This is a genomic window from Paraburkholderia sp. 22099 (assembly GCF_052045835.1).
Classification (GTDB): Bacteria; Pseudomonadota; Gammaproteobacteria; order Burkholderiales; family Burkholderiaceae; genus Paraburkholderia; species Paraburkholderia terricola.
Genome location: NZ_JBQEPU010000025.1, coordinates 1 through 56,838, shown reverse-complemented (window position 1 = coordinate 56,838; position 56,838 = coordinate 1). Strand labels below are relative to the sequence as shown.

The 56,838-nt window shown below is 65.2% G+C and carries 50 protein-coding genes and 1 pseudogene; 21 read left to right on the top strand and 30 right to left on the bottom strand.

Going from position 1 to position 56,838, the window contains the following annotated elements; translation table 11 throughout:
- Positions 1–106: 106 nt before the first annotated feature.
- The 9 genes from ACTJLC_RS22625 to corA form a co-directional block, all read right to left on the bottom strand.
- On the bottom strand, positions 107–2,029 hold the full coding sequence (locus tag ACTJLC_RS22625) for a PrkA family serine protein kinase (protein ID WP_073431076.1): 1,923 nt from the start codon (positions 2,027–2,029) through the stop codon (positions 107–109).
- A gap of 865 nt (positions 2,030–2,894) precedes the next feature.
- Complete coding sequence (locus tag ACTJLC_RS22620; RefSeq protein ID WP_073431074.1) at positions 2,895–3,656, bottom strand: hydratase; 762 nt, start codon at positions 3,654–3,656, stop codon at positions 2,895–2,897.
- Positions 3,657–3,999: 343 nt separating this feature from the next.
- Positions 4,000–5,772 (bottom strand): methyl-accepting chemotaxis protein, encoded by a 1,773-nt coding sequence (locus ACTJLC_RS22615; RefSeq protein WP_073431073.1) that lies wholly within the window; start codon positions 5,770–5,772, stop codon positions 4,000–4,002.
- 381 nt (positions 5,773–6,153) lie between these two features.
- Positions 6,154–7,083: a ribokinase gene (gene rbsK / locus ACTJLC_RS22610; RefSeq protein ID WP_073431072.1), complete on the bottom strand. Its 930-nt coding sequence runs from the start codon at positions 7,081–7,083 to the stop codon at positions 6,154–6,156.
- A 51-nt stretch (positions 7,084–7,134) separates the two neighbouring features.
- Positions 7,135–8,175 carry a LacI family DNA-binding transcriptional regulator gene (locus tag ACTJLC_RS22605; RefSeq protein WP_073431071.1) on the bottom strand — a complete coding sequence of 347 codons (1,041 nt, stop codon included), beginning with the start codon at positions 8,173–8,175 and terminating at the stop codon, positions 7,135–7,137.
- A gap of 169 nt (positions 8,176–8,344) precedes the next feature.
- Positions 8,345–9,406 (bottom strand): ABC transporter permease, encoded by a 1,062-nt coding sequence (locus ACTJLC_RS22600; RefSeq protein ID WP_073431070.1) that lies wholly within the window; start codon positions 9,404–9,406, stop codon positions 8,345–8,347.
- Positions 9,403–11,001: a sugar ABC transporter ATP-binding protein gene (locus tag ACTJLC_RS22595; RefSeq protein ID WP_073431069.1), complete on the bottom strand. Its 1,599-nt coding sequence runs from the start codon at positions 10,999–11,001 to the stop codon at positions 9,403–9,405. Before ACTJLC_RS22595 ends, ACTJLC_RS22600 begins: the two co-directional genes overlap by 4 nt.
- Before the next feature lie 338 nt (positions 11,002–11,339).
- Positions 11,340–12,302 carry a sugar ABC transporter substrate-binding protein gene (locus ACTJLC_RS22590; protein WP_073431068.1) on the bottom strand — a complete coding sequence of 321 codons (963 nt, stop codon included), beginning with the start codon at positions 12,300–12,302 and terminating at the stop codon, positions 11,340–11,342.
- A 375-nt stretch (positions 12,303–12,677) separates the two neighbouring features.
- Positions 12,678–13,655, bottom strand: coding sequence for a magnesium/cobalt transporter CorA (gene corA, locus ACTJLC_RS22585; protein WP_073431067.1), 978 nt, complete (start codon positions 13,653–13,655; stop codon positions 12,678–12,680).
- Positions 13,656–13,823: 168 nt separating this feature from the next.
- On the opposite strand from corA, the gene ACTJLC_RS22580 reads away from it, so the two are divergent.
- From ACTJLC_RS22580 to ACTJLC_RS22570, 3 genes are read left to right on the top strand one after another with little or no spacing between them, the layout of a single operon-like run.
- Complete coding sequence (locus ACTJLC_RS22580) at positions 13,824–13,979, top strand: hypothetical protein (RefSeq protein WP_159442587.1); 156 nt, start codon at positions 13,824–13,826, stop codon at positions 13,977–13,979.
- 23 nt (positions 13,980–14,002) lie between these two features.
- Positions 14,003–14,149, top strand: coding sequence for a cytochrome bd-I oxidase subunit CydX (cydX, locus tag ACTJLC_RS22575; RefSeq protein ID WP_073431066.1), 147 nt, complete (start codon positions 14,003–14,005; stop codon positions 14,147–14,149).
- Complete coding sequence (locus ACTJLC_RS22570; protein WP_073431065.1) at positions 14,146–14,763, top strand: AAA family ATPase; 618 nt, start codon at positions 14,146–14,148, stop codon at positions 14,761–14,763. Before cydX ends, ACTJLC_RS22570 begins: the two co-directional genes overlap by 4 nt.
- 236 nt (positions 14,764–14,999) lie before the next feature.
- Here the strand turns inward: ACTJLC_RS22570 and ACTJLC_RS22565 are convergent, their stop codons facing one another.
- The 3 genes from ACTJLC_RS22565 to ACTJLC_RS22555 all read right to left on the bottom strand — a co-directional run bounded on the left by ACTJLC_RS22565 (position 15,000) and on the right by ACTJLC_RS22555 (position 17,460).
- On the bottom strand, positions 15,000–16,097 hold the full coding sequence (locus ACTJLC_RS22565; protein WP_073431064.1) for a saccharopine dehydrogenase family protein: 1,098 nt from the start codon (positions 16,095–16,097) through the stop codon (positions 15,000–15,002).
- A gap of 223 nt (positions 16,098–16,320) precedes the next feature.
- Positions 16,321–16,779 carry an Lrp/AsnC family transcriptional regulator gene (locus ACTJLC_RS22560; RefSeq protein WP_073431062.1) on the bottom strand — a complete coding sequence of 153 codons (459 nt, stop codon included), beginning with the start codon at positions 16,777–16,779 and terminating at the stop codon, positions 16,321–16,323.
- A gap of 243 nt (positions 16,780–17,022) precedes the next feature.
- Positions 17,023–17,460, bottom strand: a complete 438-nt coding sequence (locus ACTJLC_RS22555; RefSeq protein WP_440845163.1) for a hypothetical protein — start codon at positions 17,458–17,460, stop codon at positions 17,023–17,025.
- On the opposite strand from ACTJLC_RS22555, the gene ACTJLC_RS22550 reads away from it, so the two are divergent.
- Complete coding sequence (locus ACTJLC_RS22550; protein ID WP_083083781.1) at positions 17,459–17,677, top strand: hypothetical protein; 219 nt, start codon at positions 17,459–17,461, stop codon at positions 17,675–17,677. The two genes, ACTJLC_RS22555 and ACTJLC_RS22550, sit on opposite strands and share 2 nt — an antisense overlap.
- Positions 17,678–17,830: 153 nt before the next feature.
- On the opposite strand, the gene ACTJLC_RS22545 is transcribed toward ACTJLC_RS22550, so the two are convergent.
- The 3 genes from ACTJLC_RS22545 to ACTJLC_RS22535 all read right to left on the bottom strand — a co-directional run bounded on the left by ACTJLC_RS22545 (position 17,831) and on the right by ACTJLC_RS22535 (position 19,802).
- Entirely contained in the window at positions 17,831–18,106 is a 276-nt protein-coding gene (locus ACTJLC_RS22545) for a hypothetical protein (protein ID WP_073431060.1), read from the bottom strand.
- Positions 18,103–18,585: a DUF2778 domain-containing protein gene (locus tag ACTJLC_RS22540; protein ID WP_154874041.1), complete on the bottom strand. Its 483-nt coding sequence runs from the start codon at positions 18,583–18,585 to the stop codon at positions 18,103–18,105. Before ACTJLC_RS22540 ends, ACTJLC_RS22545 begins: the two co-directional genes overlap by 4 nt.
- Before the next feature lie 332 nt (positions 18,586–18,917).
- A complete protein-coding gene (locus ACTJLC_RS22535; RefSeq protein WP_073431058.1) occupies positions 18,918–19,802 on the bottom strand; it encodes a LysR substrate-binding domain-containing protein in 885 nt (294 codons plus the stop codon).
- 192 nt (positions 19,803–19,994) lie between these two features.
- Between ACTJLC_RS22535 and ACTJLC_RS22530 the strand changes: the two genes are divergently transcribed.
- Positions 19,995–20,522 (top strand): Spy/CpxP family protein refolding chaperone, encoded by a 528-nt coding sequence (locus ACTJLC_RS22530; protein WP_073431057.1) that lies wholly within the window; start codon positions 19,995–19,997, stop codon positions 20,520–20,522.
- 164 nt (positions 20,523–20,686) lie between these two features.
- Positions 20,687–21,124: a PGDYG domain-containing protein gene (locus ACTJLC_RS22525; RefSeq protein ID WP_073431056.1), complete on the top strand. Its 438-nt coding sequence runs from the start codon at positions 20,687–20,689 to the stop codon at positions 21,122–21,124.
- Positions 21,125–21,155: 31 nt separating this feature from the next.
- Here the strand turns inward: ACTJLC_RS22525 and ACTJLC_RS22520 are convergent, their stop codons facing one another.
- From ACTJLC_RS22520 to ACTJLC_RS22485, 8 genes are all read right to left on the bottom strand, one after another.
- Positions 21,156–21,521: a DUF3022 domain-containing protein gene (locus ACTJLC_RS22520; protein ID WP_073431055.1), complete on the bottom strand. Its 366-nt coding sequence runs from the start codon at positions 21,519–21,521 to the stop codon at positions 21,156–21,158.
- A 76-nt stretch (positions 21,522–21,597) separates the two neighbouring features.
- Entirely contained in the window at positions 21,598–22,407 is an 810-nt protein-coding gene (locus ACTJLC_RS22515; protein WP_073431054.1) for a YhfC family intramembrane metalloprotease, read from the bottom strand.
- Positions 22,408–22,500: 93 nt separating this feature from the next.
- On the bottom strand, positions 22,501–23,673 hold the full coding sequence (locus ACTJLC_RS22510; RefSeq protein ID WP_310132654.1) for a LacI family DNA-binding transcriptional regulator: 1,173 nt from the start codon (positions 23,671–23,673) through the stop codon (positions 22,501–22,503).
- Positions 23,674–23,684: 11 nt separating this feature from the next.
- Positions 23,685–24,650, bottom strand: coding sequence for a 2-hydroxyacid dehydrogenase (locus tag ACTJLC_RS22505; RefSeq protein ID WP_310132398.1), 966 nt, complete (start codon positions 24,648–24,650; stop codon positions 23,685–23,687).
- Positions 24,651–24,654: 4 nt separating this feature from the next.
- Positions 24,655–25,938 (bottom strand): MFS transporter, encoded by a 1,284-nt coding sequence (locus ACTJLC_RS22500; protein ID WP_073431051.1) that lies wholly within the window; start codon positions 25,936–25,938, stop codon positions 24,655–24,657.
- Positions 25,939–26,026: 88 nt separating this feature from the next.
- Complete coding sequence (locus tag ACTJLC_RS22495) at positions 26,027–27,025, bottom strand: sugar kinase (RefSeq protein ID WP_073431050.1); 999 nt, start codon at positions 27,023–27,025, stop codon at positions 26,027–26,029.
- A 393-nt stretch (positions 27,026–27,418) separates the two neighbouring features.
- Positions 27,419–28,192 carry a sugar phosphate isomerase/epimerase family protein gene (locus tag ACTJLC_RS22490; RefSeq protein ID WP_073431098.1) on the bottom strand — a complete coding sequence of 258 codons (774 nt, stop codon included), beginning with the start codon at positions 28,190–28,192 and terminating at the stop codon, positions 27,419–27,421.
- Positions 28,193–28,502: 310 nt separating this feature from the next.
- On the bottom strand, positions 28,503–29,405 hold the full coding sequence (locus tag ACTJLC_RS22485; protein ID WP_073431049.1) for a LysR family transcriptional regulator: 903 nt from the start codon (positions 29,403–29,405) through the stop codon (positions 28,503–28,505).
- Between the two features lie 116 nt (positions 29,406–29,521).
- Between ACTJLC_RS22485 and ACTJLC_RS22480 the strand changes: the two genes are divergently transcribed.
- The 6 genes from ACTJLC_RS22480 (at position 29,522) to ACTJLC_RS22455 (ending at position 35,769) form a co-directional block, all read left to right on the top strand.
- Entirely contained in the window at positions 29,522–30,601 is a 1,080-nt protein-coding gene (locus ACTJLC_RS22480; RefSeq protein WP_073431048.1) for a YeiH family protein, read from the top strand.
- Positions 30,602–30,745: 144 nt separating this feature from the next.
- On the top strand, positions 30,746–31,483 hold the full coding sequence (locus tag ACTJLC_RS22475) for a glutathione S-transferase (protein ID WP_073431047.1): 738 nt from the start codon (positions 30,746–30,748) through the stop codon (positions 31,481–31,483).
- A gap of 112 nt (positions 31,484–31,595) precedes the next feature.
- Positions 31,596–33,329, top strand: coding sequence for a ClcB-like voltage-gated chloride channel protein (locus ACTJLC_RS22470; RefSeq protein WP_154874043.1), 1,734 nt, complete (start codon positions 31,596–31,598; stop codon positions 33,327–33,329).
- Between the two features lie 127 nt (positions 33,330–33,456).
- Positions 33,457–34,803: a C45 family autoproteolytic acyltransferase/hydolase gene (locus ACTJLC_RS22465; protein WP_073431046.1), complete on the top strand. Its 1,347-nt coding sequence runs from the start codon at positions 33,457–33,459 to the stop codon at positions 34,801–34,803.
- A gap of 230 nt (positions 34,804–35,033) precedes the next feature.
- The gene (locus ACTJLC_RS22460; protein WP_073431045.1) at positions 35,034–35,288 is read left to right on the top strand and encodes a hypothetical protein; all 255 of its coding nucleotides are present in this window, start codon (positions 35,034–35,036) and stop codon (positions 35,286–35,288) included.
- 250 nt (positions 35,289–35,538) lie between these two features.
- Positions 35,539–35,769, top strand: a complete 231-nt coding sequence (locus ACTJLC_RS22455) for a DUF2795 domain-containing protein (protein ID WP_310132390.1) — start codon at positions 35,539–35,541, stop codon at positions 35,767–35,769.
- Positions 35,770–36,301: 532 nt separating this feature from the next.
- Here ACTJLC_RS22455 and ACTJLC_RS22450 read toward each other — a convergent pair.
- The gene (locus tag ACTJLC_RS22450; protein ID WP_310132387.1) at positions 36,302–37,360 is read right to left on the bottom strand and encodes a LysR family transcriptional regulator; all 1,059 of its coding nucleotides are present in this window, start codon (positions 37,358–37,360) and stop codon (positions 36,302–36,304) included.
- A gap of 256 nt (positions 37,361–37,616) precedes the next feature.
- Between ACTJLC_RS22450 and ACTJLC_RS22445 the strand changes: the two genes are divergently transcribed.
- Positions 37,617–37,829 carry a hypothetical protein gene (locus ACTJLC_RS22445; RefSeq protein WP_073431042.1) on the top strand — a complete coding sequence of 71 codons (213 nt, stop codon included), beginning with the start codon at positions 37,617–37,619 and terminating at the stop codon, positions 37,827–37,829.
- Positions 37,830–37,882: 53 nt separating this feature from the next.
- Here the strand turns inward: ACTJLC_RS22445 and ACTJLC_RS22440 are convergent, their stop codons facing one another.
- Entirely contained in the window at positions 37,883–38,500 is a 618-nt protein-coding gene (locus ACTJLC_RS22440; RefSeq protein ID WP_073431041.1) for a TetR/AcrR family transcriptional regulator, read from the bottom strand.
- A 220-nt stretch (positions 38,501–38,720) separates the two neighbouring features.
- Here ACTJLC_RS22440 and ACTJLC_RS22435 point away from each other — a divergent pair, with 220 nt between their 5' ends.
- The 3 genes from ACTJLC_RS22435 to ACTJLC_RS22425 are packed head-to-tail and all read left to right on the top strand — an operon-like array spanning position 38,721 to position 44,514.
- Complete coding sequence (locus tag ACTJLC_RS22435; RefSeq protein ID WP_310132384.1) at positions 38,721–39,875, top strand: efflux RND transporter periplasmic adaptor subunit; 1,155 nt, start codon at positions 38,721–38,723, stop codon at positions 39,873–39,875.
- Positions 39,872–43,000, top strand: coding sequence for an efflux RND transporter permease subunit (locus ACTJLC_RS22430; RefSeq protein WP_440845156.1), 3,129 nt, complete (start codon positions 39,872–39,874; stop codon positions 42,998–43,000). The genes ACTJLC_RS22435 and ACTJLC_RS22430 overlap by 4 nt, the downstream gene beginning before the upstream one ends.
- 2 nt (positions 43,001–43,002) lie before the next feature.
- On the top strand, positions 43,003–44,514 hold the full coding sequence (locus ACTJLC_RS22425) for an efflux transporter outer membrane subunit (RefSeq protein ID WP_310132379.1): 1,512 nt from the start codon (positions 43,003–43,005) through the stop codon (positions 44,512–44,514).
- Here the strand turns inward: ACTJLC_RS22425 and ACTJLC_RS22420 are convergent.
- The gene (locus tag ACTJLC_RS22420) at positions 44,508–45,386 is read right to left on the bottom strand and encodes a lipid A biosynthesis lauroyl acyltransferase (RefSeq protein ID WP_114162558.1); all 879 of its coding nucleotides are present in this window, start codon (positions 45,384–45,386) and stop codon (positions 44,508–44,510) included. The genes ACTJLC_RS22425 and ACTJLC_RS22420 overlap by 7 nt on opposite strands.
- 417 nt (positions 45,387–45,803) lie before the next feature.
- Positions 45,804–48,305: a penicillin-binding protein 1A gene (locus ACTJLC_RS22415; protein WP_154873995.1), complete on the bottom strand. Its 2,502-nt coding sequence runs from the start codon at positions 48,303–48,305 to the stop codon at positions 45,804–45,806.
- 518 nt (positions 48,306–48,823) lie between these two features.
- On the opposite strand from ACTJLC_RS22415, the gene ACTJLC_RS22410 reads away from it, so the two are divergent.
- From ACTJLC_RS22410 to ACTJLC_RS22400, 3 genes are all read left to right on the top strand, one after another.
- Complete coding sequence (locus tag ACTJLC_RS22410) at positions 48,824–49,462, top strand: hypothetical protein (RefSeq protein ID WP_073431035.1); 639 nt, start codon at positions 48,824–48,826, stop codon at positions 49,460–49,462.
- A 441-nt stretch (positions 49,463–49,903) separates the two neighbouring features.
- Positions 49,904–50,584 carry a PspA/IM30 family protein gene (locus ACTJLC_RS22405; RefSeq protein WP_073431034.1) on the top strand — a complete coding sequence of 227 codons (681 nt, stop codon included), beginning with the start codon at positions 49,904–49,906 and terminating at the stop codon, positions 50,582–50,584.
- 65 nt (positions 50,585–50,649) lie between these two features.
- Positions 50,650–51,855, top strand: a complete 1,206-nt coding sequence (locus ACTJLC_RS22400; RefSeq protein ID WP_310132374.1) for a tetratricopeptide repeat protein — start codon at positions 50,650–50,652, stop codon at positions 51,853–51,855.
- 84 nt (positions 51,856–51,939) lie between these two features.
- Here the strand turns inward: ACTJLC_RS22400 and ACTJLC_RS22395 are convergent, their stop codons facing one another.
- Positions 51,940–52,608, bottom strand: a complete 669-nt coding sequence (locus tag ACTJLC_RS22395; protein ID WP_073431032.1) for a TetR family transcriptional regulator — start codon at positions 52,606–52,608, stop codon at positions 51,940–51,942.
- Between the two features lie 144 nt (positions 52,609–52,752).
- On the opposite strand from ACTJLC_RS22395, the gene ACTJLC_RS22390 reads away from it, so the two are divergent.
- Positions 52,753–54,243: a flavin-containing monooxygenase gene (locus ACTJLC_RS22390; protein WP_440845152.1), complete on the top strand. Its 1,491-nt coding sequence runs from the start codon at positions 52,753–52,755 to the stop codon at positions 54,241–54,243.
- Positions 54,244–54,412: 169 nt separating this feature from the next.
- Here the strand turns inward: ACTJLC_RS22390 and ACTJLC_RS22385 are convergent, their stop codons facing one another.
- A complete protein-coding gene (locus ACTJLC_RS22385) occupies positions 54,413–54,724 on the bottom strand; it encodes a hypothetical protein (protein ID WP_154874005.1) in 312 nt (103 codons plus the stop codon).
- Here ACTJLC_RS22385 and ACTJLC_RS22380 point away from each other — a divergent pair.
- The gene (locus tag ACTJLC_RS22380; protein WP_244744017.1) at positions 54,723–56,126 is read left to right on the top strand and encodes a methyl-accepting chemotaxis protein; all 1,404 of its coding nucleotides are present in this window, start codon (positions 54,723–54,725) and stop codon (positions 56,124–56,126) included. The genes ACTJLC_RS22385 and ACTJLC_RS22380 overlap by 2 nt on opposite strands.
- A gap of 144 nt (positions 56,127–56,270) precedes the next feature.
- Here ACTJLC_RS22380 and ACTJLC_RS22375 read toward each other — a convergent pair.
- A pseudogene (locus ACTJLC_RS22375) lies at positions 56,271–56,717 on the bottom strand (IS3 family transposase); the annotation flags it as partial.
- Positions 56,718–56,838: the final 121 nt, after the last annotated feature.

The following is a 56,838-nucleotide window of genomic DNA, read 5'->3' as shown; positions in this document are numbered from 1 at the left end:
CTTCGGGCGAGGCGCAAGCCGCATGCGCAGCACAGCTATGTCCATGCGGCTCGCGCCTCGCAAGGTGCCCGCGCGGCCGAACCGCGCGGGCGGCACGCAATGCGCATCATGACGACTTGCGCACGCGCAGATACCAGTCACACAGCAAGCGCACCTGCTTCGGCGTATAGCCCTTCGTCACCATGCGATTCACGAAGTCTTCGTGCTTGCGTTGTTCCTCCGCCGAGCCCTTGGCGTTGAACGAGATCACCGGCAACAGTTCCTCCGTGTTCGAGAACATCTTCTTTTCGATCACGACGCGCAGCTTCTCGTAGCTGATCCACGCGGGATTCTTGCCCGCATTGGCAGCACGCGCGCGCAGCACGAAGTTCACGATCTCGTTGCGGAAGTCCTTCGGGTTGCTGATGCCCGCGGGTTTCTCGATCTTCTCCAGTTCGGCGTTCAGCGCCGCACGGTCGAAACTCTCGCCGGTGTCGTGGTCGCGGAACTCCTGATCCTGAATCCAGAAGTCGGCGTACGTCACGTAGCGATCGAAAATATTCTGACCATACTCGGAATACGACTCCAGATACGCGGTCTGAATCTCCTTGCCGATGAATTCGGCGTAGCGCGAGGCCAGCACGTCTTTAATGAACGACAGATACTTCTGCTCGGTTTCCGGCGGGAATTGCTCGCGCTCGATCTGCTGTTCGAGCACGTACATCAAATGCACCGGATTCGCCGCGACTTCGGTGGAATCGAAGTTGAACACCCGCGACAGGATCTTGAACGCGAAGCGGGTCGACACGCCGGTCATCCCTTCGTCCACGCCCGCGAAATCGCGGTACTCCTGATACGACTTGGCCTTCGGATCGGTATCCTTCAGATTCTCGCCGTCGTAGACCTGCATCTTCGAGAAGAGGCTGGAATTCTCCGGCTCCTGCAAACGCGTGAGCACCGACATCTGCGCCATCATCTTCAGCGTGCCGGGCGCGCATACCGCACTCGCCAGCGACGAGTTGCGCAGCAGCTTCTCGTAGATCTTCACTTCCTCGCTGTAGCGCAGGCAGTACGGCACCTTCACCACGAAGATCCGGTCGAGCAGTGCTTCGTTGTTGCGGTTGTTGCGGAACGCCTTCCATTCGGACTCGTTCGAGTGGGCCAGGATCACGCCGTCGAAAGGAATCGCGCCGAAGCCTTCCGTGCCCTTGAAGTTGCCTTCCTGGGTCGCGGTGAGCAGCGGATGCAACACCTTGATCGGCGCCTTGAACATTTCGACGAATTCGAGAAGGCCCTGATTCGCGAGACACAAGCCGCCCGAGTAGCTGTATGCGTCGGCGTCGTCTTGCGCGTACTGTTCGAGCTTGCGGATGTCGACCTTGCCGACCAGCGACGAGATGTCCTGATTGTTCTCGTCACCCGGCTCGGTCTTGGCGATACCGATCTGGCGAAGGATCGACGGATAGCGGCGCACCACGCGGAACTTGCGGATGTCGCCGTTATATTCGTGCAGGCGCTTGACCGCCCACGGGCTCAGAATGCTTTTGAGGTAGCGGCGTGGAATGCCATATTGCTCTTCGAGGATCGGACCGTCCTCGTCGTAATCGAACAGGCCGAGCGGCGACTCGTTGACCGGCGAGCCCTTGATCGCATAGAACGGCACGCGTTCCATGAGCTGCTTCAAACGCTCCGCGATCGACGATTTGCCGCCGCCGACCGGGCCCAGCAGATAGAGAATCTGTTTCTTTTCCTCGAGACCCTGGGCCGAATGCCGGAAGTACGCGACCACCTGCTCGATCACCTCTTCCATCCCGTAGAACTCACGGAACGCTGGGTATACCTTGATCACCTTGTTCGCGAAGATGCGCGACAGGCGCGGATCGTTGCGAGTATCGATCTGTTCCGGTTCCCCGATTGCCGTCAACATGCGTTCGCCAGCCGTGGCGTACGCGGCGGGATTGTCTTTGCAGAGCGCGAGATACTCCTCGAGCGAGAGTTCATCCTCTCGCGTTTTCTCGAAGCGGGTCGCGAAACTGCTGTAGATATCCATGCTACCTCCTCGCCGAAGTCTAGACCGATGTCGTGCGCGGCGCGCTATTCGGAAACGACATCGCTCGAATTCATCCTAAACCCTTTTAAATTTTTTTTCACGAACTACGTTGCGAAAATCGCGCCGTACCCGGCTACCGATATTCATCACTTGGAAACGGTGTATCGACAACCTACAATCTTGCGCGCAGGCCGCAGCAATCGCGAACCGCCGCTGTCGTGACAGCGCTGCCGCCATCTCGCCGCGACACACTCTGTTGCACCGTTGGTCCATGTCACGGCCATGCCCCCATTACACAGGTCACAGGTCGTATCGTTCATCGAACAAACCGGCTGCTGCACCGGACGATCTGTCCGCTCGCACCCGCATCGTCGTGAAAGCACGCACGTCCTACGCGTTTTTCGTGCCCGGCCATTTTCTTCATCAACGCGCGGCGCGGGCATCGGGTCTACACGAAAAAGCGCCTGTTACATGTTCGCGGCGTCGCGCGCATGGCGTGCCTTGCATCGGTGCGCTTTCAAGCGGTTCGTCAAGGCGCGAGCGGTTTTGTTCCGCGTCGTCCGCACCGACGCGAGGTGAATCGCACAGAGCCGCCCACTGATGCTTCAGCCCTCGTAGTAACCGCGTCCGCGATATGGTTAGCCGCCCGTATAACTGGATGACGGCGCAGCGGCAGTCCGCTTCAATAGGTGTATACGCAAGACGCGCGCGAGACGCACCTTGGGGACGCCGTAAATGTAAAACGGCCACCCCGTGGGCAGCCGTTTGCATGAAGCTTCGTAATGAGCCGTTACAAGACAGTCGTGACAAGCGGGTTGTCACAAGCGCGCCGTAACCCGCGCTGTAACCGGCGGGTGTCGCACGCTCAGGTCAGATCGACCTCGACTTCGCCAAGGCCGTCGATATGGCCGCGCACGATGCCGGGCTTGTCCACATTGTGAGCGTCGACATAGGAACCCGTGGTGAGCGTCCAATCCGGTTCGATGGTGATGCCCATCGCCGCGCAATGGTTGACGAACCACACCAGCAGTTCGCGCGGGTCGCCCGCCGGATTGCCGGTCACTTCCGGCACGAGCGAGCGGCCGTTGAGACTCAGTTCGAGTTCGGGCGACACGAAATCGAAGCCGCGCGCGAGACCCGCGTAAGCCACCGGATGACCGGTGATCAGCGCGCCGTTGTTCTGCGCGTCGGCCAGTTGCGCGAGCGGCGCGACGTTCGGCCATTCGGCAAAGCGGCTATCGACGATCTCGATGGCCGGCAGCACGACGCCGACCTTCGCCAGCACCTCGTCGCGCGCATAGGCCCGCCCGCGCGGCTCGATCGCCTCGGCGAAGCGAAAGGCGATCTCCAGTTCCACCAGCACGCGGAAGAAGCCGGCATGCGCGACCCGCGCCGGCGAGGGCAGCACCAGCGACGCCGGAATCGGCGCGCCCGCGGCGGCCCCGCCCGGCGCCTTGGCGCCGATCTTCCACGCACCGGTCGCGTCGCCGAGGCCCGCGATGACCGCCTGCTGGATCGCGTAGGCGGTGGCCGCGTCGGGCGGCAGGCTGTCGGGCGCGGGCACGTCGATCGGATGATGCTGCCGGCGTGCTTCGACGAGGCGGAGCGCGAGGTCGTGTGGCGTCATGTCGGTCCTTTATGGCTGGCGCGTTGAGCGGTTGGTTGCCGCGTGCCGGTTGGCGTGGACAGGCGTTACAGCGATTAAAGGCAGCGGGCTCGCACGCTTCAGGCAGACGATCCGCGCTGGCCGCGCAGCCGCGAGGAGCAGCAGCCGCGCCCGTCAATGTACCGGATCATGGCGCCCGCCAGGGCGTGAAGTGCGCCGTCGGCCCTACTTAATGCGCAAGCCATGAAAAAAGACCGCCGATGCGTGCGCGATCGCGGTCTTTTCGGGCGATGCGGTCATCCGCCGGGGCGCGTTTCGAGTCGTCCCGGCGCCGCGAACGGATGCTCCGACAGAGGGCAAGGGATTAGAAAGTTTCCCAGTCCTGGTCGCCGCCGGCGCTGACGGGCGCCGCGGCTTTGGCCGGCGCTCTCGCGGGCGCTGCTGCGGGCGCCCTCGCAGGTGCCCTCGTGGCGGCGCTTGCGGCCGGAGCCTGCGGCGCGGGCCGCGCCGTGACGTGAGACATCTTGCGGGCCGCGACCGGACGCGCCGGCTTGGCCGCACTTCTCGCCGCCGCGCTCACGGGCGCCTGGCCGCTTTCGTCCAACTGGAACACCGCGACCGCGGCGCGCAGCTTGCCCGCCTGGTCTTCGAGCGAAGACGCCGCCGCGGCCGCTTCCTCGACCAGCGCGGCATTTTGCTGCGTGACCTCATCCATCTGCGTGACGGCGCGCGCCACCTGGTCGATGCCGCTGCTCTGCTCTTCCGAGGCCGCCGCGATCTCGCCCATGATGTCGGTCACGCGCTGCACCGCGCCGATGATCTCCGTCATCGTGCGGCCGGCCTGGTCGACCAACGCCGAGCCGGACTGCACCCGCTCGACCGAAGTGTCGATCAGTTCCTTGATTTCCTTGGCCGCCGCCGACGAGCGCTGCGCGAGACTGCGCACCTCGCCCGCCACGACCGCGAAACCGCGCCCGTCCTCGCCGGCCCGCGCCGCTTCCACGGCCGCGTTCAGGGCCAGGATGTTGGTCTGGAACGCAATGCCTTCGATGATCGAAATGATGTCCGCGATCTTCGCCGAACTCTGGTTGATGTCGCCCATCGTGCCGACCACCTGCCCGACCACCGTGCTGCCGCGATTGGCGATCTCCGACGCATTGGCCGCGAGCGAGCTCGCCTGGCGGGCATTGTCGGCGTTCTGCTTGACGGTGCCGGTCAGCTCTTCCATGCTCGACGCGGTTTCCTGCAACGCGGAGGCCTGCTCCTCGGTGCGCGACGAGAGGTCGAGATTGCCGGCCGCGATCTGACGCGTGGCCGTCGCGATGGATTCGCTGCCGCTGCGCACCGTGCGCACCGTTTCGGTGAGACTGCGCTGCATCTTCGCGATCCCTTCGAGCAGCCGGCCCATTTCATCGCGCGACGTGACGACGACCGGGCGGCGCAGATCGCCGGCGGCGATCGCGTCGAAGTGGCCGAGGGCTTCGTCGAGCGGACGGGCGATCGCGCGGCTCAGCACGAGATACGACAAGGCCGCGGCCAGCACGCCGACCAGCAGCGCGCCGGCGCTCACCAGCCGAAACAGGTCGAATTGGCTCTGCGCGGAGTCGTAACCCGCCTTCGCCGATTCGAACTGGAATTTGCGCAAGGCCTCGTCGGCGTTGGCGAGTTCGTTGTACGCCACCTGCAGACGCTTGGCGCTGTCGATCAGCTTGCTCTGGTCGCTTGCGGCGACGATCGCGGCAAAGGCGTCCGCCTGCTGATGCAGCGCGTCGCGCTTGCCGACGACGACCTGTGCGAGACGGTCTTCCTCGGCGTCGCGCGGCAGGTCCATGTACTTTTTCCACCAGGTGTCGGAGGTGGTGCGCATCAGGCGCGCGCGCTCGAGCGTGGGCGCCGATTCCGGCGTGCCGATCATGAACGCGGCGCGGTCGAGCGCCAGCCGTTCGCGCGCCGCGTACAGCTCCGCATTGCCGATGTCGACCGCGCTCGGCATGGCGTTGGTGAACGTGTCCTTATAGGCGTCGTTCGAACGGCTCATGCCGAACAGACCGAACACGCCGATGGCCACCAGCAGCGCGGCAAGGAATGCCATCGTCAGGCCAATGCGCGCCTTGATCGTGATGCCTTTGTTCAACATGCTTGTTCCTGTGCTTAGCAAATAAGAGAGCGCGTACGCGCGGGGCGTCTGCGTCGAGGCGTCCCTTTTTGGGTGCGGCGCTCTAAGTTTGTTTACGGCACATAAAACGCATACTTGAAGTATTTATATGGTGTGAAGAAAGACGTTGTAACAAATTCGATTAAATTTCAAAGGGCCGACAAGCGGCCTGCGTCGCATGGATTACGCGGCGTTTAGGGCAACGACGGGGCGGGAAAACGGGCACTGAACGCGCGAGGGGATGAGCTGTGTTCAGGCCTGGCCGAGCAGACGAGCCTGCTGCGAATCGAGCCCGGGCACCACGGCGGACGCTTTTGCGCGCCGCGCATCGTTGGCCTCGATGCGCGGCGGGCTCGCTGCCAATCAGGCCGAAGCGTCCAGTTCGGCGCAAGTGGGAATCGACGGCTGCGCGCCGGCGCGCGTCACCGAGAGCGCCGCCGCGCGCTGCGCGAAGCGGATCGCCGCATCGACGCTCGCGCCTTGCGCGAGTTGCGCCGCGAAGCCGCCGATGAAAGTATCGCCCGCCGCGGTCGTATCGACGGCTGCCACCCGCGGCGCGTCGTACAGCGTCGCGGCCCCGCCGTCGAGCGTCGCGTGCACGCCCCGCGGACCGAGCGTGACCAGCACGTTGCGCGCGCCGGCCGCGCGCAGCGCGGCGGCGGCCCGCGCCGCGTCCTCGGGCGAGGCGACCGGCAGACCGGTCAGCGTGGCGGCCTCGAGTTCGTTCGGGATCAGGTAGTCGATCAGCGGCAGCCAGTCGGCCGGCAACGGACCGGTGGCGGGCGCCGGATTCAGGATCACCGTCTTGCCCAGCCGCCGCGCCGCGGCAAGCGCCGCGCGCACGGTCGCGGGCGGCGTTTCAAGCTGGCAGATCACCACGTCGGCGGCGGCCAGCACGGCCTCGTGGCGGGCAATCGTTTCAGGCGTGACTTCGCCGTTGCTGCCCGCGACGATCACGATCGCGTTCTGGCTCGCATCGTCGACGACGATCAGCGCCACGCCGGTCGCCTGCGTTCCGGTTTCCAGCGCCGCGCAGTCGATGCCTTCCGCTTCGAGTCCGGCGCGCAACTGCGCGCCATTGGCGTCCGCGCCGACGCAGCCCAGCATCGACACCCGCGCGCCCAGCCGGGCGGCCGCGACCGCCTGGTTGCCGCCCTTGCCGCCCGCCACCTGCGCGAACGCGCGGCCCGCGAGCGTCTCGCCGGGATGCGGCAGACGCGGCGCGCGCGCCACCAGATCCATGTTCAGACTACCGACCACCGTCACGCGTGAGCGCGTTTGCTGACTTGCCACTCCCTTCTCCCATAGTGCGGCGAGCTTTCGTGCGCTTCGCCGCCGTTGCGCTCATGCCGCCAGATTGCGTTTGCCCGCGCCCGCCCAGGTCGCGGTGGATTCGCGCACGATCAGCCGCGGCGACACGACGCGCCGGCGGCCGGATGCGCGCGCGGTGCCCGACGGGGTCCCGGCGATGCGTTCGATCAGCGTTTGCGCGGCCATGTCGCCGAGCGCGCGCACCGATTGCCCGACCGTCGACAGCGACGGGTAGGTGAAGCGTCCCAGTTCGATATCGTCGAAACCGATGATCGAGCAATCGCGCGGCACGCTGATGTTGCGTTCCGCCGCCGCGCGCAGCGCGCCGATGCCCATCATGTCGTTGCCGGCGAAAATCGCCGACGGCTTCACCGTGTCGAACAGTTGCGCCGCCGCGCGATGGCCGCCCATGCCGGAAAAATCGCTTTCGACGATCGCATCCGGCGGAATCTCGATGCCGCGCTCGGTCATCGCGCGGATGAAGCCGTGTACCCGCATCGCGCTCACCGCGGTCTCGACCGGCCCGGTAATGCAGCCGATCCGCACATGCCCCAGTTCGAGCAGATGGCGGGTGGCGAGATAGCCGCCCTTCTCATGGTCGATCTGCACCAGGTCCGCGTTCAGCCCCTCGATGTTACGGTCGACGATCACGAGCGGCTCGCGCGCGTCGGCGAGCGCTTGCGCGAGCACCGCGTCGTCGCCGGCGGAGGCCACGATCAGCCCGTCGATGCGCTTTTCCTGCAACACGCGCAGATAGTTGCGCTGCTTGGCCGGGTCGTCGTCGGAATTGCAGAAGAACACGCAGTAGCCGTTGCGCGAACAGCCGTCCTCGATGCCGCGCGCGAGTTCGGCGAAATACGGGTTCGTGCTGTTCGGCACCACCAGGCCGATCGTCGCCGTCGCCCGCGCCTTGAGCGAGCGGGCCACCGCCGACGGCACGTAGTGAAGCTGACGGATCGCGTGCTCGACCTTCGCGCGCACGTCGGCGGACACGGGCCGCGAGTTGTTCACCACGTGCGATACCGTCGTGAACGACACGCCTGCCACGGCCGCTACATCCTTGATCGTCGCCATAACTGTTGCTCTCCTGCCTGTTTTTTCCGCCGGTCGCGCCATCTGGCGACCCACCGGACGTCTTCATCGAAGACAGACCAAACCCATGAATTCTTACGCTTTACCGCTAACGACACCGTGACTGCTCAGGCCGCGTCAATCTGCCGGACCGCTGCGCGCCGCGAGCGGCTCAGGCGCGCTTGCGGCGGCTGCGGTAGGTGTCGAGCACCACCGCCACCACGATCACCGCGCCGGTGATCATCCGCTTGGTCGGCTCGTTCGCGCCGATCTGCGCGAGGCCGGCCGCCAGCACCGAAATGATCAACACGCCAAAAAACGTACTGATGACCGAGCCGCGGCCGCCCATCAGGCTGGTGCCGCCGATCACCACCGCCGCGATCACCTGGAGTTCCACGCCGGCGCCCGCGTTCGGATCGGCCGCTTCCAGACGCGAAATCTGGAACAGCGCGGCCAGGCCCGCGAGCGCGCCCATCAGCGCGAACACGATGACCTTGTACGGCCGCGGATCGACCCCGGCGAGCCGCACCGCTTCCTCGTTGGTGCCGATGCCGACCAGATAGCGGCCGAATACCGTGCGCGTGAGCACCAGTTGCGCGATCACCATCACGGCCACCGCGATCAGGAACGCCGGCGAGATGCCGAAGGCGATCGGGTTCGACAGAAAATCGAAGGCGTCGCCGATATAGGCGGTGCGCGAATTCGTCATCTGATAGGCCATGCCGCGCGCCGCTTCCAGCACGCCGAGCGAGACGATGAACGACGGAATCCGCCAGCCCACCGTCACCGAACCGGTGATCGTGCCGGTCAGCGCCGCCGCCGCGACGCCCAGCAGCGCCGACGGCAACGGCCCCCAGCCCCACTTCAGCGCGGCCACGCTCACCACCGAGCCGCCCAGCGCCAGCACCGAGCCCACCGACAGATCGATCCCGGCGATGATCAGCACGAAGGTCATGCCCACCGACATCACCACCAGATCCGGAATCTGGTTGGCGATCGTGCTGAACGTGTCGTAGGTGAGAAAGTGCGAACTGAGCAGCGAGAACAGCACGATCATCGCCAGCAGCGCGCCGGCCAGACCCAGGTAATTCGAAAAGCCGAGGCGCGTGCCCGCCGGCTTGCCGCTCGCGAGCGGCGCGGACGGGTCGGCCGGCGGCATGGCGTTGTTCGTGCTGTTGGCGTTGGCCGCGCCCTGCTTGCCATTCGGCGCTTCACGCAACGATTGATCGGTCATGACAGACTCCCTGCTTCGTTGGTGTCGGGGACGGCGTGGAGCAACGCTTCGCGGCTGCGGTAGCCGGCGAACGCCGCGGCCAGCAACGCATCCTGCGACCAGCCGTCGCGTTCGAACACACCCGTCATGCTTCCCGCGGACATCACGCCGATCCGGTCGCAGATCAGCATCAGTTCGCGCAGGTCGCTCGACACCACGACGAGCGCGCGCCCTTCCCGAGCCAGCGCGCCCATCAAGCCATAAATATCGAACTTCGCGCCGACGTCGATGCCGCGCGTGGGTTCGTCGAATAACAGCACGCGGCAATCGCGCGCGAGCCAGCGGCCGATCACGACCTTCTGCTGGTTGCCGCCCGACAGTTCGCCGACGATCTGCCCCGGCCCCGAACTGCGAATCCGCATGGCGTCGATCTGCTTTTGCGCGAGCGCGTTCTCGCGCCGCGCGTCGACGATGCCATGCCGCGCCACGCTGCGGATATTGCCGAGCGACACGTTGGCCGCGATCGGCTGCGGCAGCAAAAGGCCTTCGCCTTTGCGGTCCTCGGTGATCAGCGCGATGCCGGCGCGCACCGCGTCCGTGGGCGAGGCGATGTGCACGGGCGTGGGCGGCGCGCCCGGTTTCGACGCCAGCGCGACCGTGCCGCCGTCCTTCTGATCGGCGCCGTAAATCAGCCGCATCAGTTCGGTGCGGCCCGCGCCGATCAGCCCGCTAATGCCGAAAATCTCGCCCGCGCGCACCTCGAACGAGACCTCGCGCACCACCTTGCCGCGCGTGAGCTTGTCCACCTTCAGGAGCGGCGCGCCGATATTGCGCACGCCCAGATCGATCCGCTCGCCGAGTTCACGGCCCACCATCCACGTGACGATGTCGTCGCTCGTCAGGTTGGCCATCGCGTCGACATGCACCAGCCGGCCGTCGCGCAGCACCGCGACCCGCTCGGCGACGCGCGCGAGTTCCTCCAGCCGATGCGAGATGTAGACCAGCGCGACGCCGCGCGCCTTCAGGCGGTCGATCTGCTCGAACAGCAGATCGACTTCGCGCGCGGTCAGCATCGCGGTGGGTTCGTCGAGAATCAGCACGCGGCAGTCGTCGATCAGATTGCGGGCGATCTCCACCATCTGCTGATGGCCGATGCCGAGTTCGCCGACGAGCGTATCGGGATCGATCGCGTCGAGGCCGACTTGCGCCATGGCATGGCGCGCGTCCTCGCGCAGCTTGCGGCGGTCGATCCAGCCGAAGCGGAACGCGCCCGCTTGCGGCAAGCGGTTGAGGAACAGGTTTTCGGCCACCGACAGCGTCGGCAGCAGATTGAGTTCCTGCATCACCATGCGCACGCCGAGCGCTTCGGCTTCGGTGCGGCTCGCCGGCGCATACGGCTCGCCGCCGAGGCGCATCGCGCCGGTGGTCGGGTCGACGAGCCCGCCGATGATCTTGGACAGCGTGCTCTTGCCCGCGCCGTTTTCGCCGGTCAGCGCCAATACCTCGCCGGCGCGCAACGACAGCGAAACGTCGGCGAGCACCGGTTCGGCATAGGTCTTGCCGATGCCGCTAACGGACAGTACGGCAGGCACGGCGTCGTGGTCGGTTGAATCCATCGCGATCCTGGTTCGGGGCGGCCGGCGCGGCCTCATGCGATTCGCTCGAATGAGGCGGCGGCCGATCGCCACGTGTCATGCCGGCCCAATGCGCGGAATGCGCAGGCGCTCACGGCCACGCACCCTCCCGCCGCGCGGCCACCGTCATGACGCTTACCTCTGGCATTAACGGCGGCGCGGCAGGTTTCTTGAGCGTTTATTGAATTGCCGCGGGTTCGTGTCTCGCCCGCATGCATAGGGCATGCGACGGCGTGAGCGCGAACCCTGGAGCCGGGCTCGTTGCTGTGCTTATTGCGGTGCTTACTGCTGTGCTTATCGCGGTGTTTTCCCGGCGACGCTTACTTCGTCACCAGGTCGCACGGCGTTTCCACCACGCCGGACAACTGCGACTGCTTCTTGTGCTCGGCGATCGCCTTCAACGCCGTATCGATGCCGAACACGGCCTGCTTGGCGGCGTATTGATCGGCGGTGGCGAGCACGCGGCCGTCCTTCAGCATCGGCTTGATCGCGCCGATGTTGTCGTAGCCGACCACCATCACCTTGCCCTGCTTGCCCGCCGCGCGCACCGCCGAGACCGCGCCGATCGCCATGTTGTCGTTGCCGGCGAGCAGCGCCTTCAGGTTCGGGTACTCGTTGAGCATGGCCGAGGCCACCGCATTGCCCTTGTCGATTTCCCATTCGCCCGATTGCACGGACACGACCTTCGCGCCGACGCTCTGCATCGCGTCCTTGAAACCGGCGGTGCGCTGCTGCGCGTTGGTGGTGGTCGACACGCCTTCGAGAATCCCGACTTCGTCGCCCGCCTTCAGCTTTTTGGCCAGATAGTCGCCGACCTTCTGCGCGCCCTTGCGGTTGTCCGGTCCGACGAACGGCACGTTCAGGTCCTTCGACTTGAGCACGTCCGGGTCGAGCCGGTTGTCGATGTTCACGACGATGATGCCCGCGTCGACCGCCTTCTTGACGACCGGCACCAGCGCCTTCGAATCGGCCGGCGCGAGCACGATCGCGTCGACCTTGGACACGATCATCTGCTCGACGATGCGGATCTGGTTCGCGGTATCGGTTTCGTCCTTGATGCCGTTGGTGATCAGGTCGAACTGGCCGGGATTGTGTTTCTGGTAATCCTTCGCGCCGTTTTCCATGGTGAGGAAGAACTCGTTGGCGAGCGACTTCATCACCAGCGCGACCTTCGGCTTATGAGCGGGCGCGGTTTGCGCGTAAGCGGCGGAAAACGGCAGCGCGGCGGTAGCGGTGGCGAGAACGGCGGCCGCCAGCAGGCGGCGGCGAATGCGATGGCTCATGCATATCTCCAAGGTTTGTCGGACTCGCGGGCGAGCCGTATTTTTAGTGACGCGCAAACGTTTGCGGGGCCTATTCTCAGCGCAGCCTGCTCGCATTGTCAACGATTCGCGGTGTTGCAGTGCACCGGGGCGCAGAATATGCGGCGGTGCGTGGCGGTCGATCGATTCGACCCGGCGCGCGTGTCGAGCGCGCCGGCAGGCGGCGTGTTGGCAAGGGTCCTCGCGGGGTGCGTACGTGGCTGAATTGCCGCCGGCTGCAAGGTCAGCGGCCAACGGGCCGCCTATGCTGGACTTTTATTGCGCGCGGTGCAAGCGTGAACATGCGCGGCGTCCCGGATGACCCGCGCGTTGCACAGCGGCGCGCTGGACGCCGGATCAGAGCCAGCCGGCTTTGCGGAAACGCCAGTACAGCACGAAATCGACCGTCGCCATGACGGTTAGACAGATGGGATAGCCGTACCGGTAGTGCAATTCGGGCAGATTCTGGAAGTTCATCCCGTAGATGCCGGCGATCATGGTCGGCACCGCGAACAGCGCCGCGAACGAGCCGAGCCGCTTGGTCACCTCGCTCTCCGCGAGCGAAATCATGCCGAGATTGACCTGCACGGCCGTGACGATCATTTCGCGCCGGCCGTCGATGGTGCGCACGATCCGTTCGAGGTGGTCGTAGACATCGCGGAAGTACGCCTGCATGCCTTCGCAAACACTGGGAATACGCCCGCCCGTCAGCTTGCTGATGGCTTCCTGAAGCGGCGCGATATGGTGCTGCAACGTGACGAGGCGCCGCTTCAGCGAGTACAGATCCTGGATGATCGCGCGCGATGCCGCCGAATTGTTGCGATCGAAAATGCGGTCTTCCAGTTGCTCGATCTCGGCGTTCATCGCCTGGACGATCGGGAAATAGCGATCGACGATGTCGTCGACGAGCGCGTACAGCACGAACGCCGAGCCCTTCTTGAGCAGCTTCGGCTCGCGCTCGCAGCGCGCGCGCACGTTCTGAAAGCCGGCGCGCGTGCCGCGGCGCACCGAGAGCACGTAGTTGCGCCCCACGAACACGTCGACCTCGCCGATCACCAGTTCGCCGTCTTCGTCCATTTCGACCGTGTGCATCACCGCGAACAGCGACTCGCCGTACTCCTCGATCTTGGGGAGCTGATGGCCCTTCTGCGCATCCTCGATCGCGAGCTCGTGCAGGCCGAACTCGTGTTTCATCACGGCCAGTTCGCCCGGCCCGGGGTCTTTCAGCGCGACCCAGACGAAGCACTCGGGCCGCGCCACGTAGTCGCTGATGCTATCGATGTCGATGTCAGCCAGCTTCCGGCCGTCCTGATAGGCGGCGCAATTGATCAGCATGTTGGATTACCTTGAAAACGAAACCGGCAGGCGCCGCGGCGCGGTGTAAGCCGAACGTCGGATTCGCATGAACGAATGCGATAGCCGTCATGTTAACGGGCTAACGAGGCGCCGCATCGACCTCATGTATCGAATTGTTATACCCCGGGCGCGATGAATGCGCGCCCCTTGCGTGACGCCGCGTTCTTCTTCATGATCGCTGCAAAGCCCGGTGCCGCGGACGCGAGCGTCACGGCTTCGCCCGCCGCGAACATGATTTGCCCGCATTTCCGCTTCGCTGCACCGGCCATGCGCGACACCATCGCCGCCCGCCTCGCCGGATAGACATAACGACCAAGGAGACTGCAATGTGGTACTTCACCTGGATTCTCGGCATCGGCGTGGCATTGGGCTTCGGCATTATCAACGTCATGTGGCTGGAAGCCAACGGCAAGTTCGCGCGCGACCCGCAACCCGCCGGCAGCGCGTCCGGCACCGCCGAGGACACGCCTTGACCCGTCTGGTTTTTTTCTGCGGTCACGCGGGCACCGGCAAGACCACGCTCGCGAAGAAGCTGATCGGCCCGCTGATGAAGGCCACCGCATCGCCGTTCTGCCTGCTCGACAAGGACACGCTCTACGGCAGCTATAGCGCGGCCGCCATGGGCATGCTCACGGGCGATCCGAACGATCGCGACAGTCCGCTGTTTCTGGAGCATCTGCGCGAGCCCGAGTATCGCGGCCTGCTCGATACCGCCCGCGACAATCTCGCGCTCGGCGTCAGTGCGCTGGTGGTCGGGCCGTTGTCGCGCGAGGTGCGCGAACGGCGCCTGTTCGATCGCGCCTGGCTGGGGGTCGATGCGAACGTCGCGCTGCGGGTCGTATGGGTCCATACGTCGGAAGAGACCGCGCATCAGCGTATCGTCGCGCGCGGCAATCCGAACGACGCCTACAAGCTCGCGCACTGGGACGAGTACCGGCAGCGCCGCTTCGTGCCGAGCGGCGACCTTTGCGAGGACCTGTTGATGTTCGACAACACCGCGCCCGCCGCGGCGGATTACGAGGCGCTGCTGGCGCGGATCGTCGGTGAGCCGCTTGCGGTGTCGGGGATGCCGCCGGTGCCTGTGTAGCGCGGGCCCTGGTCGTAGTGCCGGTGTCGATGCGGGTGTCGCGCCGGGCTTGCGCCCGACTTGTTTCCCTACTCGTCCGATATAAAAAACGCCCCGCATGGCGGGGCGTTCGAGTGATCCTCTGCGGGACCTTTCTGCTTGCTCGTGGCGGACGGTTCGACAACAACCGCGTCGACAACCGCGTCGCCGCCCAATCGCACGGCCCCCAGCATCGAGCCTTTCGCAACCGCGCCGCCTTACACCGTCGCCATCGCATCCAGCGAGCGGCCTTCATACAACTGGCCGAAGCGGTTCGCGAGGAACTTGCGCAGCGATACCTGCTCCTGGCGCACAAAGCCGCTTTGCGGCAGCTTCTTCTCGCGGAACAGATCGAGCACCGCGCACATCGCGCCGGCCGTGGTGATCTGAATCGCGCTCATCGGCACGCCGCACACTGTCTTCGCGAAGATCTTGCGCGTGAACACCTCCTGCACCAGTTGACCGTCGCGCATGCCGCTCACGGTGATGAACACCAGCACCACGTCCTGCGCGGTGGCCGGCACCGAACGGCGCAGGATGGTCTTGAGCGTGTCGCGGTCGCTCGACAAACGCAGGTCTTCCAGCAGGAACTGCATCAGGTTGCGGTGGCCCGGATAGCGCACCGACTTGTAGTCGAGCGACTCGACGCGGCCCGACAACGTCTCGCACAGCGTGCCCAGGCCGCCGGAGGTGTTGAAGGCTTCGTATTCGGTGCCGTCGAGCGAGAAATGCTCCAGGCCTTCGAGCGGCTGCACCCATTGCGTGCGGCTGTCGCGGATCGCTTCGCACGGCTGGCAGTATTCGTTGATCAGACCGTCGACGCTCCACGTCAGGTTGTACTTCAGCGCATTGGTCGGAAATTCCGGCAGCGCGCCCACGCGCATCTTGACGTCGCGGATTTCCGTGAAGCGGTTCGCCAGTTCATGCGCGGCGATGCCGATGAAGCCCGGCGCGAGACCGCACTGCGGCATGAAGGCGTGCTCGGCGCCGTCGGCGATCGCGCGGATCGCGTGGGTGGCGCGCACGTCCTCGGTCAGGTCGAAGTAATGCACGCCCGCGCCCTTGGCCGCCGAGGCGACGTTCACGGCCAGGTAATAAGGCAGCGCGTTGACGAGCGCATCGAAGCCTTGCATCGCGGCGCGCAGCGCGGCGGCATCGGCGGAATCGACGCGGCGGGTCGGAATGCCCTGGGCGGAAAGCTTGTCGAGCGCGTGCTGGTCGCGGTCGAACGCGACGACATCGTAGTCGCCGGTGTCGCGCAACAGGTGGGCAATGGTGTGACCGATCAAACCTGCGCCAACGATGGCTACTTTCATGCGCTTCTCCAATTTTTTGTGTGCGCTGTCTCAAGCGTGGAAGTGCGCCGCGCGCTACGCGCCGCGCCCGGCGGGCCGAACCCTTGAGACACAGTTTAGGGAGAAGCAAAAACAGTTCATACACGCAAAATGCTGCGTTATGACTATGAACTTCGACGTTATGACGACACGGCCAGTCTAAATGTCGAAAACGTATAAAAATGGCGTAAGCGGCGCGCTGCGCTCACACCATGCCGCGGTCGATCTTGCGCGCGAGAATGATCGACGTCGTGGTCCGCACGACGCCTTCCAGGCCGCCGATCTGATCGAGCAGATCGTTGAGGCGATCGGGCGAATCCGCGCGCAGCCACGCGACGTAATCGAACTCGCCGCTCACCGCGCACAGCAACTGCACCTCCGGCATCTTGCCGAGCCGCTTCTGCACCGCCGGCCCGTGCCGCGGCGCGATGATGATGCCGACGTACGCATAGATGCTCGAGTCGAGCACGTCCTGGCCGAGCCGCACGCTATAGCCCGCGATCACGTTGCTGCGTTCGAGCCGCGCGATGCGCGCGATCACGGTGGTGCGCGCCACGCCCAGTTGGCGCGCGAGATTGGCGACGCTCTCGCGCGCATTGGCTTGCAGCAGCGCAACGAGGTTGCGGTCGAGGTCGTCGAGTTGATCGAGGCGCGGAGGTCTCATCGGGAAGAAGGAAGTGGTTGATCGGTGGCCGGATGGATTATCGCGCGTCTTCAATCGCGACAGGGGCGATGCGGTGACCCGGCACGCCTGGTCCCCTGACAGAATTCATACGTCAAGGCCGGTGGTGCGTTTCCACTGATCTTTGGAACTTATGCCCCACCGCCCCCACCTCGGTCTGGAAAGAAGCTGGCCGGAAGCAAGCGCCATTTCCCATAACCCAGCCCCGCGCGGGGCTTTTTCATGTCAGCCGTTGGCAACCAGTGAGTCCACGAGATCGCGCCCCTCGCGATAGGCCGCATCGAGCGCCTCTGCTTCGGTCGCAAAGACGTCGCCGAGTTCATAAAACTGCTTGCGTTGCCCGGCATGACGCAGATCAGCGCCTGGTCGGCATACATACCCGTTGTAATGGTAGGGGGTGTTTGGCGTCGGGGGCCCGTATGCAAGGATCGGCAGCACCCAGATTTCAAATCCCTTGTAGTCGATTTTTTCCCACATAGACACCTCGAACGTTAGCGGCGCGGTACCGCCGCGCGCGGTCCTTTTCTTCGTATGGCTGCGGCTTTCTGAGTCCAGATCGACTGGATCGTCGACATACGCGAAGGCGGCCGCGTTTATTTGTGGTTGATCTTTGCCAAGCGCTCCATACACTTTACGCATGTCATCGCGTAAAGGAAATGTCATGAAGCCGATCAGATTGCGCGTGCCGCGGGAGGAAGCAGGGAACCTCCCGGACGATCTCACCGCATGGGCGAGCACCAGCGGCGTCGATCCAGGTCTCACGATATTCAACGAACCGGGGAAGACCACGAACACCAGCTCGACCACGCTGTATCTCGTCCATGTGAACGAAAGCTTCTTCGATCAGTTTCCGGAGTGGCGCATGTACATTGAGCAGTAGCGTGGCAGCGCTTGCGGAGCGCGTTGGATGTAAGCCTCGCAGTTTGGCATGTGTGACGCGTTGGCTCGAACTTGACCGGTGGGCGTTTGTCCGGTGGCGCCGTTGGGGCTGATGCGTCGATGTAGCCGTGCGGGTATGACGGCCATGCAAAACCTACCGAATCTGGCGCCGCACGATACGTACAGCTGCAGGTGCGCCCCACACAAGGGCCGCGGCAATCACGAAGCTGATAGCCAGCATCACGACGACAATCGGATCGTCAGCGCTTTCTCCGTCGAGTGGTTCGAACGGAACGGCCGCCCAGCCTAAAACACGATGACCTGCCGGACTTTTCGCCAGCATCCAGAACCAATCGAACAAGCCCAGCAGCCACCCAATCGGTATGGTGAGTGCGAGGGCCAGCAGGAGTCGGAAGGCAAAGCGTTTCATCGCACCATCACCGTGCCGTAGTAATTGATGTTAGATCCCGGAATCGTCTGTTGCGTCTGCGACTTCAAAAACGCACGCAACTGCTGAAACTGTGCCGGATTGGCTACGGTCACGCAACCCTTGCTTTCGCCGAGTCGGCCCACAGGATGCAAACGGAAATTGCCTCTACGGACGCCGTTGATGAAAGTCCAGTCGTCGATCTTTCCGTCATTGCGATACAGCGCAAACCACTCGCTTCGGTTGCTGTGTACGAATGTATCCTTGACGGCATCCCACAGCCAACCCAGATGGCCGCCGCTCTGTCGGTCAATGATGTAGTACGTGCCGGTCGGCAGCGGGCCTTCGTCCGCCTTGGCTGTTGCATTCGGGTCGTCGATCGATGAACCGTCGCCCGAGAACGCGGCGACGCCGCCGAAACCGGGGCATTGGAGGGCGGACATTCGTTGGCCGTTTAAACGAAACGTGCATGCTATTGGCATAGGTCGGGTTTCTGTCTGTCTGACTTGCACCCATTATAGAAGCGAGCTTCGGTGCCGCGCCTCGCGCGCAAACTAGACGGTCACCGCAGCGTTAGATGATACGTGGGGCCTATTTGAACTAACCAAGGCGCGTGCGATCGCCGAACTCTCGGATCAGATCGCAACACGCCTTCCATTCACCGATAGCGTTAGATTCGATAGTGAACTTCTACTTGAGAAGGTCGAGTGGGATCGAGTCGTTATAGCGCACACCGGGGGTAAGCATGAAGCGGCAGGCGCCGCACACAACGGCAGGCAAGGCGGCGCTCGGCACTCGCGTGCAGCGCTTTCACTCACGCACCGAACCGCTCGATCACGAAATCGATGAAGCTGGTGAGCTTGGGCGTGGCGCGGCGATCGCGCGGGTAAAGCAGATGAACCGGCGCGCCTTCAGGCAGATAGTCCTCAAGCACCGACACCAGTTCGCCGCTGGCGATCTCCTTGGCGAGCAGCGCCTCCGGCTGCAACACGAGGCCGAAGCCGCGCAACGCGGCAATCTTGAGCGCCTGGCCGTTGTTGGCGCGAAACCGGCCCGCACGCAGCGGCTTGTCGCCGGCGGTTTCGCCGTCCAGCCGCCACGTTCCTTCGCGGCCCCAATGCAGAAAACCGAGGCATTCATGATGCGCGAGATCGGCCGGCGTGCGCGGCGTGCCGGCGCGCGCCAGATACGCGGGCGACGCGCACGCGCGCATCCGGTAGGGCTTCAACGGTCGCGCGACGAAGCTCGAATCCGGCAGATGACCGATCCGCACCGACGCGTCGAAGCCCTCTTCCACCAAGTCGATCACACGGTTCGACAGATCGAGTTCGAGCGTGACGTCCGGCCACGCGCTCAGATAGTCGGTCATGGCGGGCGCGAAAACCTCGGCGCCGTAAGTGAGCGGCACCGTCACCTTGAGCACGCCGCGCGGCGCGGCCGCCATCGCCTCGGCGAGCGACTCGGCCGCCTTCACGTCGGCGAGAATCCGCCGGCATTGCTCGTAATACTGCCGGCCTATCTCCGTCAGACTTTGCCGGCGCGTGGTGCGCGTGAGCAGCCGCGTCGCCAATCGGGTTTCGAGCGAACGGATGTGCTTGCCCACCATCGCCGACGAAATGTCGAAGCGCTCGGCCGCCGCGGTCAAGCTGCCCGCCTCGACCACGGCGACGAAAATCTCCATGCTGACGAATTTATCCACCCGCTATTTCCTGTTCGTTTCGGTTGTAAGCGTTTGTCGCGCACGAGCCGCATTGTAGGGATATCGTGATACTAATAGCGCCGACGGCGAACCAGGCAGCCGGTCGCCATGCGTCGCCACGGCTCACGCACGCATGGCGGGCCGCTCGCCCTGTACGCCTTGTCCCAATTCGAATAGACATCAGGAGTTTCGATGAAAAAAACACTGGTACTGCTGGCCTCCGCCGTCGCGATGAGCGGCGCATTCGCCCAGGCTTCCGCGCCGGTTCCGGCTTCCCCCGCGGCGAGCGCCGCCGCTTCCTCGCCCACCGCCAAGGCCGGACACGAGCGCAACGTCGAGGACCGCATCGCCTACCTGCACTCGCAATTGAAGATCACGGCGGCGCAGGAGCCGCAGTGGAACACCTTCGCCGACGTGATGCGCGGCAACGGCCAGACGATGGGCCAACTGTTCCAGCAGCGCAAGGCGGCCACCAACGTGACGGCGGTCGACGACATGAAGCAATATGCCGCGATCTCGCAAGCGCACGCGGACGGCATGAAGAAGCTGGTCGACGCATTCGACCCGCTGTACAACAGCCTCTCGCCGGAACAGAAGAAGCTGGCCGACGTGACGTTCCATCAGCCGGGCGGCGTCGTGGGCGGTCGTCGTCATCATGGCAAGGGCAAGGTCGGCAAGGTCGCGCCGGCGCCCGCGAGCGACGCGGCGGTCAAGCCGTAAGACTTTGATCGCGCGCAGCGCGGCGTTTGCGCGCTGCGCCGCGATTCATTCACGCCGCCGTCAGCGGCAAAAGAAGCGGGTCTCGAGACGCATCTGGCATGATGCGGGCATGCGCGGCGCCACGTCACGGCGCCGCGGTCAACATCTCTCCACCCATTCGCTTCATGACCGAACTCAAAAACCTCGACCTCAGTCAAGATGCCAACGCTCGCCGTGTCGTCAAGAACGAAACGGTGAGCGTCGAATTCGCCGCCGCCGAAGGCCAATTGATGAGCCTCGAAGGCCCGAACCGCTATGCTCGCGGCGACGCGCTGATCACCGGATCGACCGGCGACCGCTGGGTCGTCTCGCGCGAGCGCTTCGACGCCAAATACCTCCCTGCCGACGCCGCCGTCTCGCACGGCCAACCGGGCCCGTACCGCAACCGCCCCGCCGTCGTCCTCGCCAAACAGATGAACGAAGCGTTCTCGCTCGCCCGCTCGGCGGACGGCGGCGACGTGCTGCATGGCGCGGCCGGCGACTGGATCATGCAGTACGCGCCGGGCGACTACGGCGTCGTGCAGGCCGCGCGCTTCGCGAAGGTCTATCGGCTCGCGGATTGATTCGCTTCAGGCAAAACCGTCAGCAAACCCGTCAGGCAAACTCGTCGCCCAGATCGACGGTGACGTCGCGCGGCACCGCCTCGCCGTTCGCATACTGCTCTTCGAGCGAGCCGATGCTCGCTTCGACATATGCGCGCAGCACCGCGAAACTGCGGCCGCGCAGCCGCGCCGGCAACGCGCGATAACGCGCCCACGCGGCCGGCGCGATCACCACGCTCATCACGATGCGGCGCGCGGCCGCGCCGAAACGCATCGCCACCCAGTGAATCGCCAGCGTCGGCGTGCCGTCCTCAGCCGCGCGCTGGATGAACTGCGTCTGCTCGGGGAAAAGATCGCTGATGACGCGCGCCAATTCCTCGAACTCGGGATTCGCGCAGTCGTATTGGTAAGCTTCCATGAGATGTGCCGAAAGTGGTCTGGAGAGTCCGCGGATATCGCAAGGATGGGCCGACGGTTCAACGCGCCGGCATGGCTCATGCGGGCACCGGCGCACGCCGGAACGTCCTGAACAACAGACCCGCGACGAGCAGCGCCGCCAGCGCATAAATACCGTCCACCGCCGCGAGCGGCACGAGTTGCGCCTGGAACAGCGCGGCGGGCACGTCCACCAGCGCGTGCAGCACGATGGCGAGCGGCAGGATGCCGCGCCAGCCCGCCCGCAAGCCGCGCCACATCAGCACCGACAAGCCGATCTGGAACACCAGCGCGGCCACGCGTTCGAGCGCGAAGATGCCGGCCGTCTGCGGCGTCAGGCTTGCGAGAATCACGTGGATGCGCATCAACGAATCGGCCGGCAGGTTGCTTAGATAGCCGTCCAGTTCGCCACGGTTTTCGAGCACCGCGAACAGAATCCATTGAATCTGCACCAGCACGCCGACGAGCCACGCTTCGGCGCCGCCGTGGCCGAGGCCGTAGGTGAGCGCGGTGCCGTCGCCGGCGGCCGCCGTGGAGGCCGGCTTCGCCGCGGCGCGCTTGAGCAGCAGGCGCATGCCGATGAAGCGTCCCACCTCCTCGCAGATTCCGGCAACGAGCGCGCCGTACACCACGAAGGCGAGCGGATTCGACAGGAAAGTGGCCGTCGCCTCGTTCCGATGCAGCACGTAATCGTTCAGCGCGCGTTCGATCACCATCGCGAAGAGCGCGAACACGGCGATGCCGATGATCGCATCGCGCGGCTTGAGCGCGAGCGGCCGGCGCAGACGACGGTAGATCAGGAACGGTAAAGCGGCGACCAGCAGCGTCGCGACGGCGAGGCTCGACAGGGTAAGCGGTGCAACAACCATGAGTTTCCTTGCGATGACCGGCGCGCACCCGCTGCGCGCCGCAGCCCGAATGATCGCAGATCAGCGCGAAGTCAGCGCGAAGTCAGTGGGAAATCAGCGCAAGGTCGAGGCGCGGACGATCAATTCGCCCGGCAAAAGGCAGTCGCGCGCACTGGTTTGAACGCCTTCGATGCGCTCGTGCAGGAACTCGACCGCGCGGTAGCCGATCTCGTAGGTAGGCTGGCGAATGGTCGTAACGCCGGTCAATTCGGCCCAATCGGGGTCGTCGATGGAGAGGAGCGCGACGCGTGATTGCCAAGCGGCGCCGTAACGCGCCTTCAGGTGCAACGCGAGGCAGAGCGCGACCGGCGCGTTCGCGGCGAACAGGGCGATGCGGCCGGCGTTGGTTGGGGCGTTGGTTGGGGCATTGCTTGCATCGCCAGCCGCATCGATCGCGCGGTCGAGTTCGGCGAGGCCGCGTTGCACCGCGGCGCTGTCGGCAAGATCGAGCACCAGCGTATGCCCGCGCACGCGACCATTGGCGCCTGCACGACTTACTCCGCTTACTCCACTTACTCCCGACGCACCCCAACCGCCCTCCCCTCGACCACCCACCGCACTCGCACTCCACTCCCCCTGCGCGCGCATCACCTCGCGAAACGCCGCCTCGCGCAACTGCCGCGAACTGACCTGCTCGAACGGCTGCACGACGAACCAGATCTCGTCGAAGCCGTTATCCAGCAGATGCCGCGTGCCGAGTTCGGCCGCCGCCCGGTTGTCCAGGCCGACCATATCGGCGACGAGCCCTTCCACCGAACGGTCCACCAGCACCGCCGGAATCCCGCCGCCGCCCACCGGCCGCAGCGTTTCCTCGCGCACGCCGAGCGCGTTGACGATCACGCCTTCCACCCGATAGGTGGTGAGCAGTTGCAGATAGCGCCGCTCCATCTCCACTTCGTTCGCCGCGTGGCAGATCAGCGGCATCAGGCCGAGTGCGTGACAGGCCGCTTCCGCGCCTTGCAGCACCTCGACGGTGTACGGATTGGTCAGGTCGGCGAGCAGCATGCCGATCAACCGGTTGCGGCCACGCTTGAGCCCACGCGCCATCTGGTTCGGCTGATAGTCGAGCCGTTCGATCGCCGCCTCGATGCGCGCGCGCAACTCGGGCGACAACGCGCTCATCTCGCCGTTCAGATAGCGCGAGATGCTGGTCTTGCCGGTGCCGGCTTCGCGCGCGACGTCGGTGATCGTCGCGCGGCGCGGCGTGGCGGGCGGCATCGGGTTCATTGGCGCATGGCTCACCGACGCAAGACTCCGCGATTGACGATGTTGGCGGTGAGCGTGCCGTCGAGCGCAGCGACCAGGTTTTCCGCCGCGTTGCGCGCCATCGCGTGACGCGTCTCGTGAGTCGCCGAGCCGATGTGCGGCAACGCGACCACGTTCGGCATCGTCAGCAAAGGCGAATCGGCCGGCAGCGGTTCGGTCTCGAACACGTCGAGACCGGCGCCGTGAATCGTGCCGTTGCGCAGCGCCTCGATCAGCGCGTTTTCGTCGACGGTCGCGCCGCGCGAGGCGTTGATCAGAATCGCGCTGCGCTTCATCGACCCGAGTTCGGCCGCGCCGATCAGGTGCTTCGTCTCGGGCGTCAAGGGCACTTGCAGGCAGACGAAATCGGCGCTGGCAAGCAGCTCCGCCAACTCGACGCGCCGCGCGCCGTACGCCTGTTCCGCCTGCGGATTCGCGCTGCGGTTCGTGTACAGCACCTTCATGCCGAAGCCGAGCGCGGCGCGCCGCGCGACCGCGCCGCCGATGCGCCCCAGCCCGACGATGCCAAGCGTCTTGCCTTGCACGTCCACGCCGAAATGCGCCGGCCCGATGCTTTGCCGCCACTGCCCGGCCTTGACCCAGTTCGCCAGTTCGACCACCCGGCGCGCCGACGCCAGAATCAGCGAGAACACGGTGTCGGCGGTCGATTCGGTCAGCACGTCCGGCGTGTGCGCGAGCACGATGCCGCGCCGCGTGAGATCGGCGACGTCGAACTGGTCGAAGCCCACCGAGATGGTCGACAAGGCCTTCAGCCGGCTCGCGCCTTCGAGCATCGCCGGCGTGATCTTCACGCTGGCGCCGATGCCGCCGTCCGCATCGCGCAACGCGGCAACCAGCGCGTCGTGCCGCGCGGGATCGACCTGCACGACTTGCGCATGCTGTTGCAGATAGGCGAGCACGTCCTCGGGCAACGATTTCCAGGCGACGATCTTCTTCATCAGCTTATTTTCCTTGCAACGGTGTGGCGAGCGTGGGGGCCTTGGTCAGCGGCTGCGGCTTGACGGCCAGCGTCAGGATCACCGCGGCGATCAACGCCACGCTCATGAACGCATACGATGCCGCGGGCGAGCCGGTCGCGCCGTTCAGATAGCCGACCACGTACGAGCCGACGAACGAACCCAGCGCGCCCATGCTGTTGATCAGCGCCATCGCGCCGCCCGCGACGTTCTTCGGCAGCAGTTCCGGCACGATCGCGAAGAACGGGCCATAAGGCGCGTACATCGCGGCGCCGGCGATCACCAGCAGCGCGTACGACAGCCAGAAGTGCGTGGAGCCGATCGCATACGACGCCGCGAAGGCCACCGCGCCGATCAGCAAAAACGGCCACACGAACACCTTGCGGCGGTTGAGTTTATCGGATGCCCACGAAGCCGCAAGCATCGCGATCGTCGCGGCCAGATACGGCAGCGCGGACAGCCAGCCGGTTTCCACCATGCCGAGCGTCGAGCCGTTCTTCAGGATCGACGGCAGCCACAGCACGAAACCGTACACGCCGATGCTCCAGCAGAAATATTGCGCGCACAGCTTGATCACCGCCGGCGAGCGGAACGCCTCGCCGTAATTGCGCACGGGTTTGATCGCGGCCTGCTCGGCGCGCAGCGTTTCGGCGAGATCGGCCTTCTGTTGCGCCGTGAGCCACGAGACCTGCTGCGGCTTGTCCTGCACGATGAACCACCAGCACACGGCCCATAGAATCGCCGGCACGCCTTCGGCGACGAACATGTGACGCCAGCCGAACGAATGCACCAGATAGCCGGACACCACCGACATCCACAGCACCGTCACCGGATTGCCGAGAATCAAGAAGGTGTTGGCGCGCGAGCGCTCGCGCTTCGTGAACCAGTTGCTGATGAAGATCAGCATCGCCGGCATCACGGCGGCTTCGACCACGCCGAGCATGAAGCGGATCACCATCAGCGAGGGAATGTTGCTGACCATGCCGGTCAGCGCCGCGCAGCCGCCCCACAGAACGAGGCTCCAGAACACGAGCTTCTTGACGCTGCGGCGTTCCGCGTAGATCGCGCCCGGAATCTGGAAGAAGAAATAGCCGAGGAAGAACAACGCGCCGATCAGCGACGACAGTCCCTTGCTGATGCCCAGGTCCTGGTTGATGCCGGCGGCGGCGGCGAAACCGTAGTTCGCGCGGTCGAGATAAGCGAGGCTGTAGGTGATGAAAACGATCGGCATGATCGTCCACCAACGGCGGATCGCAAGCGATGAGGTCATGAGTGTCTCCTTTGACGGCTTTCCGAAACAATGATGAACGGTTGTCATGCGGCGCCGTGCGGGCGCTCTTGTTGTTATCGAACTGCGTTCACGCGGCGTTGGCGATGCGCGGTGCGGCAGTGAGGTCGAGCGTATCGAGTTCGAGCGCGTCGAGTTCGGCGCGCGTCGGCAGGCCCTCGGAATCGCCGATCACCTGGATCGCCAGCGCGCCGATGCGATTGCCGCGCGCCACCGCTTGCGGCAGCGGCTTGCCTTCGAGCAACGCGCTGATCACGCCGACCGCGAAGCCGTCGCCCGCGCCGACCGTGTCCACCACGTTCGCGACGGGTTCACAGGCGATCACGGCGGCATCGTCGGCGCTGCGGAAATACGCGCCTTGCGCGCCGAGCTTGACGATCACGGCGCGCGCGCCCTGGTCGAGATAGAACTTCGCGATGTCCTCGGGCTGCGTGTAGCCGGTCAGGATCTCGCCCTCGCCGATGCCGGGCAGCACCCAGTCGGCCAGGGCCGCGAGCGCGTTCAAGCCTTCGACCATCGCCGCGCGCGAGGGCCACAGCGTCGGACGCAGGTTCGGGTCGAAGGAAATCGTCTTGCCGGCCGCACGCATTTCATGCGCCAGATGGAAGGCGAGTTCGCGCGAACTCGCGGAGATCGCCGGCGCGACGCCGGTCAGATGCAGATGACGGGCGGAGAGTACATATTCCGCCGCGTAGTCGTCCCGCGACAGGTGGCTCGCCGCCGATCCCTTGCGGAAGTACTCGATCGCGGGATCGCTGCCGTCGTCGGCTTTCGACTTTAGCTGGAAGCCGGTGGGATAGCGCTCGTCGGTGGTGACGCGGCGTTGGTCGATGCCTTCCTTCGTCAGCGTGTCGCGCACGTACTGGCCGAATGAATCGTGGCCGACGCGGCTCATCCAGCCGACGTTGAAGCCGAGCCTGGCAAGACCGATCGCCACGTTCAGATCGGCGCCCGCGACGCGCTTGGTGAACCGTCCGACGCCCGCGAGCGGGCCGGTTTCGGCGGCCACGAACATGGCCATTGCTTCGCCGTAGGTGATGACGTCGAGTGCTGCGCCTGGGTTGCTCATGCTTCGCTCCTGCGGGTCCTTTGGTGGTGGGTCGGGGTGGTGCCGGGTGTACGGGTTGCGCGTACTGGTGCGCTTTTTTGCGTGGGCTCTTTGCGTGGCCTCTTTGCGTGGCCGCTTTGCGTGGGCATCTTTGCGTGTGCTTCTTTGCGTGTGCTTCTTTGCGTGTGCTTCTTTGCGTGTGCTTCTTTACGGCGTTTGCTTCTTTACGGCGTTTGCTTCTTTACGGCGTTTGCCTCTTTACGGCGTGTGCCTCTTTACGGCGTGTGCCTCTTTACGGCGTGCGCTTCCCCGCACGCGCCTCTTTGACTCCGCTAACACTGCTCACGCCTCGCCGCCTACTTTCCGCCACGCGTCTTTTTACCTACCGCTGCTCTCTCAGGTCCTGCTTGCCGCTCACGCGGCGGCCAGCCATGCGACGTAGTGCGCCGCGTCCGCCTCGATACGGCTCGCATCGAACGGAAATTCGATGCCGCGCGGCACGTGGCGCGGCAGGTTGTCGAGCACCGCGGCGAACTGCGCGTCGCCGGCGGCCGGAGCGGCGGGAAAGCGCCGCGCGCCTTCGCCCACCGCCGTCTTGCAATGGATGTATTCGACGTGCGCCGCGAGCGGCCCGGCCGCGTCGAGCGGCGCGACGCCGCGCCATGCCCAGTTGCCGATGTCGAAGGTCATGCCCAGCACGTCCGTATGCCCTTCACGCGCCAACGCGTCGAACAGCCCGACGAATTGCGCGAGCGACCCGCCTTCGGCCAGTTGCCCGTTTTCGACGACGAGCCGCACATCCGCGCAACGCATATGCTCGGCGATCACCGCGGCATTGGCCTCGGCGGCGAAACCGCCGAGTTGTAACTTGACGAAGCGCGCGCCGAGGGCGATCGCTTCTTCGACGGAGACGCGCAGCGCGTCGGCGTTCAGCTTGCCGTCCGTTGTGTAAAGCGAAGCCGGCGTCGAGTAGACCGACCACAGGCCCAGTTCGGTAATCCGCTTGCCGAGCGCGCGCAACGCGGGCGGCGCCGCGTCGGCCTCGTCGGAAAACAGTTCGCGGCGCACCTCGAAGCCCGCCGCGCCGGCTCGCCCCGTCGCCTCGGCCCATTTCCGATGGCCGCCCGCGCGGACCGCCTCCATGCCGAAAGCGCTTGCGACGATCACTACGTCAACTGCTTCTGTCATGTTGAATCCGCTCGAATTTTGCGTCGTATCAGCGTTTGGAACCGGTTCCAACACCGTTTCGAAAAAAAGCGCCGAGGCGCTTGGACGACCGAATAGTGCGCCGTGGCCGGGGTGACGCACCATAGAGGAAATCCCCAGGGGAAGCGTGGCATGGCAAGTGTGTCGAGCGTGTCTGCTGGCGGCAAGGATGCCCGGAGCCGCCCGCCGGGATGCCACGGTCCGCCGCCGTTGGAGCCGGCAACCGTCCGCCAGTTTCGCGCTGATTCGCGTCACATCGCGCTTCACATCGCGCGTCACATTGCACGCCACTTCACGCGCCATCCGCGAGACACAGGGCGAGAAACTGTTCGACCACCCGCGACGGTGCGCTCGCATGCGGCACGAGGATCGACAGCCGCCGCGTCAGCGGCTCCGGGCTCAGCGAGAACAGACGCAACGCGCCGTTCTCATGGCGCATCGACATGGCCGAGACAAAGCCGATGCCCATGCCGGCCCGCACCGCCTCCTTCACGCCCTCGACACCGGCGATTTCCAGGGCGACCCGCATCGGCACGCCCGCGCGCGCGAACGCCCGCTCGACGACCTGCCGCACGCCCGATCCGGCCTCGCGCAAAACCAGCGGATGCGCGCCGAAATCCGCCAGTTCCGCCCGCCCGCTTTCGAGACCCGCGCCGCCCGCCTGCGCCAACGGATGCGAGCGCGGCATGATCGCGACGATCTCATCCTCACGCCAGGCGTGCACCGCGGTGTCGGGCGGCAGATCCGCGCCGACCGGCCCCTCGACCAACGCGATGTCCACCGAGCCGAGCGCGCCGACGATCTCGGTGGTGTTGCCGTCCGCGGTATGCAGCGTGACGTCCGGATGGCGGCGATGGAAGTCGGCGATCAGATACGGCAGCAGATAACTCGCCGGCGTGGTGCTCGCGCCGATCCGCAACGTGCCTTGCTCCAGGCCGCGCAAGGCGTCGCGGTACGCGTGCGCTTGCCGCCAGGTATCGCGCAGCCGCGCGGCGTAGCTCGCCAGTTGCTCGCCGGCGGGCGTAAGGCGCACCCCGCGGCCGTCGCGCTGGTAAAGCGGTTCGCCGAATTCGTCCTGCAACTGCCGCAATTGCCCGGACACCGCCGGCTGCGACAAATGCAATGCGACAGCCGCGCGACTGATATTGCGATGCTCGGCGACGGCGGCGAAAGTTATAAGCTGGTCGGGGGTCATGAGGATACAAATATCGGTTCGGCCGATACTTTACATCCCAAATCACGATTTTTCATATCGTTATATTCAATTTAGGATTAGGGCCATTGAATCAGCCAGCCAATAAGGACTGCGCCATGACCACTGCCCATCTCACCGCTGCAACCACACCGGCCGGATCGTCCACTCGCGGCCTGCTCAACGGCATTCTTTTCGTCGCGCTTTTCGCGGCTGCCGTGACCCACATCGCGTCGATTCCGGCCATCGCCGGACTGGGGCTGAGCCCGCTGATCGTCGGCATCGTGGCGGGCGCGGTTTACGGCAACGCGCTGCGCGACGGCATGCCGGAAAGCTGGGCGGCCGGCGTCAACTTTTCGGCGCGCAAGCTTCTGCGCATCGCGGTGGCGTTCTTCGGGCTGCGCGTGAGTCTGCAGGAAATCGCTCAGGTCGGCTTGCCGGGGCTCGCGGAATCGGTGCTGATCGTCGTGAGCACGCTCGTGCTCGGCACGTGGGCCGGCATGAAAATCATGAAACTCGACCGCGACACGGCGTTGCTGACGGCCGCGGGCAGCGCGATCTGCGGCGCGGCCGCCGTGCTCGCCTTCGAGTCGACGCTGCAATCGAAGCCGCACAAGAGCGCGATGGCGGTGGGCAGCGTCGTGCTGTTCGGCACGCTTTCGATGTTCCTCTACCCGGCGCTGTTCAAGGCGGGCTGGCTGCATCTGGACACGGTCGGCGCGGGGCTTTTCTTCGGCGGCACGATTCACGAGGTGGCGCAAGTGGTCGGCGCGGCCAGCAACGTGAGCCCGGAAGCGACGCACATCGCCACCATCGTCAAGATGACTCGCGTGATGCTGCTGGTGCCGGTGCTGCTGATGGTCGGCATGTGGGTGAACCGCACGGCGCGCGGCGCGGCGGCGCACGACGGCAAGCATCATGCTCCGCGCAAGCTGGCGATTCCGTGGTTCGCGCTCGGCTTTCTCGCCTTCGTCGTGATCAACTCGCTGCATGTGCTGCCGGAAACCGCGACCAGCACGCTCAACACGCTCGACACCTTCGCACTGACGATGGCCATGACCGCGCTCGGCATCGAGACGCGCATCTCGCAGATCCGTCAGGCCGGCCCGCGCGCGCTGACCACCGGTTTCATCCTGTACGTGTGGCTGACCTTGGGCGGACTCGGAATCACATGGACTGTCCAGCACCTGCTCGGCTAAGCCGCCCTCGCCTTCGAACCCACCCCGCCGCGCGCGGGGTTTCGCGCATTCTGGCGAACATCCGGCGCGCTCGCACGGCATACTGGTTGCTCACGTTACCTACTCATGCAACCCGTTCACCGCAACCCGAATGAGGATCGATCGATGAGCCTGGAACTTTACTATTGGGACGGCCTGCAAGGCCGCGGCGAATTCGTGCGGCTCGCGCTGGAAGAAGCCGGTGCCGACTACGTGGAAGTGGCGCGCGGCGAGCCCGCCGAGGGCCTCGGCACGAGCGCGATGATGGCCGTCATGAAGAGCAGGGACGAACCGTATCCGCCCTTCGCGCCGCCGTTCCTGAAGGACGGCGATCTGGTGATTTCGCAGACCGCCAATATCCTGTTCTACCTGGGCCCGCGGCTCAACCTCGCGCCTTCGGTAGAGAGCCTGCGCTACGTCGCCAACGGCCTGCAACTGACGATCGCCGACGTGGTTACCGAGGCGCACGACACGCATCACCCGCTCGCCAGCGCGCTCTATTACGAGGATCAGAAAGACGCGGCCAAGGCGCGCGCGCGCGACTTCATCGACAACCGCATTCCGAAGTTCATGAATTATTTCGAGCGCGTGCTGAAGCAGAATCCGGCCGGCGACACCTTCATGGTGGGCGATGCGCTCACCTACGTCGACCTGTCGATGTTCCAGTTGATCGACGGTCTGCTATACGCGTTTCCGCGCGCGCTCAAGCGTTTCGGCGAACACTATCCGCGGCTCGCCGCGCTGCACGACGCCGTGATCGAGCGGCCGAACATCGCCGCGTATCTGCAGTCGGAACGGCGCATCGAGCATAACGAGGCGTGCATCTTCCGGCACTATCCCGAACTCGACAAGGCGGCGGCTTGACCCGCGCCGCTCTTCCCCGCTCACCCGCCGCCGCGCGCCCGCTTTCGAGAGCGGGCGCGCTGCTGTTGCCGTGCGCGTTTTTCCACTCCCTCTCACGCCCAGTCCCGCCGACGTGCTTTCGTTCCTGCTGAAGCTGCGCACCCGCGCCCAAAATCTCTTCCGTCTCTCGGAAGCCCATACGATGCTGGTCTGGTCGGTGGTGGTCGGCGTCGCCGGCGCCTTCGCGACGATCGCTTTTCGCGAGGGCATCGCGCTGCTGCAATTCGCGGTGGCCGGCAAGTCCGGCAGTTTCGTCGAAATGGCGCGCAGCCTGCCGTGGACGGTGCGGATCTGGCTGCCCGCCGCGGGCGGTCTGATCGCCGGTTTCTTTCTGCTGATCGCGCAGCGTCACGCCGACAAATGCAATCACATCGACTACATGGAAGCGGTCGCGATCGGCGACGGCGTGGTGCCGGTGAAGCTGAGCCTGTGGCGCAGCGTGTCGTCGCTGTTCACGATTTCGAGCGGCGGCTCGATCGGCCGCGAAGGACCGATGGTGCAACTGGCGGCGCTCGCCGCATCGCTGATCGGACGCTGGGTGCATTTCGATCCGGCGCGGCTGCGTCTGCTGGTGGCCTGCGGCGCGGCGGCGGGGATCACGTCCGCGTATAACGCGCCGATCGCCGGCGCGTTTTTCGTCACCGAGATCGTGCTCGGCTCGATCGCGATGGAAAGCTTCGGGCCCGTGGTGGTCGCCGCCGTGGTCGCCAACATCACGATGCGCGAATTCGCCGGCTACAAGCCGCCTTACGAGATGCCGGTGTTTCCGCCGGTGACGGGCGTCGAGGTAATGCTGTTCGTCGCGCTCGGCGTGCTGTGCGGCGCGGCCGCGCCGCAGTTTCTGCGGCTGCTCGACGCGTCGAAGGCGGGCTTTCGCAAGCTGCCCTTGCCGCTGCCCGCGCGGCTCGCGCTCGGCGGCCTGGTGGTCGGCATTCTGTCGGTGTGGACGCCCGAGGTCTGGGGCAACGGCTACAGCGTGGTCAACTCGATCCTGCATTCGTCGTGGACGTGGGGCGCGCTCGTCGTCGTGCTGCTGTTCAAGCTGATCGCGACGGCGGCCACCGCCGGCTCGGGCGCGATCGGCGGGGTCTTCACGCCGACGCTTTTCGTCGGCGCGGTGGTCGGCTCGCTGTTCGGCCAGGGCATGCATACGCTGTGGCCGCACGGCACGTCGGCGCCGTTCGCCTACGCGATGGTCGGCATGGGCGCGTTTCTGGCGGGCGCGACCCAGGCGCCGCTGATGGCGATCCTGATGATCTTCGAGATGACGCTCAGCTATCAGGTGGTGTTGCCGCTGATGCTGTCATGCGTGGTCGCGTATTTCGTGTCGCGCGCGATCGGCAAGACCTCGATGTACGAAATCACGCTGCGCCGCAATCAGCAGGAACAGGAACGCATCCGCCTGCGCGCCACGCAGATGCGCGAACTGATCCGCCCGGCCGAAACCGTCGTGCCGCCGAACGCGACCGTGCACGACATGACGCGCGTGTTCCTCGAATATCCGGTGAAGTATCTGTACGTCGCCAATGAGTCGGGGGCGTTTCTCGGCGTGGTCGCGTTGAAGGACATCACCTCGGATCTGCTCGACAAGCGCGATACCTCCACCAAGACCGCCGCGGATTATCTGCAACCGCATTTCGACGTGCTCACGCCCGACATGCCGCTCGGCGTCGCGTTGCAGCACTTCCTCGCGTTCCAGGGCGAACGGCTGCCGGTGATCGAAAGCGCCGCGCATCCGACGCTCGCGGGCGTGGTCTACAAGACTTCGCTGCTCGACGCTTATTTCCGCATGAATCCGGCTCGCTAGGCAGGCGCCCGCCGTGCAAAGCCTCGCGGATTCCCTACAATAAGAAAGACGCCGCGCCGAAATGCGAGCCGCGCGCGTGACGCCACGACGGGCGTATCGAGACGCCCGACCTTCGACCGGAGCGAAGATGAGCGAACCGTCCCTCGATGCCGTGCGCCGCGACCAGGCGGGCTGGATTTTCCTGCATATCGAAGGCGAGCCCTACGACCGCGGCGAGCAGCACGGCCAGTTGCTCGCCGCCGAAATCCGCAACGCGATCCACACCGCCCGCTATCTCGCGAAGTGGGACACCGGCGAAGACTTCGACACCTTCGTCGACGCGGCGACCTCGCAGTTCGCCAACCAGCTCGACACCGAATTCAGCGACGAAATCCAGGGCATCGCCGACGGCGCGCAGTTGCCGTTCGCCGAAGTGCTGGCGTGGAACGGCTACATGGATCTGCTGCAAAGCTGGTGGCCGACGCACGCGGCGCAGCGGGAGCCGCGCCTTGGCCTCAAGCCGTGGCGCGGACGGCGCGGCCACCACTGCAGCGCGTTCATCGCGACCGGCAAGGCCACCCGCGACGGCCGCATCGTGATGGCGCACAACTCATGGGACCGCTATGCCGCGGGCGACGCGTTCAATGTGGTGTTCGACATCGTGCCGGATCGAGGCAACCGCATTCTGATGCAGGGCTTGCCCGGCTGCATCTCCAGCCTCACCGATTTCTGGATCACCGCCGCCGGGCTGATGGTGACCGAAACCACCATCTCCAACTTCGTCGGCTACAACGCGGCGGGCGCGCCGGAGTTCTATCGCTCGCGGCGCGCATCGCAGTACGCGAACAGCATCGGCGAATGGTGCGAGATGTTCGCGGTCGCCAACAACGGCGGCTACGCGAATAGCTGGTTGCTCGGCGACGTCAAGACCGGCGAGATCGCGCGTTACGAACTCGGGCTGCACTATTCCGGTTTCGAGAGCACGAAGGACGGCTTCTACAGCGGCTATAACACCGCCACCGATCTGAAGATCCGCAATCAGGAATGTCTCGGCGAAGGCGAGGACTATACCGACGTGCGCAAGAACGGCGCGCGGCGGCTGCGCTTCATGCAACTCGAGGACATGCATCGCGGCAAGATCGACGTCGAGCTCGCCAAGCAAATGATCGCCGACCATCACGACGTCTATCTCGACCGCAACGACAACCCCTGCTCGCGCACTATCTGCGGGCATCTGGAACTGGACGACGCGCGCTTCGGCGGCAGCGATCACGGGCCGTTCAATCCGTGGGGCGCCAACGACGGCAAAGTCGCCGACAGCGAAATGGCGCGCGAGATGGCCTTCAGCGCGCGCTGGGGCCATCCCTGCGGGCGGCCGTTCGACGCCCAGGCGTTCATGAAACGGCATCCGCAATGGAACTGGCTGAACGGCTATATGCGCGACCGGCCGTCGTGGCCGTGGACGCGATTCGAGGTATTGCGTGAGGGAAACTGAACGCGGAACGACCGTCCGCGACAGCCCGGTCCCTTCCTGCCATCATCCGCGCTACGCGACGGCGTTTTTCTTGGCGTTCGGGGCGCGTTGCGGAATTTGACCAACTAAGATGGTAAGTGCGCGTGGCCGCGAATCGCGGCGTCGCGTGCGGCTGGCGCCCTCCTTTCGACGCGGGGACGGCACAGCGCTTGCTGACTCGTTAGCGCCGCATGAGCTTAGGAGGTCGGGTGATGAAAACCTCGACGCTGTTGATCATGGTGACGCTGTCAGCCTCGTGTTTCGCCGCGCCAGTGCATACCGCGACGGACACCAGCAACGCCGGCATCCTTGCCGAACGCGCCAATGCGGCACCTGTCGCGCCGCCGGCGCCGGATGTCGCCGCCACGGACGACAATCGTCCGGACCGATGGAAACACATCGCCTTGCCCAGGTCACGGCACCTCGGGCGCGGCTTCATCGGACGAAACGAGCGTTTGCAGACTTGATAGGGCTGGTTTGGTTGGCCGAGTTCGGTTTGCGCGTTCAGTCGGCGCTTTCGTTCGGCGTTTTCGTTCGGCCCTGAACCGGTGCGCGCCGACGAGCGCCGGTTCGCGCGACAATGGAGTCCGATGGCGTGATCAAGATGGCTCGGCGAATCGCGGTGACGTCTGAAGAAGCGGCGGCCGGACTTGTTCATTGCTTAACGGCGCCATCATCCCGTCCAGCAGCACGGCAACAACAACCAGGAGCGCTTGCATGACCGCATCGGCTATTCCCGGCGAATCAATCGATCTTCAGATCGCCGATCTTTTGAGCGAAGTCCAGTTTCCGACCAATAAGGACGCGCTGGTCGACGCCGCGCGCGAAGCCGGCGCGAGCAACGAGGTGCTGTCGATGCTCGACGGCATGCCGGAACAGGATTACGCCGACATTGCGTCGGTCACGCGGCTCCTCGGCAGCAACTACGGACCAGGGCTCGCCGGATAAGCGACGTTCGGCGGGAGCGGCTGCGGGCGCTGATGGCACGGCGCTTGGAGGGGCTTGTATGGCCGCAAGCGCGGTGACTAGCAGCACCGGACTGACCGGCACGGCTAAACGCGCACTGACGAACGACGCCCGGCGGACCGGCACGGCCGTAAGCGCGCCGACGAGCGGCTACCGGACTGACCGGCACAGCTAAACGCGCACTGACGAACGACGCCCGGCTGCAAACGCGCCCATGAGCGGCTACCAGACAGACTGACCGGCACGGCTAAACGCGCACTGGCGAACGACGCCCGGCGGACCGACACGGCTGCAAACGCGCCGACGAGCGGCTACCAGACAGACTGACCGGCACGGCTAAACGCGCGTTGGCGCACGGCGCCCGGCGGACTGGCACGGCCGTAAGCGCTCTGACGAGCGGCTACCCGACTGACTGGCACGGCTAAACGCGCACTGGCGCCCGGCGGACCAGCGCGGCTAACGCACCCACGAGCCCCGCCGACTCACACCAACGCCCCGCCATCCCCCGCCCCCATCAAACCGTCGACGGCGCCGCCACGCCTCGCGCGCGCAAAGCCTTGAGCAACGGCCGCGGCCGCGCCTCTTCTCCCCGCAACGCAGACGCCGGCAGGCCGTCGGCATAATCCGGCGAACCCGCAACCGCACGCCGCGGCGCCAGCATCCGCGGACCGCGCGGGTGCTGCCCGTCCTGCTGGAAATGCTCGACGAGATGATCGATGAAGGTCCGCACCTTCGCCGGCAAGTGAAAGCGGCTCGGATACGCAATCGCGATTTCGACCGGCGGCAGACGATACGCGTCCAGCAGCGGCACGAGCCGCCCGGACGCCAGATCCCGGCCGATCAGATAGCTCGGCAGAATCGCCACGCCCATGCCCAGCAGCGCGAACTGCCGCAGCATCTCCGTATTGTTCGCGGCGATCGCGTTGGTGGGCCGCACGCGGATTTCGCCGTCCGGCCCGCTGAACACGCGCTCGTCGCCGCCCTGCTCCTGCGGCCGGCTCAAACAGGGATGTTCCAGCAGATGCTCCGGGCGCGTGGGCGTGCCGTGCCGCGCCAGATAGGCGGGCGTCGCGCAGACCGTCATGTGGCCCGTGGTCAGCCGCCGCGTGACGATGCTCGCGCTGCGCATGGGCCGCGCGACCAGAATGCCGACGTCGAAACCCTCTTCGACCAGATCGACATGACGATCCGCGAGCGTGACGTCCGGCACCACGTCGGGATAGCGCGCCGCATAGGACTGCACCACCGGCGCGAGACTATGCAGCCCGAACACCACCGGCGCGACGATGCGCAAGGTGCCGACCGGTTCGTGATTGCGCGCCACCACCATCTGCTCGACGCCGTCGAGGTCGTCGAGAATGGAACGCACGCGCTCCAGATAAGCCGCGCCGGACTCGGTCAGCGCGAGCCGCCGCGTGGTGCGATTGATCAGGCGCGTGGCGAGACGCGCTTCCAGGTCGGCGACATGACGGGTGACGACGGCGGTGGAAAGCTCCAGCGCGCCGGCCGCGCGGACGAAACTGCCCAGGTCGGCGACCTTGACGAACACGCGCATCGATTGCAGTTGATTCATGGGACGACTCCTGCCTCGGTAACGCCGGGCCGGCGCGACGCTGCCGCCTCTATCGACCCGTGCGGCAAGGCGCGCGCGGGTTTGCCCAACGAATCGATTGTATCGATCGAGCCTGTCCCAACCCTGACCCGTACATGACAATCCGGTCAGATTTCCGACGCGCTTGCAGCGGTGCTGCGAGACTCGTCGCGAACTTTGAACTAGGTATAAACCCTTAGATGCTGGTAACATAGCGCCCGAAAGGAAACTAACCGCTATGCCACATCGTTTTCAGCTTTTCGAAAAAATCGCGTTTTCGCTGGTCTGCTGGTCCGCCGCGGCCTGTTCGGCCTTCATCGCCTATGAGCGCTGCCCGGACATCCGGGTCGTACTGCACGCGAGTAAGGAAGTGCTGCGCTACAGCGGTGAGTATTCGTTCATTTGCGCCACGCCGGTCGCGGACGCTTGCGCGCAATTGCCGACCAACTGATCCGCCTGATCCGCCCGGATTCGTCGCTCATCCCACCACGCGGGCCGCGCGGATCACGCGTCGCGCCCGAACACCACGCGCGCGAAAAATTGCGCCAGCACCGTCTCGGCCATCTCCGCCGACACGTTTTGCGGATCGACCGTGTAGAAGAACTGCACGCCGTCGCATAAGCCCATCAAGCCCACCGCCAACCCCTCCGCGGGCAGCAGGAGCGGCGTGCCCACGCGTGCCGAAAACTCGCGGATGTACGCGCCCAGTTGTTCGAGCTTCTCGTGCATGAACGCGTTGAAGCGCAGCCGGAAGCGGCCGTCGCGCACGGCCAGCAGCTTGGCCTCCACCCACAGCAGGAAGCACTTGTTCTCGCGATGCAGATTGCTGTAGTAGCGCAGCACGCGCGCTTCCATTTCCTCGCGCGAGGCCGAGTTTTCGAAGATCGCCTGCAAGCCGGCCTGCATCGTCTCGTGATCGCGCCGCAGTAGTTCGAGAAACAATTCGCTCTTGCTGCGGAAGTTCGAATAGAACGCACCGCGCGTATAGCCCGCTGCCGCCGCAATATCCTCGACGCTTGCCGCGACGAAGCCTTTCTTCATGAAAATCGCCTGCGCAGCGTCGAGCAGACGCTGACGCGTCTGGTCCTTGCTCTGTTCCCGTGTGAGTCGTTGCCGTTTCATGAGCGCAAGTCTAGCACCGAAAAGAATTTAAATTCATCCTCGCATTCAAATACAGGTGTGTATTAGAATGCGATTCACCATTCGAAGTCCGATGCGCATGCTGTCTGCATAAAACGACCTGCGCGTCCCCGCTGGCGGGCCCCCTGCGGCTTGCCGTGTTCGTTCGCCGTCTCCAGTTGGGGTAATTGTGAAGCGTCCCGGTCCTCCCGCATCGTCAGCGATGCGCCAGCAGTCACAGCGGCTTGCCCGTTCCGCGCGTTTGCGCCGCGCAACCTTCGCGCTTGCGCTCGCCGGCCTGGTCACGCTGGCCGCGTGCTCGAAAAAAGAAGCGGCCGCGCCCGCGCCGCGCCCAGTGGTCGCCGTGGCCGTGCATGCCGACGGCAAGGCCGCGCCGGTGGCGTCGTTGCCCGGCGAAGTGCAGGCGCGCTATTCGACGCCGCTGTCGTTTCGCGTCGGCGGGAAGATCATCGAGCGGCGCGTGCGCCTCGGCGACGTGGTCAAGACCGGCCAGATCGTCGCCCGGCTCGATCCGGCGGACGCGCAAAAGAGCGCGGCCAGCGCACAGGCGCAGCTCACCGCCGCGCAGCACGCTTTCACGTACGCGAAGCAGCAGCTCGAGCGCGACCAGGCGCAGGCAAAAGAAAACCTGATCGCGCCCGCGCAGCTCGAACAAACCACCAATGCCTACGCGTCCGCCGCCGCGCAGCGCGACCAGGCGGCGCAGCAGGCGGCGTTGTCGAAAGACCAGCTGCAGTACACCACGCTCGTCGCCGATCACGCCGGCGTCATCACCGCCGAACAGGCCGACACCGGCCAGAACGTGTCCGCGGGCCAGGCCGTCTACAACCTCGCGTGGAGCGGCGACGTCGACGTGGTGTGCGACGTGCCGGAAAGCGCGCTGGCCGCGCTGGCGGTCGGGCAAACCGCCAGGGTCACGCTGGCCGCGCTGCCGGGGCGCAGCTTCACCGCGCGGGTGCGCGAACTGTCGCCCGCCGCCGATCCGCAAAGCCGCACTTATCGCGCGAGGCTCACGCTCGAGAACCCCGGCGCCGACGTGCGCCTCGGCATGACCGCCGATATCGCGATCTCCACCTCGCCGGCGAACAGCGCGGCGAATCAAGGCAGTTCCTTCGTCGTGCCGGCTACCGCGCTGTTCCACGACGGCGCCGAACCCGCGGTATGGGTCGTGCGAGCCGCGGACAACGCATTGGAACTGCGCCGCGTCACCGTCACGCGCTACAACGAGCGCACCATCGTGATCGGCGGCGGGCTCAAGGAAGGCGAACGCGTCGTGCTGCAAGGCGTGCATACGGTGAGCGCCGGCGAGAAAGTCCGGCCGATCGCGCCGCTGCATCCCGAGGACTTCGCTTCATGAGCACCACGCAAGAAGAAGGACGCTTCAATCTGTCCGCATGGGCGCTGCGCCACCAGGCGCTGGTGGTCTTCCTGATCGCGCTCTCCACCGCGTTCGGCATCCTCGCCTACACCCGGCTCGCGCAATCCGAAGACCCGCCCTTCACGTTCCGCGTGATGGTGATCCGCACCTTCTGGCCGGGCGCCACCGCGCGCCAGGTGCAGGAGCAGGTGACCGACCGCATCGGCCGCAAATTGCAGGAAACGCCCGCGATCGATTTCGTGCGCAGCTACTCGCGCCCCGGCGAATCGCTGATGTTCTTTTCGATGAAAGACTCGGCGCCGGTCAAGGACGTGCCCGAAACCTGGTATCAGGTGCGCAAGAAGGTGGGCGATATCGCGGCGACCTTGCCGCAAGGCATTCAAGGGCCGTTTTTCAACGACGAATTCGGCGACGTCTACACCAACATCTACACGCTCGAGGGCGACGGTTTTTCCGCCGCGCAACTGCACGATTACGCGGACCAGTTGCGCACCGTGCTGCTGCGCGTGCCGGGTGTCGCCAAGGTCGATTACTTCGGCGACCCGGATCAGCACATCTACATCGAAATCGCCAACACGCAACTCACGCGTCTCGGCATTTCGCCGCAGCAGCTAGGCCAGGCGATCAACGCGCAGAACAGCGTCTCGCAAGCCGGCACGCTGACCACCGCCGACGACCGCGTGTTCGTGCGCCCCACCGGCCAGTTCAAGGACGTCGCCGCGCTCGCCGACACGCTGATCCGCATCAACAACCGCTCGTTCCGTCTCGGCGACATCGCCACGATCAAGCGCGGCTACGACGATCCCGTCGCCACGCAAATGCGTTCCGGCGGCAAGGCCGTGCTCGGCATCGGCGTGACGATGCAGCCGGGCGGCGACGTGATTCGCCTCGGCAAGGCGCTCGACCAGGAAACGGTCCGGCTGCGCCAGCACCTGCCTGCCGGCATGCAACTGGCCGAAGTGTCGAGCATGCCGGAGGCGGTCGCGCGCTCCGTCGACGACTTTCTCGAAGCGGTGGCCGAGGCGATCGCGATCGTGCTGGTGGTAAGCCTCATTTCATTGGGCGTGCGCACCGGCATGGTGGTCGTGATCTCGATACCGGTGGTGCTCGCCGTCACCGCGCTGTGCATGTACCTGTTCGACATCGGCCTGCACAAGGTCTCGCTCGGCACGCTGGTGCTGGCGCTGGGCCTGCTCGTCGACGACGCGATCATCGCGGTCGAAATGATGGCGGTGAAGCTCGAACAAGGCTGGAACCGCACGCGCGCGGCGGCTTACGCGTACACCAGCACCGCGTTTCCGATGCTCACCGGCACGCTTGTCACGGTGGCCGGCTTTCTGCCGATCGCATTGGCCAAGTCGAGCACCGGCGAATATACGCGCTCGATTTTCGAGGTGTCGGCGATCGCGCTGATCGCATCGTGGCTCGCGGCGGTCGTGCTGATTCCGCTGCTCGGCTATCACCTGCTGCCCGAGCGCAAGCGCCACGAACACGAAGCGGACGATCACGAGCACGACATCTACGACACGCGCTTCTATACGCGGCTGCGCGGCTGGGTCGGCTGGTGCATCGAGCGGCGCTTCATCGTGCTGACGATCACGGTCGTGCTGTTCATCGTCGCGATGGCGGGCTTCACGCTCGTGCCGCAGCAGTTCTTCCCGAGTTCGGACCGTTCCGAGTTGCTGGTGGACGTGCGCTTGCCCGAGGGCGCGTCGTTCGATGCAACGCTGCGCCAGGCCGAGCGGCTCGAAAAAACGCTCGCGGGCCGGCCGGAAATCGACCATACGGTGAACTTCGTCGGCAGCGGCGCGCCGCGTTTCTATCTGCCGCTCGATCAGCAATTGCAGCAGCCGAACTTCGCGCAGTTCGTGATCACCGCGAAATCGGTGAAGGATCGCGAGAAGCTCGCGCAGTGGCTCGAACCCGAATTGCGCGACAAATTCCCCGCGATCCGCACGCGCCTGTCGCGGCTCGAGAACGGGCCGCCGGTCGGCTATCCGGTGCAGTTCCGCGTGAGCGGCGACGACATCGCCACGGTGCGCTCGATCGCCGAGCGCGTCGCCGCGACGCTGCGCGCCAATCCCGGCACGCGCGGCGTGCAGTTCGACTGGGACGAACCCGCCGAGCGCTCGGTGCGCTTCGAGGTCGATCAGAAGAAAGCGCGCGAACTCGGCGTGAGCTCGGAGGACATCTCCAGCTTCCTCGCGATGACGCTCTCCGGCTACACGGTCACGCAGTACCGTGAACGCGACAAGCTGATCAGCGTCGATCTGCGCGCACCGAAAGCCGAACGCGTCGACCCCGCGCAACTCGTCACGCTGGCGATGCCGACGCCGAACGGCCCCGTGCCGCTCGGCACGCTCGGCCATCTGCGCAACGATCTCGAATACGGCGTGATCTGGGAGCGCGACCGTCAACCGACGATCACCGTGCAGTCCGACGTCGGACCTGGCGCGCAAGGCATCGACGTCACGAACGCCGTCAACAAGGCGCTCGGCCCGATTCGCGCGACGCTGCCGGTCGGCTACCGGATCGAGGTGGGCGGCTCGGTGGAGGAAAGCGCCAAGGGCCAGACGTCGATCAACGCGCAGATGCCGATCATGATCATCGCCGTGCTCACGTTGCTGATGATCCAGTTGCAGAGTTTCTCGCGCGTGCTGATGGTGGTGCTGACCGCGCCGCTCGGTCTGATCGGCGTCGTGTTGACGCTGCTGCTGTTCGGCCAGCCGTTCGGTTTCGTCGCGACGCTCGGCGTGATCGCCATGTTCGGCATCATCATGCGCAACTCGGTGATCCTAGTCGATCAGATCGAGCAGGACATCGCCGCGGGGCACAAGCGCTTCGATGCGATCGTCGGGGCGACGGTACGGCGTTTCCGGCCGATCACGCTGACCGCGGCCGCCGCCGTGCTCGCGCTGATTCCGCTGTTGCGCTCGAACTTCTTCGGTCCGATGGCCACCGCGCTGATGGGCGGCATCACCAGCGCGACCGTCCTTACGCTGTTCTATCTGCCCGCGCTGTACGCCGCCTGGTTCCGAGTGCGCGGCGACGAACGCGAGCCGCGGGCGCCGTCCGCGTCCGGTTCGGCGCATACGGGGAATTGATCATGGCTACTTTCGCAATCTCCCGATACCCGCGCATCGCCGCGCTCGCGGGCGCCGCATGCGCGCTCGCCGCCTGCTCGTTCGGACCGAGCGGCGAGCCGCCCGCGATGCCGCAACCGGCGCATTACGGCGCGCAGGCGCAGCCGACGCAAACGGCGTCCGCGCAAGGCGTCACGCAACAGTTCGTGGTCGGCGCGAAGCCGGTGCCCGAATGGTGGAAGCTGTATCGCTCGGATGCGCTGAACGCGCTGGTCGACGAAGGCTTGCGCAACAGCCCCACGCTCGCCGCCACCGACAAGAGCCTCGCCGCGGCGCGCGAGCAACTGCGCGCGCAGATCGGCAGTTCGATGCTGCCGACCATCGACGCGGGCGGCCAGGTGACCCGCAATCGCGCGCTGGCGATCCCCGAGATCGGCTCGAACACGTTTCTGTACAACATCTTCGTCGGGCAATTGCAGGCGCACTACACGCTCGATCTGTTCGGCGCGGCGCGTCTCGCCGACACCGCGCTCGCCGCTCGCGTGAACGTGCAGGCGTACCAGTTCGATGCGGCGCGCCGGGCGCTCGCCGCCAACATCGTCAGCGCCGCGATCACCAGCGCCGCGCTGCGCGCGCAGATCGACACGACCGAACGGCTCGTCACGCTCGCCAACGATCAGGCACGCGATACGCAGCGCCGCTACGTGCTGGGTGCCGTATCCCACGCGGACCAGTTGAGTGCGCAACAGAGCGCGGCGAGTTTGTCCGCGAGCTTGCCGGGTCTGAAGCAGCAATGGCTGACCACGCGCCATGCGTTGGCGGTGCTGCTCGGCCGCACGCCGGATGCCGCGCCGGACGATCTCGATCTCGCGCAACTGAGCGTGCCCGAACAGGTGCCGGTGGTGGTGCCGTCCGAGTTGTTGCGCACGCGGCCCGACATCCAGGCCGCCGACGCCGCCTTGAAGGCCGCGGCTGCCGAGGTCGGCGTGGCGACGGCGCAGATGTTCCCGAGCATTTCGCTGAGCGCGTCGATGGGACAAGGCGGGTTTAGCTGGCCGGTGGCGCTGTCCGGCGCGGGAGCGATATGGAGCATCGGCGCATCGCTGTCGCAGCCGCTGTTCCACGGCGGCGCATTGTTCGCGCAGCGCCGCGCCGCGATGGATACCTATGACGCGACGGTCTCGCAATACAAGCAGACCGTGCTGGCCGCGTTCCAGAACGTCGCCGATACGCTCGCCGCGCTCGAGCACGACGCGCAGGCGCTGGAGGCGGCCAATAGCGCCGCGCATTCGGCCCAGGGCGTGTTCGAGGAGACGTCGGGGCGCTATCGGCTGGGCGCGGTGCCGGTCGCGTCGACACGTTCGAGCGAGCAGCAGTTTCGTAACGCGCAACTCGATGAGATCCGCTATACGAGCGCGCGTTTGACGGATACGGCGGCGTTGTTTCAGGCGATGGGAAATCCGCCGGTCGAGGGCGGAACGGGGACTGCCGCGGCGGCATCGAATGCCGGCACAGCCACCCGTAACGCTCAGTAAACGCCCGCCTCCCCCGCCGGCCGATTCTTGAATCGCTTATGCACCCAATAATATTGGGCAGGAATCCGCCGGACCTGCGTCTCGAGAAATTCGGTGATCCGCCGTGCGTCGAGTGCGACGTCGTCCGACGGAAAATCGCTTAGCGCGTCGAAGATCGTCAGCTTGTAGCCGCGATAGTCCGGCAACACCTCCGTCACGAACGGCACCACGCGCGCATTGCTCGCACGCGCCATCCGCGAGACGGACGTCAGCGTGCAAGCCGGCACGCCGAAAAACGGCACGAACACGGAGTCGCGCAAACCGAAATCCATGTCGGCCGCCAGCATCACCGGCTTGCCCTCGCGCAACACGCGCAACGCCCGCCGCACGCTATCGCTGCGCGGAATCATCTCCGTGCCGAAGCGGGCGCGCTGGCGCTTCGCCATGGCGTCAAGCAGCAGGTTCGACATCGGCGTGTACAGCGACGCAACCGGATGCCGCGTCGAATACATCATGCAACCCGCTTCGATGCCGACGAAATGGAAACCGACGAAGATCGTCGGGTGCGCCTGCATATCGGAGAGATCGATCGCGCTTTCCACTTCGACAAGACGCGCGAGCGCGCGCGCATTGCCGAACCATTGCGGCCCGCGCTCGACATAGCTGCGGATCACATGGCAAAAGTGCGCGCGCGCAAGACGTTCGCGCGCCTCGTCGCTCATGTCGGGAAAACATAATTTCAGATTGGTATGCACGACGCGCCGGCGTGTGCTCGGAATCCGGTACAGCAACGCGCCGATACCGGTGCCGATCCGCGCGACGACGCCGTAGGGCAGAAAGGCAAAGGCGCGCAGCAGACCTGTCATCAGACCGATGAGGATTCGACTTTTCACTAGGCGGAGACCCGGTGGATGCTGGATGGCAAACAAGCCGGCCGCAGCAACCTGCTTGTGCTAACGGACGGAGCGGCATGCGCCGCGCGTCAAAACCGGGTCTCGCGCGGCGCGTTCTGAAGATGGACGTCTCGTTCGCGGCGAGACGCAGCGGTGTTGGCGGCCGAAACCGGGCAGGAATCGGCCCAGGAATCGGGCCAGGAATCGGGCGTCCCGATGGGACCCAATGGAAGCACCGCAGGCGTGATTAAAACACACCGCGCAGTGCGGGGACAAAAGCCGCTCGCCGCGCCATCATCGAGGCGCGGGAAAAGCGTTGGCGAAGGGCGGCGTTTTCGCAAACGCCCACCCGTTTTCCGACCAGCCCACACGCGGGACCGTGCGGGACCGTGCGGCCCGCGCACGCCCGCCACGACCTCAAGGTTTGTTCGTCTCGAACAGATCCATGATCTGCTTCTTCTCGTTCGACGAGACGCTCGGCGGCGGCACCGCCGGCGGCGTCATGCCGGCCGGTCCCACGCCGCCCAGCGCATCGCTCACGCCGGCGGTCGGATTCGCCGAATCGAGGCCGATGCTGGCGACGAAGCCGTTGCCCGGCGTCATATCCGCATAGAACAGTTCACCGTCGACGGTGGTCACGCCCGGCGGCTGCGGCGGCTCGGCTTGCGGCACGCCGCGCAGCGCGCGCTGCATGTACTCGACCCAGATCGGCAACGCGAGTTGCGCGCCGAATTCGCGGCTGCCGAGCGTCTTCGGCTGGTCGTAACCCATCCACGCCACCGCCACCAGCGATTGCTGATACCCGGCGAACCAGCCGTCCTTCGCGTCGTTGGTCGTGCCCGTCTTGCCCTGCAAGTCCGAACGATGCAGCGCGTTGGTGCCCGCGCCGGTGCCGGCGGTGGCCACCGAATGCAGCAGGCTGTTCATGATGTACGCGTTGCGCGGTTCGAGCGTGCGCGGCGCGTCGCGGCCGGCGGTCAGCGGCTGCGCTTTCGAAAGCGGCTCGCCGCGCGCATCGGTCACCTCGTTGATCAGATACGGATTGATCCGGTAGCCGCCGTTCGCGAACACCGAGTACGCGCCCGCCGACTGCAACGGCGTGACGAGGCCCGCGCCGAGCGCCATCGGCAAATACGGCGGCGTCTTGTCGGCATCGAAACCGAAACGCTGCGTGACGAAGTCTTGCGCGTACTTGGTGCCGATGAACGACAGGATGCGGATCGACACCAGGTTCTTCGACTTCTGCAACGCGAGGCGCAAGGGCATCGGGCCGTCCGGCTGATCGTCGTCCTTCGGCTCCCACGCGTCGCCGCCCGGCGTGCTCGACGGGAAGTACAACGGCGCGTCGTTGATGATCGTGGCCGGTCCCAGCCCCTTGTCGAGCGCCGCCGAATAGATGAACGGCTTGAAGCTCGAACCCGGCTGACGCCACGCCTGCGTGACGTGATTGAACTTGTTCTTGTTGAAGTCGAAGCCGCCCACCAGCGCGCGAATCGCGCCGTCCTGCGGCGTGAGCGAGACCAGCGCGCCTTCCACTTGCGGAAGCTGCGTGATCTGCCAGTTGCCTTTGTCGTCGGCAAGCACGCGCACGATCGAGCCCGGCTTGATCTTCGTGGCCGCCGCCGCGCGCGCGCTCAGCGCGCCGGCTGCGAAGCGCAGGCCGTCGCCGCTGATCGTCACCTGAGTGCCGTCCACCAGTTGCGCCTTCACCTGCTTCGGACCCGCGTCCGTCACCACAGCGGCGATGAGCTCGCCGTTGTCGGGGTGATCGGTGAGCGCGTCGTCGATCGTCTGGTCGCGGTCGTCGCCGGGCGCGGGCAGTTGCACGAAGCCTTCGGGTCCGCGATAGCCGTGGCGCCGCTCGTAATCCATCACGCCCTTGCGCACCGCGCGGTAAGCGGCGTCCTGATCGGCGGAATCGATCGTGGTGGTGACGTTCAGGCCGCGCGTGTAGGTCTCGTCCTTGTACTGCGCGTACATCATCTGCCGGACCATTTCGGCGATGTACTCGGCGTGCACGCTGTATTCGTTGCCGGGGTTGCGGGTGCGAAGCTCTTCCTTCACGGCCTGGTCGTACTGCTCCCGGCTGATGTACCGCAGTTCGAGCATGCGCCGCAGAATGTATTCCTGACGGATCTTCGCGCGCTTAGGATTGACCACCGGGTTGTACGCGGACGGCGCCTTCGGCAAGCCGGCCAGCATCGCGGCCTCGGCGAGCGTGATGTCTTTCAGATCCTTGCCGAAGTACACGCGCGCGGCCGCCGCGAAACCATAGGCGCGCTCGCCCAGATAAATCTGGTTCATGTACAGCTCGAGAATCTGATCCTTCGTGAGCGCTCGCTCGATCTTGTAGGCGAGCAGCATTTCGTAGATCTTGCGCGTGTAGGTCTTCTCGCTCGACAGGAAGAAGTTGCGCGCCACCTGCATCGTGATCGTGCTCGCGCCTTGCGAGGCGCCGCCATGCGCGAGGTCGGCGAAACCGGCGCGCAGAATGCCGAGGAAGTCGACGCCGCCGTGCTCGTAGAAGCGATAGTCCTCGATCGCGAGCACCGCCTTCTTCATCTGGTCGGGAATGTCCTGGAAGCGCACGAGGCTGCGCCGTTCCTCGCCGAATTCGCCGATCAGCACGTGGTCCGCGGTGTAGACGCGCAGCGGCACTTTCGGACGATAGTCGGTCAACACGTCGAGCGACGGCAGTTGCGGGCCCATCACCACCAGCGCATAGCCGACGATCAACGCGCCCACCACGGCGACGGTCGCGATCAGACTCGCGAACCAGATCGCGATCGTCGCGCCGACGGAACGGCGGCCCGCCTCGGCGTCGCGCGAGGCGGCGTTGCGTCCTGGAGTGCGGTGGTAGGAATCCCGGTCTTCACCAGCCGGAGAGTGGGAGGAATGCGGTCGTTTGATGATTGGCATGACTGGAATAGTGGACGCATGACTGCGCGCCTGACTGCACGCGCTCCTGGCGCATGCATGGATCGTGATCGAGCGACGTGGCTAAAGGCGCATCAATGAGCACAGAGGCGCATCGAGGCCCGAACCCGGCGCGAACCGCCGCGCGGCCTGATACCCCCGGTCGGCCACACGGCGCGCCTGGGACAGTGTCCGGCGCAACGTAACAGCGCATTTTAAAGAAAGCAAGCGGAGTCGAAGCCAGTTTTTTTGTAAGAATTCCCGTCGCGTGACGAGGCGTCTGTAGATTACGGCATTCATACAAATGCCTTGCGTGCCGTGTCGAAGTTATCAACAGAAAATGTTGAAAGGCCTGTGGACAAGCCCGCCCGAAACGCTACAAGCCGTTGATGTCATGGGATTTTCATGTCGCGCCCGTTACGCGTCGGTGCAACTCGTCATATGATGGACCCGGCGCATGCGAACGGCTTATGCCGAATGCACGTCTGTGCCGACCATGCCAACAAGTATGCGAGCCGACCATGAACAAGCCCAGCGAACGCATCGTCGTATTCGTCACTACCGCACAGAAACGCGCGATCAGCGCCACCGCCGCCGAACTCGGCATCAGCGTGAGCGAACTGATGCGGCGCGCGGTACTGAGCTTCGGCGCGACCAGCGAACAGGTGAAAGCGGCCAGCATCGTCGACCGGCTCAATGCGCCACGCGCGCCGGACGCGCTCGACGCCGCGTTGCAGCGCGTCGCGCACGGCACGCGGCAAGCGCGCGCGGCGCTGCCGGCGGCCTTGCAAACGCATGGCGACAGCGAAGCGGGCGCCTCGGCGGAAAACACGGCGGCAAAGCAAACAGGTGCCGCGTCGACTCGCGATCCGTTGGCGGACAGCCCGTCGGCGGCGGAGCCCACACCGTTGCTGCCGGCGGACGTGTCCGCCGCGCTCGCCGCCGGCGTCGACGAGGAAGCCGCGGCAACCGCCGAAGCGGTGGCGCGTGTCGCCGCGGCAAAAGCGGCGTCCGCGAAACGCTCCGCAACACCGCAAGCGCCGCAGACCGACCCGCAAGCGCAGGCCCGCAGCGTGCTCAAGCGTCCACGCATCGACGGCGCTCAGAACGAGGACGATCCACTGAGCGACCCGAGTACGGAAGGTGGACGCTTCGCGTGACGCATAGGCGCGATGCAATCGGCAACGCCTGTTGCGCGAACATCCCGCCCCACGCATGAGGACTCGCTATGGATGCCTTGACGCCACACGTGATGCCCAGGCGAAACCTTCGCGACACCTCGACGACACGTTACCGACACACTTCGCGCGCAAGGTTTGCGCGCCCTCTCTCATCGCACCCTTTAAGTCCGTTTTAAGAGACCCCGTGGTGTAATATCCGCGAGCGGCTGGATGACCGGCCGCGCGTTTTAGCGCTGCCCCGGTTCACACGTTCGATCGCTCGATCGAACAATTTACGGCGTCGCTATTGCAATCGGCAAGCGCGCCCCGACCTCCGGTCGGAACGCTGCGCAGCTTCACGCGCGGCGGCGTAAAGTAGCAGAGGCAAGCCGTTGAGCGCGCGGAATTATTCGGCGCTGACATCATTCTTTGGAGGTTTTCATGTCGCTTTTTGACAGCATTTCGCGCACGCTCAAAGGTCTTCTGAACGACGCGGCCGATTCCGTGCAAGACCCGTCGCGCGACTCGCGCCAGATCGTGCGCGAGCTCGACGAGAGCATCGCCAAAGCCGAGAACTCGTTGATCGAGATTCAGGCGCAAGTGGCCACGCAGCAAAGCAAGCGCGACGTTGCCGGCGACAAGGCGAAGAAGTACGAAGACGGCGCGAAGCGCGCGCTGCAATCCGGCGACGAAGCGCTCGCTCGCGAAGCGCTCGGCGCGCAAGCCACGGCCGAAGCCGAACGCGATGCGCTGGCGAAGGAACTGGCCACGCTGGAGCCGTCGGTCGAGCAGTTGAAGAGCCAGATCGACGACATGCGCACCCGCCGTAACGATCTGAACGCGCGCTCGAACATTCTCCAGGCCAAGCAGCAGATCGCTCAGGCCAAGGACGTGGCGGCTACCGCGCTGGGCGGCATCGGCGGCAAGAATCTTTCCGAGGATTTTCAGAAGCTGGAAGACAAGGTCGCGTTGTCGAACGCGCGTTCCGACGCTCGCCTGAATTCGGCCGACGTGAAAAGCGGCAAGGCGCTCGACGACAAGCTCGCCGATCTGAACCGCGGTCCGTCCGTCGAGGACCGCCTCGAAGCGTTGAAGAAGCAGTTGAACACGCCGGCCCAGTAATTGCGTCGGCACTACCGTGTCGAGGTAGTCGTCAAGGAGACGGGCGCATCGCGCCCGGTCCGTCAATGAAAAAATTTCTCGCAACCGCGTTCGCCTCATTGCTGTTCGTGTCGGCCGCGGCGTTTGCCGTGCCGACGGTTCAGCAGATCGAATCCGCCATGGCGCAAGGCAACTGGCAGCAAGCCGATGCCGGCTTGAGCGAAGTGCTGCAGGCGCATCCGAACAATGCCCGCGCGCATTATCTCTACAGCCAGGTGCTCGATCGCGAAGGCCGTCATGCCGACGCGCTCGCGCAGGTTCAGCAGGCAAAAACGCTCGATCCGCAAATCCGCTTTACCGACCCGAGCCGTTTCGCGCAAACCGAAGCGCGCATTCGCAAGAATGCCGAGCGTGCCGGCGGCAACACCACCAGCCGCGCGGCGAACCCGTTCGTGCAGCAGAATGCGCCGGCCGTGCAGCAGCAGCCGGCGATGATCCCGCAAGCGCCGCAACAGCATGGTCCGGGCATCGGCATGTGGATCGGCATCGCCCTGCTGATCGGCGCAATCGCGCTGGTGCTGCGCTGGACGCTGCGGCGCGCCCGCAAACAGGACGACACGCGCGCCGACGACGATCGTCGCGTGCAACTCAAGCGCGCCACGGAAATGCTCAACACCGTGCGCTCGCTCAAGCTCGACGTGAAGCTTTCCACGGTGCAAGGTCACGAGGCGCTCGAGAAGGAAGTCGAAGCGACCGAGGATCAACTGCGCGGCCTGGTCGAAACGCTGTCGAACAGCAAGAATCCGGTGCCGCCGTATCAGCTCGACGAACTCGAGCAGCGCATCGGCAGCATGCGCGCGCGTGCCGACGGCCGGCCCGATCCGTATGCCGCATCGGCATCGGCCCCGGCCGCGCAGCAGTCGCCGTATGCGCAGGAAGCCGAACGCTTCGGCAATCCCCCGCAAGCGCCTTATCCGCAGCAAGGACCGTATCAGCAACAGCCGCCGGTCGTCGTGCAGCAAGGCGGCGGCGGTTTCGGCGGCGGCATGGGCGGTCTGCTGACCGGCGTGCTGCTTGGCGAAGCGCTGAACTCCGGACGTGAGCGCGTGGTGGAACGCGAGGTGGTCGTCGACGACGAAGCGCGCCGGCGCGGCAACGACGGCGGCAATGGCGGCAATGGCGGCGGCCTCGATTTCGGCCAGGGGTCGAACGACTGGAACGATAACAGCGGCGGCGGCGTCGATCTGGGCAGCAACGACGATTCCGGCGGGTGGAACGACAACAACACCTGAGCATCGGCCATGCGGCCGTCGCGCCGACGAGGCGTTCATGAAAAACAGGCTCCTTCGCGGAGCCTGTTTTTTTGCGTGAGGTTTTTATCCGCGCATCGGCGCCGCCGCCCTGCCCGGCTCCTGCTGCGCGAGCAGCACCGAGCCCGCGAACAGCCTGACAATGAAACGCTCCGCATACGCGATCAGCGCTTGCTGGCGCGCCGCATTCGCGTCGAGGTATTCCGCCGACAGGTGAAACAGTTGCAGCACGATCTGCGTGCAGACTTCGTCGACAGTCTCGCGCGCGAGCGTCGGCATCCATTCCAGTTGCACGACGTCGTCCGCCATTTCCGCCGACACGTCGTGAAGGTTCGCGCGCACCGCTTCGCGTAATACCGGCGACGTGCCGTGGTACTCCGCCAGCGCGCTCACGAAGGCCTCGCGGTTTTCCAGCGCGAACGCAAAGAACGCCGCGCATGCGCGGCGCGGCACGCTATGAGCGTCGTCGTGCGCGGCGAGCCAGCGTTCGCGCCGCAGCATGGGCCGCAAGCGGCGACTCACGGATTCGACCGCCTCGCGCGCCAGCTCGTCGAGCGTGTCGAAATGGCGATAGAACGTGTTGGGATTGAGCCCGGCCTCACGCGCCAGTTCGCGCAAGCCCAGACTCGCGAAGCTGCGGCCGCCGGCGGTCAGACGCAAGGCCGCGTCGATCAGCTTGCGCTTGCCAGCAGGCAGTTCATGGTTCTCGGACATCGCTTCAGGCGCGGATTTCATGAGCGTTCAATCAAAGGGCACGGCGCGCGTTAATACGCCGTACTCTAAACGATCTTGACGCGAAGTGTACAGTTGTCTACCCTGCGCCGTATGTTGAAGTAGACAGACGTAGACGCCTGAATTTCGCCTCGCCGGAGACCCGCCTTGACACCTGTTTCATCCGCCTCGCCGGCTTCGCCGCGCATTGCCATTGTCGGAAGCGGCTTTGCGGGCATCGGCATGGCGATCCGTTTGCTGAAGATGGGCATCACGTCGTTCACGATCTACGAGGCCGCGAGCGACATCGGCGGCACCTGGCGCGACAACACCTATCCCGGCGCGGCCTGCGATGTGCCGTCGCATCTGTATTCGTTTTCGTTCGAGCCGAATCCGGCGTGGTCGCATGCGTTCGGCGACCAGGCGGAAATTCTCGCGTACCTGAAGCACTGCGTGCGCAAGTACGGCGTCGCGCATTACGTGCGCTGCAATGCGCGGGTTGCCGCGGCGCGCTTCGATGAAGTGCGTCGGACCTGGCAAGTCGAGATCGACGCGAACGGCGCGCTCGAAAGCATCGAGGCCGATGTGGTGATCGCCGCGAGCGGCCCGCTGTCGCGCCCCGCCCTGCCGCACATCGCCGGACTCGAACGCTTCGAAGGCAAGCTGTTTCATTCGGCGCGCTGGGACCACGCGTATCCGCTCGAAGGCAAACGCGTCGCGGTGATCGGCACCGGCGCGAGCGCGATTCAGTTCGTGCCGCAAATTCAACCGCGCGTCGCACGGCTCGAATTGTTCCAACGCACCGCGCCGTGGGTCATGCCGAAGCCCAACAAGCCGATCGGTCCGCTCGCGCAGTGGCTGTTCCGGCATCTGCCGTTCACGCAGCGCTTCGTGCGCGGCGCGATCTACTGGCAACTCGAATCGCGCGCGGTCGCCTTCGTGGTCAATCCAAAGCTGATGAAGCTGCCGATGAAATTCGGCCTGAGCTATCTGGAACGACGCGTGAAGGACCCGGCGTTGCGCGCCAGGCTGACGCCGAACTACCGGCTCGGCTGCAAGCGCGTGCTGCTGTCGAGCGATTACTATCGCGCCGTTATTCAGCCGAATGTCGATGTGGTGACGACCGGCATCCGCGAAATTGTCGCGGACGGCATCGTCACGCATGACGACACGCATCATCGCGCCGATGCGATCATTTGCGGCACCGGCTTTCAGGTCAACGATGTGGGCGCGCCGTTCGACGTCATCGGCATCGAGGGCGCCGACCTCGGCGCGATGTGGCTGCGCGACGGTCCCGAGGCTTACCTCGGCACCAGCATCGCGAACTTCCCGAACTTCTTCATGATCGTCGGCCCGAATACGGGGCTCGGCCATAACTCGATGATCTACATGATCGAGTCGCAAGTGCAATACATCGCCGATTGCCTGCGCGTGCTGCGCCGGCGCAAAGCCCGCACGATGAATTTGCGCCCTGACGTGCAGCGCGATTTCAATGCGCGCCTGCAACGGGAGATGCAGCACTCCGTGTGGACCAGCGGCTGCCATAGCTGGTATCAGACGAAAACCGGCAAGGTCACCGTGGTGTGGCCGGGGTTCACGTTCAGCTTCCGCAAGCGCACGCGGCGTGTGCGGCCGCGCGATTATCGTTTTGCGCCTTGAATGTTGCGCCGGCTAGTTGCTAGTTGCGATGCTGTCGGCCGCTGATAGCTGATCGGCCGCGCACGTCCGCCTGATCCCACTCTTTGTTGCCGAGTCCGCTTAAATCGTTTGTTCGCGCGCATGACCGCGCGAGATCTCGCCCGTCCCTCGCCTGCGTTAGCCGGCCCGCTCAACCGCCCCCGAGCAGGCGCAGCAGCGCCCAGAGAAACTGGCAGAGCATCACGATCAACTGCCAGAGATGATAGAGCTGTTGCCAGCCCGACACGCGCGCGAAGGACTCGATCATGCTCGCCTGCGAAGAAAGGAAGGGAAAGAATGCGTTGCGGGTGGTTCCGCTCGACCCGCACATGATAGCGACTGCGGGATAGCCCGTATCAAGTCTTCCGAAAGCGGGCCGTAAACGCACTGAGAAGGCGCTGCATCCGCGCTGGGTGCGCACGCCAATCGACTGCGCCAACCGCGCCATCAAGGAGACGTACATGACGCGCTTCAGCTTTCGCCGGGCCGCCCGTTCGCAATCGGTCGTCGGCGATATTGCCGCGCAAGCCGGCAAACTGGGCATTGAAATCTGCGACGTATCGGGGCACGTCGAGGAAGTGGCCGCGCGCGTGCAGCACCAGGCGCAGGTGTGCCGCGCGCTGCGCGAGTCCGCTGCGCAGACGCTCGCGGGCAACCATCGCATCGCCGCGGCCGCGCGCGAAATGCGCAACGTATCCACCGAAGCCGCCACCGGCGTGCAGGAGTCGCAGCAGACGCTGGAGGCGTCGCTGGCCGACATCCACGGGCTGGTTGAAGGCGTGACGGTGATCGAAAGCCAGATCGGCGCGCTGCGCAGCGCGCTCGCGCATGTGAGCCGCGTCTCCGAGGAGATTTCGCTGATCGCGCGCCAAACTCATCTGCTGGCGCTGAACGCCGCGATCGAAGCCGCGCGCGCGGGCGAGTCCGGCAAGAGTTTCGCGGTGGTGGCCGCCGAGGTGAAGAACCTGTCGGCGAAAACCGCGCAGGCAACCGGTCAGATCGAGACGACGCTGGCGCAACTCACGCAGCAGACCGAGCAGTTGATCAGCGAAGGTTCGGTGAACACCGCGCGGGCGCACCGGGTGCGCGAAGGCACGCGCAAGATCGGCGAGGTCGTGCACGCGACGGGCGACGCCATCGCGCATCTCAACAACGAAGCCGGACAGATTGCCGCGTTGACCGGCGAGATCGAAACGCAATGCGACGGACTCGAGGCGCAGGTGCTCGAAATGGCGAGCGGCGTCGAGGATTCGAGCGAGAACTTCGTGCAGGCGAAGGACCGGCTGGGCAACCTGCTCGGCGTGTCGGAGACGTTGATCGAACTGACCGCCGCAACGGGCGTCGAGACCGCGGATACGCGTTTCATCGAAGCGGTGCAGCAGGCGGCGGCGAAGGTGAGCAAGGTGTTCGAAGCGGCTGTCGCGCGCGGCGAGATATCGATCGAGGATCTGTTCGATCAGCATTACGTGCCCATTGCGGGAAGTAATCCGGCTCAGTTCATGACGCGGTTTACCGCGTTTACCGACCGGGTTTTGCCGGCCATTCAGGAGCCCTTGCTCGAACTGGACCCACGCGTGGCGTTTTGTGCCGCTATCGACGTGCGCGGTTATCTGCCGACTCACAACCTGAAATTTTCACAGCCACAGCGCGACGATGTGGTCTGGAATATGGCGAACTGCCGGAACCGGCGCATGTTCAATGACCGCACTGGTCTTGCTGCTGGGTCGCATACCAAGAAGTTTCTGTTGCAGACTTATCGGCGCGATATGGGGGGCGGGGAGTTTGTTTTGATGAAGGATGCTTCCGCGCCGGTTTTTGTGGGTGGGCGGCATTGGGGTGGGGTTCGGGTTGGGTATCGGGTTTGAGGTTTTTTTTTGCCTTTTCGGCGGTTGGTTGGGTTGCTTGTGGTGGTGGCTTTTCCTTGTGATCTTAGTGGTCTATTGGCGTTGCCCCTGTGCGGGGCGGCACTGTAGTGGTCAAGCAAACCTGGACACCCCAAAGGCGAATTTTTAAAAAAGTGAAGCTTCGCACCGTGCCGGTGGCAGACCGCCTGCCGCCGAATGGATGCGCCTGTAGTTATAAAAGTTGTCGATGTAGGCCCCGATGTCGCGCTCGGCCTGCGCGTGATCCGGGTACCCTTTCTCGTCGATCCACTCGTTCTTCAGGCTTCTGAAGAACCGTTCAACCGGCGCGTTATCCCAGCAGTTTCCCTTTCTGCTCATACTCTGAATGATGCCGTTTGCCTTCAGTTCGTTCACGAAATGTGCGCTGGTGTACTGGCATCCCTGATCGGAGTGGAACATCAGGCCGGGCGGCGGGCGTCGATGCTCGCGCGCCTTTTGCAAGGCCCGGATAACCAGAACCGTATCCGGCAACAGCGCGAACGCCCAGCCGACGATACGGCGCGAATACAGGTCCATCACGATCGCCAGATAGGACCAGCCCTGAAGCGTTCTCAGTGGAGTAAGAGACCGGACGTAGTCGAGCTATTTCCCGGCCTCTCCTCCCCGAACCGGACTTGCACCTCTCAGCGCATCCGGCTCTCCATTCAAGCGTTGCTCATAGCAAAGGCGACAT

What these genes read in the sequence shown, in the direction of transcription:
- ACTJLC_RS22625 (WP_073431076.1), bottom strand. Translation starts at nt 2,029, where the DNA reads ATGGATATCTACAGCAGTTTCGCGACCCGCTTCGAGAAAACGCGAGAG.
- ACTJLC_RS22620 (WP_073431074.1), bottom strand. Translation starts at nt 3,656, where the DNA reads ATGACGCCACACGACCTCGCGCTCCGCCTCGTCGAAGCACGCCGGCAG.
- ACTJLC_RS22615 (WP_073431073.1), bottom strand. Translation starts at nt 5,772, where the DNA reads ATGTTGAACAAAGGCATCACGATCAAGGCGCGCATTGGCCTGACGATG.
- ACTJLC_RS22605 (WP_073431071.1), bottom strand. Translation starts at nt 8,175, where the DNA reads ATGGCGACGATCAAGGATGTAGCGGCCGTGGCAGGCGTGTCGTTCACG.
- ACTJLC_RS22600 (WP_073431070.1), bottom strand. Translation starts at nt 9,406, where the DNA reads ATGACCGATCAATCGTTGCGTGAAGCGCCGAATGGCAAGCAGGGCGCG.
- ACTJLC_RS22595 (WP_073431069.1), bottom strand. Translation starts at nt 11,001, where the DNA reads ATGGATTCAACCGACCACGACGCCGTGCCTGCCGTACTGTCCGTTAGC.
- ACTJLC_RS22590 (WP_073431068.1), bottom strand. Translation starts at nt 12,302, where the DNA reads ATGAGCCATCGCATTCGCCGCCGCCTGCTGGCGGCCGCCGTTCTCGCC.
- corA (WP_073431067.1), bottom strand. Translation starts at nt 13,655, where the DNA reads ATGCTGATCAATTGCGCCGCCTATCAGGACGGCCGGAAGCTGGCTGAC.
- cydX (WP_073431066.1), top strand. Translation starts at nt 14,003, where the DNA reads ATGTGGTACTTCACCTGGATTCTCGGCATCGGCGTGGCATTGGGCTTC.
- ACTJLC_RS22565 (WP_073431064.1), bottom strand. Translation starts at nt 16,097, where the DNA reads ATGAAAGTAGCCATCGTTGGCGCAGGTTTGATCGGTCACACCATTGCC.
- ACTJLC_RS22560 (WP_073431062.1), bottom strand. Translation starts at nt 16,779, where the DNA reads ATGAGACCTCCGCGCCTCGATCAACTCGACGACCTCGACCGCAACCTC.
- ACTJLC_RS22550 (WP_083083781.1), top strand. Translation starts at nt 17,459, where the DNA reads ATGAAGCCGATCAGATTGCGCGTGCCGCGGGAGGAAGCAGGGAACCTC.
- ACTJLC_RS22555 (WP_440845163.1), bottom strand. Translation starts at nt 17,460, where the DNA reads ATGACATTTCCTTTACGCGATGACATGCGTAAAGTGTATGGAGCGCTT.
- ACTJLC_RS22545 (WP_073431060.1), bottom strand. Translation starts at nt 18,106, where the DNA reads ATGAAACGCTTTGCCTTCCGACTCCTGCTGGCCCTCGCACTCACCATA.
- ACTJLC_RS22540 (WP_154874041.1), bottom strand. Translation starts at nt 18,585, where the DNA reads ATGCCAATAGCATGCACGTTTCGTTTAAACGGCCAACGAATGTCCGCC.
- ACTJLC_RS22530 (WP_073431057.1), top strand. Translation starts at nt 19,995, where the DNA reads ATGAAAAAAACACTGGTACTGCTGGCCTCCGCCGTCGCGATGAGCGGC.
- ACTJLC_RS22525 (WP_073431056.1), top strand. Translation starts at nt 20,687, where the DNA reads ATGACCGAACTCAAAAACCTCGACCTCAGTCAAGATGCCAACGCTCGC.
- ACTJLC_RS22520 (WP_073431055.1), bottom strand. Translation starts at nt 21,521, where the DNA reads ATGGAAGCTTACCAATACGACTGCGCGAATCCCGAGTTCGAGGAATTG.
- ACTJLC_RS22515 (WP_073431054.1), bottom strand. Translation starts at nt 22,407, where the DNA reads ATGGTTGTTGCACCGCTTACCCTGTCGAGCCTCGCCGTCGCGACGCTG.
- ACTJLC_RS22510 (WP_310132654.1), bottom strand. Translation starts at nt 23,673, where the DNA reads ATGAACCCGATGCCGCCCGCCACGCCGCGCCGCGCGACGATCACCGAC.
- ACTJLC_RS22505 (WP_310132398.1), bottom strand. Translation starts at nt 24,650, where the DNA reads ATGAAGAAGATCGTCGCCTGGAAATCGTTGCCCGAGGACGTGCTCGCC.
- ACTJLC_RS22500 (WP_073431051.1), bottom strand. Translation starts at nt 25,938, where the DNA reads ATGACCTCATCGCTTGCGATCCGCCGTTGGTGGACGATCATGCCGATC.
- ACTJLC_RS22495 (WP_073431050.1), bottom strand. Translation starts at nt 27,025, where the DNA reads ATGAGCAACCCAGGCGCAGCACTCGACGTCATCACCTACGGCGAAGCA.
- ACTJLC_RS22490 (WP_073431098.1), bottom strand. Translation starts at nt 28,192, where the DNA reads ATGACAGAAGCAGTTGACGTAGTGATCGTCGCAAGCGCTTTCGGCATG.
- ACTJLC_RS22485 (WP_073431049.1), bottom strand. Translation starts at nt 29,405, where the DNA reads ATGACCCCCGACCAGCTTATAACTTTCGCCGCCGTCGCCGAGCATCGC.
- ACTJLC_RS22480 (WP_073431048.1), top strand. Translation starts at nt 29,522, where the DNA reads ATGACCACTGCCCATCTCACCGCTGCAACCACACCGGCCGGATCGTCC.
- ACTJLC_RS22475 (WP_073431047.1), top strand. Translation starts at nt 30,746, where the DNA reads ATGAGCCTGGAACTTTACTATTGGGACGGCCTGCAAGGCCGCGGCGAA.
- ACTJLC_RS22465 (WP_073431046.1), top strand. Translation starts at nt 33,457, where the DNA reads ATGAGCGAACCGTCCCTCGATGCCGTGCGCCGCGACCAGGCGGGCTGG.
- ACTJLC_RS22460 (WP_073431045.1), top strand. Translation starts at nt 35,034, where the DNA reads ATGAAAACCTCGACGCTGTTGATCATGGTGACGCTGTCAGCCTCGTGT.
- ACTJLC_RS22455 (WP_310132390.1), top strand. Translation starts at nt 35,539, where the DNA reads ATGACCGCATCGGCTATTCCCGGCGAATCAATCGATCTTCAGATCGCC.
- ACTJLC_RS22450 (WP_310132387.1), bottom strand. Translation starts at nt 37,360, where the DNA reads ATGAATCAACTGCAATCGATGCGCGTGTTCGTCAAGGTCGCCGACCTG.
- ACTJLC_RS22445 (WP_073431042.1), top strand. Translation starts at nt 37,617, where the DNA reads ATGCCACATCGTTTTCAGCTTTTCGAAAAAATCGCGTTTTCGCTGGTC.
- ACTJLC_RS22440 (WP_073431041.1), bottom strand. Translation starts at nt 38,500, where the DNA reads ATGAAACGGCAACGACTCACACGGGAACAGAGCAAGGACCAGACGCGT.
- ACTJLC_RS22435 (WP_310132384.1), top strand. Translation starts at nt 38,721, where the DNA reads ATGCGCCAGCAGTCACAGCGGCTTGCCCGTTCCGCGCGTTTGCGCCGC.
- ACTJLC_RS22430 (WP_440845156.1), top strand. Translation starts at nt 39,872, where the DNA reads ATGAGCACCACGCAAGAAGAAGGACGCTTCAATCTGTCCGCATGGGCG.
- ACTJLC_RS22425 (WP_310132379.1), top strand. Translation starts at nt 43,003, where the DNA reads ATGGCTACTTTCGCAATCTCCCGATACCCGCGCATCGCCGCGCTCGCG.
- ACTJLC_RS22415 (WP_154873995.1), bottom strand. Translation starts at nt 48,305, where the DNA reads ATGCCAATCATCAAACGACCGCATTCCTCCCACTCTCCGGCTGGTGAA.
- ACTJLC_RS22410 (WP_073431035.1), top strand. Translation starts at nt 48,824, where the DNA reads ATGAACAAGCCCAGCGAACGCATCGTCGTATTCGTCACTACCGCACAG.
- ACTJLC_RS22405 (WP_073431034.1), top strand. Translation starts at nt 49,904, where the DNA reads ATGTCGCTTTTTGACAGCATTTCGCGCACGCTCAAAGGTCTTCTGAAC.
- ACTJLC_RS22400 (WP_310132374.1), top strand. Translation starts at nt 50,650, where the DNA reads ATGAAAAAATTTCTCGCAACCGCGTTCGCCTCATTGCTGTTCGTGTCG.
- ACTJLC_RS22395 (WP_073431032.1), bottom strand. Translation starts at nt 52,608, where the DNA reads ATGAAATCCGCGCCTGAAGCGATGTCCGAGAACCATGAACTGCCTGCT.
- ACTJLC_RS22380 (WP_244744017.1), top strand. Translation starts at nt 54,723, where the DNA reads ATGACGCGCTTCAGCTTTCGCCGGGCCGCCCGTTCGCAATCGGTCGTC.
- ACTJLC_RS22385 (WP_154874005.1), bottom strand. Translation starts at nt 54,724, where the DNA reads ATGTACGTCTCCTTGATGGCGCGGTTGGCGCAGTCGATTGGCGTGCGC.